Genomic DNA, 57,032 nt, shown 5'->3' on the forward strand with positions numbered 1-57,032 from the left:
TTCGGGTTTTTGCGAAGGACAGCGGGCGCGATACCTTGCGTCACCGGCTTGGCCGTCCCTCGCCACCGATGGGGAGGGACGGGGCCCGCCGCATAAACACCGGGGGAGGCGTCAGCGTGAGGGTATTGAACGGGGTTGTCGGGTTCGCGAGTTTCGAGTCGCGCGCCGTCGAGCGTCGCCTCGATCCGGGCGTGCTCGGCTGCGTCCCTCGTCTTTTCCGCCGCCGTTCGGCCAAACAGCTGCCGATTCTGGTCCGCGCGTGCGGAAGCCTCCGCCCGGGCCCGCTGTTTTCGCGCGCGCCGCAGATTGATTACTTCACCCACGCGCTGCTCATGCGAGGAAGCGGTCCTTCAGCGCCAGCATCGCCAGCGCCGCGTTCGCCGCGCCGCCGCCCTTGTCGCCTTCGGTGGGCTTTGCCCGCGTGAGCGCCTGCGCCTCGTTCTCGGTGGTCAGGATGCCGTTGCCGATCGGCAGGCCGTCCATCGTCAGCTGCATGATGCCGCGCGCGCTCTCGCCCGCGACGATCTCGAAATGATAGGTCTCGCCGCGGATCACGACGCCGAGCGCGACATAGGCGTCGAACGTCTCGCTCTCGGCCGCCAGCGCGATCGCGCCGGGAACTTCGAGCGCGCCGGGCACGGTGATCGTCTCGTGCGTGTGGCCGGCGGCTTCGATCGCCGCCTTCGCACCCTCGACCAGCAGGTCGTTGAGGTGATCGTAGAATCGGGCTTCGACGATGAGGAGATGGGCCATCAGTTTGAACTCTCTTCGGTATCCAGGGACGCGATCCGCCGTTCGCCGACGATCGACAGGCCATAGCCGTCGAGTCCGACCAGCGTGTGATGCGTGTTCGTGATCAGCACCATGTCGTGCACGCCGAGTTCGGTCAGGATCATCGCGCCGACGCCGTAGTCGCGCAGCTCCTCCATATCCGGCGTGATCTCCGCACCGGCCTTCTTCATGACCGCCGAGGTGAAGGTGTTGCTGCGCGGGCGGTTGATGACGACGATCACGCCGGCGCCCTCGTCCGCGATCATCTGCATCGAGCGAGCGAGGATACGGCCGCGATCGCCCGATTCACCGAAGATGTCGGCGAACGGCGACAGCGCGTGCATGCGGACGAGCGTTGGCGTGGCGGGGTCGATCCGGCCCTTGACCAGCGCGACCTGTTCGGTGCCCGTTGCCTTGTTCCAGAACGTCAGCGCGGTCCAGTCGCCGCCCCATTCGGAGGTGAAGCTGGCCTCGGCGCGCTTTTCGACGAGATGATCGTAACGGCGGCGATACGCGATCAGATCGCGGATCGTGCCGATCTTGACGTTGTGGAACTGTGCGAAGGTGACGAGATCGTCCATCCGCGCCATCGTGCCGTCCTCGTTCATGATCTCGCAGATCACGCCCGACGGGTTGAGCCCGGCGAGCCGCGCGACGTCGACCGCCGCCTCGGTATGCCCGGCGCGGATCAGCACGCCGCCGTCGCGCGCGACCAGCGGGAAGACGTGGCCGGGGGTGACGATGTCCGGCTTGCCCTTGGTCGCATCGACCGCCACCGCGATGGTGCGCGCGCGATCCGCCGCGGAGATCCCCGTGGTGACGCCTTCGAGCGCCTCGATCGACACGGTGAACGCGGTTTCGTGACGGGTGCCGTTGTTGCGGCTCATCAGCTCGAGGCCGAGCTCTTCGGTGCGGTCCTTGGTCAGCGCAAGACAGATCAGGCCGCGGCCGTATTTGGCCATGAAGTTGATCTTCTCGGGCGTCGCCATCTGCGCGGGGATGACGAGATCGCCCTCGTTCTCGCGGTCCTCGTCATCGACCAGGATGAACATACGGCCATTGCGCGCCTCGTCGATGATCTCTTCGGGGCTGGAGAGATAACCGTGCTTCAGACGGGCAAGCTCAGCGGGCAGAGGCACGGTAATGCTCCATTCTTTGGAGGTAGCGGGCGAGGACGTCGATCTCGATATTGACCGACTGTTCCACGTGGATCGTTCCGAGCGTCGTGACCGCCCAGGTATGCGGGATGATGTTCAGGCCGAACTCGACCTCTCCATCTAGGTCGCGAACGGTGTTCACGGTAAGCGAGACGCCATCGATAGTGACCGAGCCCTTGGGGGCGATGAACGGCGCGATGTCGGCGTCGGCGCGGATCGTGACGCGGTGCGAGCCGCCGTCCTCGGTCACTGCAACGACGGTGCCGAGACCGTCGACATGGCCCGTGACGATGTGCCCGCCGAGCTCGTCGCCGAGCTTCATCGCGCGTTCCAGGTTGAACTTGCGCCCCTGCGTCCACTGATCCGTGGCGGTGCGGCTGATCGTCTCGCCCGAGACGTCGACCGCGAACCAGTTTGGTCCCTTGTCGACGACGGTGAGGCAGACGCCCGAGCACGCGATCGACGCGCCGAGATCGACGGTGGCGGTATCATAGGCGGTCGAGACGACCACGCGCGTTTCGCCGGGCGATTCCACGGTGGTGACGGTGCCGATGTCGGTGACGATTCCGGTAAACATTATCCCTCGTTTCGTTCGCGCTCGTAGACCTCGAGCCGGTCGCTGCCAAGTTGCCGCGCATCGACTGGTGTCCAGCGTTGGTGCGCTTCGGCCAGGTCGGTGAGGCCGATATCGCGGAGTGCGGGGCGGCCGCCGCCGATCAGGATCGGCGCGCGGTACAGCAGGAGCCGGTCGACCAGATCGGCCGCGAGGAACGCCGACGCTACGGCCGCGCCGCCTTCCAAGAGGATGTGATCGACGTGGGGGAGGGTGGCGATGGCGTGCGGCTCGGCGATGACGGTCCAGCCTGCAGGTCCGTCGCCCTCGCCAACATTCCCGCCGCTCTCCCCAATTTCGTCACCCCAGCGTAGGCTGGGGTCCGCCCGTGAGGCTCTGTCGGGCGCCCCACCGGGGATATTCCAGCTTTCGCTGGAATGACGGAACAGGGTGGCGGATAAAAGTACGCGACTTGGCGAGCGATCCTCCAGACCCGGCACGCGCACGTCGAGTCGCGGCGCGTCCGCCTCGTACGTGCCGCGCCCGACGAGGATCGCCTCGTGCCGGCTCCGCTCGAGATGCGCGTGCGCGCGCGCCTGCGGGCCGGTGATCCAGCGGCTCGACCCGTCCGCCATGGCGATGCAGCCGTCGAGCGAGGTCGCGAGCTTCAACGTGACATTGGGGCGGCCGAGCGCCTGCCGGGTCAGGAACCCGGCCATCGAGCGCCGCGCCTCGTCCGAGCGGACGCCGCGGACAACGGCAATGTCGGCCGCCTGAAGCCGGGCAAAGCCCTGGCCTGCCGTTCGCGCGTCGGGATCTTCAAGCGCCGCGACGATGCGCGCGACGCCCGATGCGATCAGTAGGTCGCTGCAAGCGGGACCGCGTTGCGACTGGTGCGCGCAGGGCTCGAGCGTGACGTACGCCGTAGCGCCGCGCGCCCTCGCGCCCGCCTCGGCCAGCGCCATCGCTTCGGCGTGCGGTCGCCCGCCCGGCTGCGTCCGGCCGCGCCCCACGATCCGACCGTCGGCGACGATCACGCACCCGACATTGGGATTGGGTGCGGTCCGCCCGCGAGACCGCTCGGCCAGCGCCAGCGCGGCGCCCATCCACCGAGCATCCGAAGCGTGAGTCAGATCCCCATCGCCTTCAGCTTGTCGTCCAGCCGCTTGAACGAGGCGCGCTGCGCGTCCTCGCGCGCCTTTTGCTCGGCGAGCGCCTTGGCCTTGATCGGTGCGTCGATCCTCTGCTGCGCGACGATCTGCGCATCGGTGCGATCCGCGGGCCATTGTTCGACATAGATGATCTTCGGGCGGTATTCCTGCTCGACGTACGAGTCCTTCATGAACGCGTAGATCAGGAAGCTGGTGACACCGAGCGCCGCGACGAGAAACACCAGCTCGTACGGCCGGCGTTGGCTGAGGAAGAGCCGCAGGTCGCGATAGGCGACGATCGGCGTGAAACGACTGAAAAAGCCCATGCACGCCAAGATAGGAGCGCGGAGCCGGCTAGGCCAGCCCCGCATGGCGGGAGGGCAACGTGGCCCTCGACCGCCGCGACCATTTGATTACCGCGCCGCCAGTCGCTCCAGCGCCCGCTCGCGCCCGATCAGCGGCAGCAACGCCGCCATGTCCGGCCCATGATCGCGCCCGGTCAGCGCGCGTCGCAGCGGCAGGAACAGCGCCTTGCCCTTGCGCCCCGTCTCGTCCTTCAGCCGCGCGGTCAGCGCGTGCCAGGGATCGCTCGACCAGTCGATCGCCGCAGCCGCCGCCACGGCGCTGTCGAGATATGAGACGTCCGTATCGCTCTCGATCGCGATGGGCCCTTCGATCACGCCCCACCAGTCCGCGGCGTCCGCCAGCGTCACCAGATTGGGCCGCACGGCGTCCCAGGCGGCCGCGCCCATGCCCGCCGGCAACCGCGCGACCACGTCGTCATACGGCAGCGCGTGGAGAATCCGCGCGTTCAGTTGCGCGAGCTCGGCCTCGTCGAAGCGGGCCGGTGCGCGGCCGAACCGGGCAAAGTCGAACCCCGCGATCAGCGGCGCGGCGTCGGCGATCGGCTCGACCGGATCGCTCGTGCCGATCCGCGCGAGCAGCGCACGCACCGCCTGCGGCTCGATCCCGACCGCGCGGAAATGATCGACGCCGAGCGAGCCGAGTCGCTTGGACAGCTTGCCCTCCGCCCCCGTCAGCAACGCCTCATGCGCAAACCGCGGCGGCGCGACGCCGAGTGCGGCGAACATCTGCAATTGGAGCGCGGTGTTCGACACATGGTCCTCGCCGCGCACCACATGCGTTACGCCCATCTCGGCATCGTCGATCGCCGATGGCAGCATGTACAGCCACGATCCGTCGGCGCGGCGGATCACCGGATCGCTCATCGTCTTCGCCTCGAAATGCGCCGCGCCGCGGATCAGGTCGTCCCAGGCGATCGCCGAGTCGTGATCGAGCTTGAACCGCCAATGCGGCCGCACGCCGTCCGCCTCCAGCCTGGCCCGTGCCGCGTCGTCGAGCGCGAGCGCCGCGCGGTCGTAGATCGGCGGCAACCCGCGCCCGGCCTGGATCTTGCGCTTCAGGTCGAGTTCCTGCGTCGTCTCGTACGCGGGATAGACATGCCCGCTCGCGACCAGTGTCGCGAACCGCGCCTCGTACAGCGCGAACCGCGCCGACTGCCGCTCTTCCGCGTCGGGCGTCATCCCGAGCCAGGCGAGATCGGTGCGGATCGCCTCGACGAAGCGCTCTTCGCTGCGCTCGGGGTCGGTATCGTCGATCCGCAGCACGAATTTTCCGCCATTCGCGCGCGCGAACATCCAGTTGTGGAGCGCGGTGCGGATGTTGCCGACATGGAGCCGGCCGGTGGGCGAGGGGGCGAAACGGGTGATCACGGTCATGTGGTTGCTCTAATAGCAGTGCGGCGACGGGCAAACCCTTCCCTGCAACGCTTTCACCGGGCCTTTCACCGGGCGATTCGTGCGCCTAAGGGGTTCGCGTGATCGAGCGGGGAAGACTTTCATGAAACTGATGACCGGCAATTCGAACCTGCCGCTGGCGCAGGAAATCTCCGCCTATCTTGAGATTCCGCTGACCGACGTCAGCGTGCGGCGCTTCGCGGACGAGGAGGTCTTCGTCGAGATCAACGAGAACGTCCGCGGCGAGGACGTGTTCGTGATCCAGTCGACCGGCTATCCCGCGAACGACAACCTCATGGAATTGCTGATCATGATCGACGCGCTCAAGCGTGCGTCGGCGCGGCGCATCACCGCGGTGATCCCGTATATGGGCTATGCGCGGCAGGATCGGAAGCCGGGCCCGCGCACGCCGATCTCGGCCAAGCTGGTCGCCAACCTGATCACCGTGGCGGGCGCGAACCGCGTGCTGTCGGTCGATCTGCATGCCGGCCAGATCCAGGGCTTCTTCGATATCCCGACGGACAATCTCTATGCGGCGCCGGTGATGTCGGCGGACATCCTCGCCCGGTTCAAGGGCAAGAATCTGATGGTCGTGTCGCCCGACGTCGGCGGCGTCGTCCGCGCGCGCGTGCTGGCCAAGCGACTCGACAACGCGCCGCTCGCGATCGTCGACAAGCGCCGCGAGCGCGCGGGCGAGTCGGAGGTGATGAACATCATCGGCGAGGTCGAGGGGCGCTTCTGCATTCTGATCGACGACATCGTCGATTCGGCTGGCACGCTGTGCAACGCGGCGGCGGCGCTGAAGGAAGCCGGCGCGGAGGACGTCGTCGCCTATGTCACGCACGGCGTCCTGTCGGGCGGTGCGGTGGCGCGCGTCGAGGGATCCGAACTGCGCGAATTGGTGATCACCGATTCGATCGGCAATCACGAGGTCATCAAGGGCGCACACGGCAAGATCCGCCATCTGCAGATCGCGCCGTTGCTCGGCGAGGCGATCAAGCGGATCGCGGACGAGACGAGCGTTTCGAGCCTGTTCGACTGAGACCGTGATTCTGCCGCGACGGCGGGGACCTGTTATGGGCTCCCGCCGATGCGGGAGAACGGACGCGGGGCCTACCGCTGCGACAGGGCCACGATGTGGTCGAATACTGCGGGATGCAGCGGTTTTGCGAACGCACAGCCGTATTTGAACTTGTCGCGCCACGCGACGACCGCCTCGAGCGCCGCCAATCCGGGCAGCGTGAGCCACACCACCGTTCCCGGCCACAATGTAAAGCTCGTCTCTGCGCGAAAGCCCGAGAGCGAGAGGTCGGTCACCTCGATCTCGAATCGCGTCTGGCCCCGATCGCGCAGATGCGCACGCATCTTCACGGCCTTGCGTAGCGCCTGGCGAAGTTCCTCGCCCTTCGGTTCGGCGGGAGGGATGGGGACGGGCTGTGTCATGTCCGGAACATTGCTCCCTAAGTGGTTACTAATCTCCAAACGCCCTACGATTCGCTGGCTTGAGGAGTGGCTGCGCGCGCCAGGACCGGCGCGCGCATACCCATGCGGAATCGCCGCGTGAGTTTGGCTCTCAGGTTTTCCGGTTTGGGGGCGACAAGAAAGCCGAAGCTGACATGGCCGTCCTCGGGCTCGACGTCGTGAAACCCGAAATAGATCATGCCGCAGGTGGCGACTCCTGCGCCGATCCAGGCGAAGCCCGGCCACCAGTCGAGGTGCATCCCACCCAGCACCAGCACGAACGACGGCACTGCGAAGATCGCGGCGTACAGATCGTTCAATTCCCCGTTGCCCGGCTGCGCGCGGTGATGGCTCTCGCGCAGGCGCCAGCCGAAGCCATGCATGATCCAGCTTTGCGCGGCATACGCCAATACCGCCATGCCGACCACGGAAGCGACAAACAGGAAGATGCCAAGTGAAATCGCCATTCTCCTTTGATAGGGATCGGCAGGCCGCACGGCAAAAGGCGAATCCTTCTCGTCATACCAGGGAGAAGGCCCCAAAAACCGATGCAATTCAAGTTTATTGCGACCGCGACGCAAGTGCAAATGCCTTAAGGGTGGATTTGCGCCCCGCCCTGTGCTTTACGCCGACCCAATTCCCGAGTTTCCTAAAAATTGCGTGGAGCCTTCCCGATGAACATCCATGAATATCAGGCCAAGGAACTGCTGGCCAAGTTCGGCGTCCCCGTCCCCGCCGGTTTCGCGGCGCTGACCGTCGAGGAGGCCGTCGAGGCCTCGAAGAAGCTCCCCGGACCGCTCTACGTCGTCAAGGCGCAGATCCACGCCGGCGGCCGCGGCAAGGGCAAGTTCGTCGAGCTCGGCCCCGATGCCAAGGGCGGCGTCCGCCTCGCCAAGACCGAGGACGAGGTTCGCGCAGCCGCGACCGACATGCTCGGCAACACGCTCGTCACGATCCAGACGGGTGACGCGGGCAAGCAGGTCAACCGCCTGTACGTCACCGACGGCGTCGACATCGACAAGGAATTCTACCTCGCGCTGACGCTCAACCGCACCACCGGCCGGGTGATGATGGTGGCCTCGACCGAAGGCGGCATGGACATCGAAGCGGTCGCGCACGACACGCCCGAGAAGATCCAGTCGATCGACATCGACCAGGCGACCGGTTTCATGCCGCATCACGGCCGCGCTGTTGCTGCAGCGCTCGAGCTGACCGGCGATCTCGCCAAGCAGGCCGCGAACACCGCGTCGAAGCTGTACGACGCCTTCATCGGCACCGATGCCGAGCAGATCGAGATCAACCCGCTCGCCGTCACCAACGACGGCAAGCTGATGGTGCTCGACGCGAAGGTCGCGTTCGACGGCAACGCGCTGTTCCGCCACAAGGACCTGCTCCAGCTGCGTGACGAGACCGAGGAAGATCCCGCCGAGCTCGAAGCGTCGAAGTACGACCTCGCCTATATCAAGCTCGACGGCGACATCGGCTGCATGGTCAACGGCGCGGGCCTCGCGATGGCGACGATGGACATCATCAAGCTGAACGGCATGTTCCCGGCCAACTTCCTCGACGTCGGCGGCGGCGCCAACAAGGAGAAGGTGACGGCCGCGTTCAAGATCATCCTTGCGGATCCCAACGTGAAGGGCATCCTGGTCAACATCTTCGGCGGCATCATGAAGTGCGACATCATCGCCGACGGCATCGTCGCGGCGGCGAAGGAAGTGAACCTCTCGGTCCCGCTGGTCGTCCGTCTCGAGGGCACGAACGTCGAGAAGGGCAAGGAAATCCTGGCCAACTCGGGTCTCGCGATCGTCCCGGCGAACGACCTTGGCGACGCCGCCAAGAAGATCGTCGCGGAAGTGCAGAAGGTCGCGGCGTAACCGTCGCCCACTGCATACTGATCTTGCGAAAAACGGGGCTCGGACGGAAACGTCCGGGCCCTTTTCGTTGGTCTCGATCGCCAGCTTCACGATCCTCCCCAGCCAGGGGGAGGTGGCACCGAAGGTGACGGAGGGGGAGGAGACGGAGCAGAGGTTTCGCTTACCTCCCCCTCCGTCTGGCAAGTGCCAGCCACCTCCCCCTGGCGGGGGAGGATTCGGCGAATCCACGACCGGTCTGCCGGGCACACCGCCGTGACGCTACGGCACAGCGATGTTTCCATACCGGACTTGCGAAAAGCCGTCGAAATCGCCATCTGTCCGCCCAACGCCCCCTGGGTAACAGGCGGACGAAACGAACTTATTCACCTTGGAAGGAACCCCGATGAAGGTGCTGGTGCCGGTCAAGCGCGTGCTTGACTACAATGTGAAGCCCAGAGTGAAAGCGGACGGGACGGGCGTCGATCTGGCGAACGTCAAGATGAGCATGAACCCGTTCGACGAGATCGCGGTCGAAGAGGCGATTCGCCTCAAGGACAAAGGCGTGACCGAGATCGTCGTCGTCTCGATCGGTGAGCAGAAGTCGCAGGAAACGCTGCGCACCGCGCTCGCGATGGGCGCCGACCGTGCGATCCTCGTCGTGAGCGAGACCAAGGTCGAGCCGCTCGGCGTCGCCAAGATCCTCGCCAAGATCGTCGAGGAGGAAAAGCCCGACATGGTCATCCTCGGCAAGCAGGCGATCGACGATGACAACAACCAGACCGGGCAGATGCTCGCCGGCATCCTGAACTGGGGCCAGGGCACGTTCGCGTCGAAGGTCGAGATCGCCGACGGCTCGGTCCATGTGACGCGTGAAGTCGATGGCGGCGCGGAGACGGATACGCTGAAGCTCCCCGCGATCATCACCACCGATCTTCGCCTCAACGAGCCGCGCTATGCGTCGCTGCCGAACATCATGAAGGCCAAGTCGAAGCCGATGGCGCAGAAGACGCCCGCCGATTTCGGTGTCGACGTGACGCCGCGCCTGACCACGCTGAAGGTGGTCGAGCCCGCCAAGCGCTCGGCCGGGATCAAGGTCGCCGATGTCGACGCTCTGGTCGGCAAGCTCAAGGAAATGGGAGTCGCCAAGTGAAGACGCTCGTCTGGGTCGAACATGACGGTCAGGCCGTCAAGGATGCCTCGCTTTCTGCCGTGACTGCGGCTAGCCAGCTCGGTGAAGTCCATCTGCTGGTCGCAGGCCAGGGCGTCGACGGCGTCGCCGCCGAGGCCGCCAAGATCGCCGGCGTCGGCAAGGTGCACGTCGCCGACGACGCCGCGTTCGCGCATGCGCTCGCCGAGAACGTCGCGCCGCTGATCGTCGAGCTGATGGCCACGCACGATGCGTTCGTCGCGCCGTCGACCACGCACGGCAAGAACATCGCGCCGCGCGTCGCCGCCTTGCTCGACGTCATGCAGATCAGCGACATCCTGTCGGTCGAGAGCGCGGACACGTTCACGCGTCCGATCTACGCCGGCAACGCGATCGCAACCGTACAGTCGTCGGATGCGAAGAAGGTCATAACCGTCCGCGGCACGGCCTTCGCCAAGGCGGCGACCGAGGGTGGTTCGGGCGAGATCGAGGCGGTCGCGTCGACCGGCGACAAGGGGCTGTCGACCTTCGCCAGCGCCGAGATCGCCAAGAACGAGCGTCCCGAGCTGACCAGCGCGAAGATCATCGTTTCGGGTGGCCGTGCGCTGGCGTCGAGCGAGCAGTTCCACGCGACGATCGATCCGCTCGCGGACAAGCTCGGTGCCGGCGTCGGTGCCTCGCGCGCCGCGGTCGACGCGGGCTATGCCCCGAACGACTATCAGGTCGGCCAGACCGGCAAGATCGTCGCACCGGAAGTGTATGTCGCGGTCGGCATCTCGGGTGCGATCCAGCATCTCGCGGGCATGAAGGACTCGAAGGTCATCATCGCGATCAACAAGGACGAGGACGCGCCGATCTTCCAGGTCGCGGACATCGGCCTGGTCGGCGATCTGTTCAAGATCGTGCCGGAGCTGACGGAGAAACTGTAAGCCCAAGCGAGGCGTGCAGCGCAGCAGCACGCCGCTGCGAACCAGCGAAGCGCAGGTTCGCAGGCGACAAGCCGGCCGGCGGCGCGATAGCGCCGACCGACGACGCGGGATTTACTCCCGCGGCGCGCGCCACGAACGGGCGGTGTGACTTAGGTCGCACCGCCCGTTCTCGTATGGAGTAAGCGCGAGGGGTCGCAGATGCGAACCATCCGGCAATTTAGCAAACCAGCACCTCCCTACACCCTCCCCCCGGCGCAGGCCGGGGTCCAAGTGGGAAACGGCATTGATGCGCGTGGCGCGTCATCACCAAAGCCTCACCAATTGGGCCCCGGCCTCCGCCGGGGGGGGGGGCTTGAGATTGACGGCCCCCTCGAAAAACTAGGCGGCTCAGTCGGAGTTTACTCGGCGCCTGCGGGTGGGGTGAAGAGCCACCCTCTTCGTAGCCAACGCTGCCCCCACCCCGTTGCCGCCCGCCGCGCCCCTCCCCAATTAGCCGGGATGTACGGCGTCCACCCGAGCCCGCGCGATCGCCTGATATCCGCGGGCGGTGCCGCGATCCTGTGTGGCGTCATTGGCTACGCGCTGATCCTCGGTCTCGGCGTGCGCATGCCCGTCGCCATCCCCGATGCGCTGAAGACGTTCGCAATTGGCCCCGCATCGCCCCCGCCGCCGCCTGAAACGATCATCCCCCTTCCGGCGAAACGCCACCGTCCCGAAGGCGCCGCGGCGCCCGCCAAGCTGCGCGCCAAAGCGACCGACATCGTCGTGCCCGAGCCGATCGTGCCGCCCCCCGTTTCACAGCCGCCGGTCATCGTCACGCTGAAGCCCGGCCCCGGCAGCGAGGCCACCACCGGGGCCGCGCCGATCCCAGGCTCCGGAACCGGCGCGGGTGGCGAGGGCGACGGCAAGGGCAGCGGCGGCTCCGGAGATGGCGACGGCGGCGCCGAGACCCCGCCAAAGCTGCTCAACGGCCGCTTTAAGACAAAGGATTTTCGCGCTGCCGAGGCCGTAATCGGCGCGGGCGGGACGGTCGGCGTGCGCTACAGCGTCGAGACCGACGGCAGCGTCACGCACTGCGGGATCATGCGATCGAGCGGCAATGCGGTACTCGATGCGACCACCTGCCGCCTGATCGAGCTGCGCTTTCGCTATCGCCCCTGGCGCGACGCGGCGGGGCGGCCGGTCCGGTCGACCGTCGTCCGCAACCAGTCATGGGTCAACCAGCGCGGACCGCCCTCGCGCGGCGACAGATCGAACCCTCTATCGCCCGAGCCGTCCCCCGCTCAGGATCCGCGCGGCGGTCGGTAAAACCGTCATCAACGCGCGTCCCAGACCGATCGTAACGGCAAGCACCAGCACCGGCTGGACCAGCAGATACGCCGGATACAGCCCCGCGCCGAGCGCGCCGGTCATCAGCCCGATCACCGGCCCGAACAGCCACAACAGCACGAGATGATCGCAAAAGGCGAGAAATCCGTAACGCTCGATGCCCCGCAAGCCGTCTGCGACGCGGCTCCCCGCCAACGCCCATGCCACACGCCAGAACAGCACTGCGGACGCCAGCCGGAACACAATGTCGAACGCCGCCATCGCGTGTGGATGCGCGTCGAAGAAGACGTTTCCCAGCAACGCCGTCCAGAGCCGCGGCGCGATCAGCACGACGAACGGCAACGCGCACAGCGCGACCGGCCACCGCGCCACCGCCTCAGCCACGCCGAAGCGCCGCGCGGCGATCCCCGCGGTAAAGAACAGCAGGATCTGCGGCCGCAACAGCAGCGGCACGTGCACCCCGGACACGCTCCACACAGCGGCCGCGATCGCAACCACCGCCAGCCATGGACTCGACGCACGCACCAGAACCGGCGCGATCATCATCGCGACGAACAGATCGCGCAGGAACGGCATCTGCACGTTGATGTCGTTGGCATGGACCAGCGGCACGAGCTCGTTGAGCGTCCAGCCGATGCTCGACGGCGTCGGCGCCTTCAGGTTTCCGACCGTCGCTGCGGCACCGACCAGCAGGATCGCGATCGCGTTCCACAGCAACATCGGCAGCAGGATCGTCCGCGCCTTGCCACGCAGGAACGCGCCATAAGGCCGGCGCATCGCGGTCGAGACGACCAGCCAGCCCGAGATCATGCCGAGCAGCGGCACGGCGTTGCGCCCGAACATCTCGCCCAGCACGGTGCGCAAGATTGCCTGTCCGCTGAACGCGACCGTCGCCAGCTCCTCCGCGCTGCGCCCGGTCCAGGCGTGGACATAGACGATTCCCATGATCCCGATCAGCCGCGCGATCGCGATCGCGGTGGAAAGCCGGCTCTCCGCGCCGCGTGCCGGTTCGGCGGTTCCCGTGTTCAAGTGCGCCCCTCCGCCTGCGTGCTGCGTGCGCCTTACCCGGCTTGTCGCGCGCGAACACTGTGTTCAGGATGGAGCGGACGTTACGGGGGACAAAGACATGATCGCCGCTTTCCTGCTGATGGCTGCGCAGGCGGGGCCCGACGCGGTCCTATCCCGCCGAGTTGAGCGCGTGCTGGAGCGGAGCCCGGTCATCGACGGGCATAACGACCTAGCCTGGGAGATTCGGGAGCTGCACGACGCGAAGGTCGAGGCGGTGAATCTGGCGGCCGACACCACGCAGCTGCCCAATCCGCTCCAGACCGACATCTCGCGTCTGCGTAAGGGCCATGTCGGCGGCCAGTTCTGGTCGGTCTACATCCCCGCCGACGCGCCGCGCGCGGTCGAGATGACGCTGGAGGAGATCGATATCGTCCGCCGCTTCGTCGCGGCGAACCCGGCGACGTTCGAACTGGCGACCACCGCCGCCGACATCCGCCGGATCGAGAAGGCTGGGCGGATCGCCTCGCTGATCGGGGTCGAGGGCGGGCACCAGATCGACGGGCGGCTTTCCGTGTTACGCCAATACCGCGCGCTCGGCGTCGCCTATATGACGCTGACGCATGGCAAGAGCCTGAACTGGGCGGACAGCGCGACCGACGCACCGCGCGCCAACGGGCTCAGCGATTTCGGGCGGCAGGTGATCGCCGAGATGAACCGGATCGGGATGATCGTCGACGTCAGCCACGTGTCGGACGCGACGATGGTCGCTGCGCTCGCCGCGACCCGGGCGCCGGTGATCGCCTCGCACTCCAGCGCGCGCGCGATCGCCGACGCGCCGCGCAACATCCCCGACGATCTGCTCCGCGCGATCGGGGCGAACGGGGGCGTGGTGATGGTGAACTTCTACCCATCGTTCCTGTCGAGTGCGTGGCGGGGCTGGGACGGCGCGCGGACCGCCTATGCCAAGAGCATCGGCGTGCCGGCGGGGGTGTACGGCGCCAAATCGCCCGCGCCGCTCGTCGCGTGGGACGCCGCGCATCCCGAACCGCAGGTCACCGTCGCTACGGTCGCTGATCATGTCGAGCATATCGCGCGACTCGCCGGCCACGACCATGTCGGGATCGGGGGCGACTTCGATGGCATCCAGGGGACCGGGCCGATCGGGCTGAAGGGCGTCGACAGCTATCCGCTGCTGTTCGCCGAACTCGCGCGGCGCGGGTGGAGCGATGGCGATCTGGCGAAGCTGTCGGGGGGCAACGTCCTGCGCGTGATGGAGGCGGTGGAAGGCGTTGCGAAGGCGATGGCGGGGCTTCCGCCCGTCGATGCGATCGACGTGGCATCGCGATAGGGTCTTGGCCGGCCGTCACGTACGCTGCAACCGTGACAGCCAAACCCCGTCGCCCCAGCGAAAAGCTGGGGTATCCTTCCGTATCAGGTGACGCGTGCCAAACGGGGATATCCCAGCGTTCGCTGGGATGACGGTGGGAGGGCGTCAGGGATCCGGCATCCGCTGCGGCACCGCCGGTTCCACCACCAGCGGCGGCACCGTGCGCAGCACCAGCCCGATCACCAGCGCCGCCACGCCGAGCACCAGGCAGAACGCGGTCACCCCCGGCCAGCCGGCATGCGTCCATGCGAAGCCGCCGGCCGACCCCAGCACGCTCGACCCCATGTAGTAGAAGAACAGGTAGAACGCGGCCGCCTGCCCGCGCGCACCTTGCGCGCGGCGGCCGACCCACGCGCTGGCGATCGAATGCGCACCGAAAAAGCCGATCGTCACCACCGCGATCCCCGCGATCACCAGCGCCAGCGGAGTCATCGCGGTCAGCGCGACGCCAATGATCAGCAGCACCACCGGGATCCAGAAGATCGTCCGCCGCCCGCGCCGCCCGGCGAGCGTGCCGAACTTCGCCGAGCTGACCGATCCCAGCACATAGAGCAGGAATACCGCCCCGACCGCCGCCTGGCTGAGGCCGTACGGCGCGCGCATCAACCGGAAGCCGGCATAATTGTAGATCGTCACGAACACGCCCATCAGCAGGAACGCCTCGAGATACAGCAATGGCATCGCGCGGTCGGTAAACAGCGATGCGGCGCTGCGCAGCAACGCTCCCGGCCGCCCCACGCTCGGCGTGAAATTGCGCGAGGGCGGCGCGAGCCGCCGGAACGCCTCCGCCATCGCGAGCCCGGCGATCCCCACCGCCGCGAGCGCCCAGCGCCAGCCTTCGAGATCGGCGACGACGCTGACGACCAGCCGCCCGGCCATCCCGCCAAGCGCACTGCCGGCGATGTACAGTCCCATCGCCGCGCCGACCGCGCCCGCATCGACCTCCTCCGCGACATAGGCCATTGCCACCGCGGGCACGCCCGCCAGCGCGACGCCGGTCAGGAAACGCAGCACGAGCAACCCGCTCCACCCCGGCACGACCGCCGCCGCCACGGTCAGCGCGCCCGCCGCGAACATCGCCGCGATCATCAGCGGCCGCCGGCCGACGCGGTCCGACACGAACCCCGCGAACAGGATCCCGATCGCCAACGGCCCGGTCGCGAGCGAGACCGCCAGCGAGGCGGCCTCCGCGGTCAGGCCATATTGCGCGGCGAACAGCGGCAGCAACGGCTGCACCGAATAGAGCAGCGAGAAGGTCGAAAAGCCTGCGAACAGCATCGCCAGCGTCAGCCGGCGGTACGCGGGAGTACCCAGCGCAATCGGCGTCTCAGAAGCCACTCAGGAAACTCGCGACGTTGTGCCCCAGCGCGTCGACCGCATAGCCGCCCTCCATGACGATGACGCTCGGCCAGCCACGGGCCGCGATATCGGCGGCGAGCACGGCATAGTCGGGCGTCGTCAGCGCGAAATGCGAGATCGGGTCGCCCTCCCACGTATCCGCGCCGAAGCTGACGACCAGCAGGCCCGGATCGAAGGCGGCGATCGCGTCGAGCGCGGTGCTCTGCGCGGCGCGAAAGGCCTCGATCCGCGTGCCGTGCGGCAAGGGCAGGTTGAGCGTCGTGCCGAGCCCTTCGCCCTCGCCGGTCTCGTCGGCATGGCCCCAGTAGAAGGGATAGTCGGTCGTCGGATCGGCGTGGACCGAGGCGTAGAACACGTCGCCCCTGCGCGCGAAGATGTCCTGCGTGCCGTTGCCGTGATGATAATCGATGTCGAGGATCGCGACGCGCGCGACCCCGGCGTCGCGCGCAGCCTGCGCGGCGATCGCTGCGGTGTTGAGATGGCAGTATCCGCCGCAATAATCGGCACCCGCATGATGGCCGGGCGGGCGGCACAGCGCGAACGCGGCGCGCTCGCCGTCGAGCACCGCGTGCGTCGCGGCGAGCGCGGACTGCGCGCTGCCGTACGAGGCGGCCCAGGCCTCGGGGGTGATCGGCGTGGTGGCATCGAAGCTGTGTGCGCCGATCAGCGCGTCGATCCGCGTGAGATCGAGCGGACGGCGGCCGCGAACCGGGAACGCATAGGGGATCGCATCGCCCTCGCGCCCTGCGTCGCGCCACAGCCGCGCGGCTTCCTTCAGGAACGCGGCATAAGCGGGCGTATGCACCGCCAGGATGGGTGCCTCGCCGCGATCGTCCGGCGCCGCGACCGGGCCGATCGCGCGCAGGATCGCATCGACGCGCGCGGGCGTCTCCGCATAGGCGGTGAACGCGCCGTTGTGCAGTTCACGCGCTGGCGCATGGGTCCGCTGGGCGTCGTCGAAGAACAGCCGCATGTTTGCTCCTTGGTGCGCGGTCACGAGGGAAGAACCAACCGATCGCGCTGTGGGTCCTACCGGGTCCCGCGCGTTCCACCAATTCGACGGCCTAGAACAGCGCCAGCTGCCGATCGTCCACGCCGTTCAGGAGCCAGCGACCGATCACGTCGTGCCGCATCTGGCCGACCCGGCTGTGGACGAGCACGAACGCGTCCGCGGTCCAGCCGATCGGCGCAATGTCGTGCGTGAACGGCGCGCCGTCGCGGTAGCCGAGCGTCATCCGCGGACTGAACCGATGGCCTGCGCGCGCCGACAGCCCCGCCGCCTCGCGCGCCACCGCGATCCGCTGCCGCAGTGCGTCGAGCGAGGCGTTCGGGCGGCGCGAACACAGCGCGACGGATCGCTCTGTCCCGACCGCGATATCGAACTGGAGCGCGAACGGCGCGGCCTCGACCGCATCGCCGATCGCCTTCAGATCGCGCTCGAGCGCGGTCGACACGCGGTCATGGTCGTCGAGGATATCGATCACGACGTGCAGATGGTCGGGGCGCCGCTTCTGCCCCCCGGTCTCGAACCACGACGCCGCCTCGGTGATCTGGCGCGCGAGCGGTAGTGGCGGGCGGATCGCGAAGAACAGGCTGTGACGGCCGATCGGTCGATGAAACATGGCCACTTTTCGGGTCGGGTTGTCGAGGCCGGATGCGAGATGCCTCATAGAACTACCACCCCGGCGGAGGCCGGGGCCCAGTTGGAAAGGTGGCAGTAACGACACGCTGCACGCCGTTATGCAGGTCCCCCAACTGGGCCCCGGCCTCCGCCGGGGTGGATATCTTGTGCGAGGTACGCCCTTACCGCGCCAAGGCCTCCGCGATCAGTTTCCGCGAGTTCGCCACGCCGTACAGCGCGATGAAGCTGCCCATCCGCGGCCCCTGCTCGGAGCCGAGCAGCGTCTCGTACAGCGCCTTGAACCAGTCGCGCAGGTTTTCGAACCCGCCGGTCTTGCCGATCTCGTAGACGATGTTCTGGATATCCTCGGCACTCGCCTCGGCCGGCAGCGCGGCGAGTTCGGCGTCGAGCCGCTCGAGTGCCGCGACCTCGTGCGCCACGGGCGCGCGGCGCTTGAGCGTCGGCGCGACGAAATCGCGGCCATAGGCCAGCGCGTGATCGATCAGCTTGTCGAGCTCGGGATAGCTCTTCGCCGACGCATCGGGGACGTAGTTCGCGAGATACCCCCAGACCTGCGCCTTGCTCGCATCGCCCATCACGCCGACGAGGTTGAGCAGCAGCCCGAACGTCACCGGCAGCTCGCCCTCGGGGAGCTTGCCGTCATGGATGTGGTGGACCGGATTGCCGAGCTTCTGCTTCAGGTCTTGGGACCCATAATTGCCGCGGAACTGCCAATATTCGTCCACCGCGCGCGGGATCACGCCCATGTGCAGCGACTTGGCCTTTTTCGGCTCGCGATACGCGTAGAAGGCGAGGCTCTCCTGCGGGCCATAGGTCAGCCACTGGTCGAGGCTGAGGCCATTGCCCTTGGACTTCGAGATCTTCTCGCCATTCTCGTCGAGGAACATCTCGTAGTTGAAGCCCTCGGGCGGGCGACCGCCGAGCATGCGCGCGATCTTCGACGACTGCGTCACCGAATCGATCAGGTCCTTGCCCGCCATCTCGTAATCGACGCCGAGCGCGACCCAGCGCATCGCCCAGTCGACCTTCCACTGGAGCTTGGCCTTGCCTCCGAGCACCGACTGCTCGATCCGCTGGCCCTCATCGTCGAACGCGATCAGCCCGGCCTCGGCATCGATCACCTCGATCGGCACCTGCAGCACGATGCCGCTGGTTGGCGAGATCGGCAGCACCGGCGAATAGGTCGCGCGGCGCTCGGCGCGCAGCGTCGGCAGCATCACGTCCTGGATGCCCTGGAAATGCCGCAGCACGCCCTTCAGCGCCTCGTCGAAACGGCCGCTGGTGTAATAGTCGGTCGACGACGCGAATTCATAGTCGAAGCCGTAGCGGTCGAGAAATTCGCGCAAAATCGCGTTGTTATGCGCGGCGAAGCTCGAATGCGTGCCGAACGGATCGGGGATCTGCGTCAGCGGCTTGCCGAGATGCTCGCGCAGCATGTCGCCGTTGGGGACGTTGTCGGGCACCTTACGCAGCCCGTCCATGTCGTCCGAGAACGCGATCAGCCGGGTCGGCGTGTCGCTCAACGCGTGAAAGGCGTTGCGCACCATCGTCGTGCGCAACACCTCGTTGAACGTGCCGATATGCGGCAGCCCCGACGGTCCATAGCCCGTCTCGAACAGCACCGGCGCGCCCGATTTGCCGTTTGGATACCGCTTAAGAAGTTTGCGCGCCTCCTCATACGGCCAAGCTTTGGACTCGAGGGCGGCGGTGCGGATGTCGTCGATCATGATGCATCGCGACTAGCGCGTGCGTTCGTGTCCGTCACCCCCACCGCCGCATACGTCAATCAGCGGCAGCGGTCCTTCGCGGTGATCGTCCGATCGACCGCGCGGCCGCCCAGCGCACCCGCTGCACCACCCGCCAGCGTGCCGAGCAACCCGCCGCCGACCGCATTGCCGAGCACCGCGCCACCGACGCCGCCCGCGACCAGACCCGTCGTGCCGCTCGAATGGCGGCAGCGCTTCGCCCGGTAGCGGCGGTCATGCCCGCGATATTCGCGCTTCGAGCGCGCTTCGGCCTTGTCCGTGGGGATCACGGCGGCAGCCGGAATGGCAAGCGAGAGCGCGCTCAGCGCCATGAGAAACTTCCGCATGATGATCGTCCTGTGAAGATAAGGTGTTGGTATCGATCGATGCGCAACGCATGTGCACCGTACCGGTTGCGCAACGGCCGCCCCCAAAAAAGATCCTCCCCCGCCAGGGGGAGGTGGCGCCGCAGGCGTCGGAGGGGGAGGACACCGCACGCCGGTTTTCGCCTGCCTCCCCCTCCGTCAGGCTACGCCTGCCACCTCCCCCTGGCGGGGGACGATCGCTAAGTCCTGTTTGCAGCCTCCCGGCCTTACAAAAGGTTGCCCTTTCGTTCCTCTTGGCACAAGGTCGCGCGGTGCTTCCCTATCCCGCCCTCCACGCCAGCCACGCCGGCATCTGGATCGCGAATGCAGACGGCGCGCGCCCGATCGGGCGGGGCGAGGCGATCCGGATCGCCGCCGATACGCCCGTCATCATGCTCAACGCGCCGCTGATCGGGCAGCGTCTCGGCTATCCCGACCTGTCGGGGCTCGATTTGCTCGAACTCTACGCCTTCCTGCGCCCTTCGCAGTTCGCGGTCCCGACGCCTAAGGGCATCGCGCGTGTCACCGGTCTGGACGTGCCCACCGAGGATGCCGAGGTGGCGTCGTTCCTGCTGCGTGCGGCCGAGGCGATGCTGGCGCTGACCGACGGCGACTGGCCCGAGCGCGAAGGCGCGTGGACCTCGGCGCAATCGCTGTTCCGCCTGCGCTGGCCTTGGGCGCCGGTCGTCGCCGAGCGGCTGAAGAAGCCGTCGGTCAACGAACGCTGGCTGTTCTCGGTTCTGCCCGAACGGGAGGAGCATGCGCCGCGCCCCGCACCGCGCACCGTCACGATCGAGCCCGGCGATGCCGAAGCGCGGCTCGTCGATCTTACCGGGCACGGCGCGGAGGAACGCCCCGGCCAGCGCGCCTATGCCGGTGCCGCGACCGCCGCCTTTGCGCCGCGCGCGATGCGCGACACGCCCAACCTCGTCCTCGCCGAGGCGGGCACCGGGATCGGCAAGACGCTCGGCTATCTCGCGCCCGCCTCGCTCTGGGCGGAGAAGGCGGGCGGCGCGGTGTGGATTTCGACCTACACCAAGACGCTGCAACGCCAGCTGGGGCAGGAAACAGCGCGACTTTATCCCGACGCCGCGATCCGTAAGGCCAAGGTCGTCACGCGCAAGGGCCGCGAGAATTATCTCTGCCTGCTCAATCTCGAGGACGCGCTGCAGGGCGGGTTCGCGGGCCGCGCGGCGATCCTGGCGCACCTCGTCGCACGTTGGGCCGCGTATAGCGCGGACGGCGACATGGTCGGCGGCGATCTGCCCGGCTGGCTGCCCACTTTGTTCCGCCGCAACGGCTCGACCGCGCTGACCGACCGGCGCGGCGAATGCGTCTATGCCGGCTGCCCGCACTACCGCAAATGCTTCATTGAACGCGCCGCACGCGCCTCGTCCGACGCCGACATCGTCATCGCCAACCACGCGCTGGTGATGGTCAACGCCGCGCGCGGCCGCGAACTCGCGACCCGGCCGACACGCTATGTGTTCGACGAGGGCCACCACATCTTCGACGCCGCCGATTCGATGTTCGCGACCGCGCTGACCGGTGCGGAGACGATCGAACTGCGCCGCTGGATCCTCGGCCCCGAATCGGGCGGGCGTGGCCGGCGCCGCGGCCTCGCCGCGCGGCTGTCCGACCTCGCCAGCTATGACGAACAGGGCGCGCGGGCGATCAGCGACGCGGTGACCGCGGCGGGGGCGCTGGCGAGCGACGGCTGGCTGCAGCGCCTTGGCGAAGGCGCGCCGTTCGGACCGATCGAGACGCTGCTCGCCGCCGTCCGCGGACTCACCTACGCGCGGGCAGAACAACCCGGTGACGCGGGCTATGGGCTAGAGACCGAACTTGCCGAACCCGATGCGACGCTGATCGAGGCCGCCGCGCCCGCCGCCGCCGCGCTCGACGCGCTCGTCCGTCCGCTCGTCACGCTTGGCCGTCGTCTCGAAGCGGTGCTCGCCGAAGCGCCCGACTGGATGGACGGCCCCGCCCGCGCGCGCGTCGAGGGCGCGATCGCCTCGATCGGCTGGCGCGCGGAGACGGTCGCGGCGTGGCTGTCGCTGCTCGCGCGGGTCGGCGGACCGGTCGATGGCGATTTCGTCGACTGGCTCGCGGTCGACCGGATCGAGGGCCGCGAATTCGACATCGGCCTCCACCGCCACTGGCTCGACCCGACGCGGCCGTTCGCCGAGATCGTGCTGAAGCCCGCACACGGCGCGCTCGTCACCTCGGCGACGCTTACCGGCGGCGGCGACTGGGAGGTGGCCGAAGCGCGCAGCGGCGCGCCGCACCTGCTGCGCCCGGCCGCGCGGTTCGAGGCGAAAAGCCCGTTCGACTATACCCGGCAAGCCGAAGTCCTCATCGTCACCGACGTGAAGCGCGGCGATATCGGCGCGCTCGCCAACGCCTATGCGCAGCTGATCGTCGCCAGCCGCGGGGGGACGCTCGGGCTGTTCACCGCGATCCGGCGGCTACGCGGCGTGCACGGCCGGATCGCCGATCGCCTCGCGCGCGAAGGCCTGCCGCTCCACGCGCAGCACGTCGATCCGATCGATACCGGCACGCTGGTCGACATCTTCCGCGACGATCCGGGCGCCTCGCTGCTCGGCACCGATGCGCTGCGCGACGGCGTCGACGTCCCCGGCGAATCGCTGCGGCTCGTGGTGATGGAGGGCGTGCCCTGGGCGAAACCGTCGGTGCTCCACGCCGCGCGGCGGCTTGCGGGCGGCGGCTCGGCCTATGATGACCGGCTCGTCCGCGCGCGGCTCGCGCAGGCGTTCGGCCGGCTGATCCGCCGCGCCGACGATTCGGGCGTGTTCGTGATGCTGTCGGCGGCGATGCCCTCGCGCCTGCTCGCCGCGTTCCCGCCGGGCGTGCCGATCGCGCGCGTGACGCTCGAGGAAGCGGTGGCCCGAGTGGCGAGCCGGCTTTCCTCAAGGGCTCCGGTAGGGCATGAAAGCCGCGAACCGGCTTGAGGATTGCCATGAAGACGCTGACGCTGTTGCGCCACGCCAAATCCGGCTGGGACGATCCGGTCGCCCGCGATTTCGATCGCCCGCTCAACGCCAAGGGCAAGCGTGCCGCGGCGATGGTCGGCCGCCACATGCGGACGCTGGGACTGACGTTCGACCACGCGATCGCGTCGCCCGCGGTGCGCGTGTCGGAGACGCTGGCGCAGATCGAATCGGGCTATGGCCGGACGATCGCACCGGTCCTGGACCGCCGCGTGTATCTTGCGTCGGCGGCGACGTTGCTCGACGTGGTGCACGGCTTTCCGGCCGACGCCGAGCGCGCGCTGCTGGTCGGGCATAATCCGGGGCTCGAAGACCTCGTCCTGCTACTGGTTGCCGACGCGGCGGATCCGTTACGCGATGCGGTCGAGGACAAATACCCGACCGCCAGCATTGCCGAGCTTCAGTTCGAGGCCGGTAGCTGGGAAGACATTGCGTCTGGCAGCGCGCGCCTGACGCGCTTCATCCGCCCGCGCGATCTCGATCCGACGCTCGGTCCCGACGCCGACTGACGCGGCGCCACGCTGGCGGCCGGTCTATTTGCCCTGCGCACGCCAGCGTTGGATCGTCCGGGCGATGATCTGGTCTTCATGGCCGACGTCGCGCCACAGTGCCGAGAACATCGGATCGCCCGAGGCCGGGCGCTTCGATTCGTCGAGACCGTCGAAGCTCACGCGGATCGGGATCGTCACGCCTTCGCCGCAGATGATGCATTCACGATTGCGCAGTGCCGGGATCGAATCAAGGAAACCGCGGGCGCCTTCGGGCATCGCCGCGCGGACGAACGCCTGATCGCGGTCGTTGTTGAGGCGCATCGCGATGATCGTGCCGCACTGCGACAGCACCCCTTCCGCCAAATCCGACGGACGCTGCGTGATCAGGCCCAGAGACACGCCGTATTTGCGCCCTTCCTTGGCTATCCGCCCAAGGATTCGGCCGACCGAGCTGGTCGTTTCCCGACCCGCGGGAATGTAGCGATGCGCCTCTTCGCAGACCAGCAGGATCGGCCGTTGCGGCTCGTTGCGCGACCAGATCGCGAAATCGAACGTCATCCGGGCAAGCACGGCGACCACCACCGAGGTGATCTCCGACGGTACGCCCGAGACGTCGATGATCGAGATCGGCTTGCCGTCGCCGGGCAGGCGGAAGATGCGCGCGAGGAAATTCGCCATCGTGTCCGCCACGAGCATGCCCGAGAACATGAAGCCATAGCGCGGATCGGCCTTGATCTCGTCGATTTTGGTTTTCAGGCGGAGATAGGGCGCAATGTCGCCGGCGCGATCCATCTTGCCCATCTCTGCACTGATGATCGTCGTCAGGTCGCTGAGCAGGTACGGGATCGGCGCGTCGACGGTGAGCTTCGGAATTTCCTGGCCGAGGCGACTCTTGGCCTTGGCGGCGAGCAGGCATTTGGCGAGGATATCCGAGTCGAACTGGCGTGCGGCGCCGCTGGTGGTGAGGAACACCTCGCAATGTTCCTCGAAATTCATCAGCCAGTACGGCATCTGCAGGTTCGAGACGTCGTATAGCGCACCATTGGACTTGAACGCCGCGGCATATTCGCCGTGCGGGTCGATCATCACGATATGACCCTGCGGTGCAAGGTCGCAGATCCGGTGGAGGATCAGCGCGGCGCTGGTCGACTTGCCGGTGCCGGTCGACCCGACGAGCGCGAAATGCTTGCCGAGCATCGCATCGACGTAGAGCGCGGCGCGGATGTCCTCCGTGGGATAGACCGTGCCTATTGTGATGTTCGCGCGGTCCTCGGCGGCATAGATTTGTTGCAGATCCGGGGTGGTGATCGCGAACACTTCGCACCCCGGCATCGGATAGCGCGTCACGCCGCGGCGGAACCGGTGGAGCTTGCCGGTCAGTCGTTCCTCATCGCCTTCGCCGAGAAAGTCGATCTCGGCGGCGATGCAGGTGCCGGCATTGTCCTCGAGCTTCAGCGAACGGATATTGGCGACCAGCCATGATCCGCCGACGCGCATCTTGACCTGGCTGCCGACCTGACCCGCCGCGCCGACGACCGGATCGGGATCGTCGCACAGCGCGCCGATCGACGCGCGGTCGATCAGCACGCGGCTGCTCGAGCCGGCGATCGCAAACACCACGCCGATCGGTGCGAGCGGCGCACGGTATGCGGGCGCACCGCCCGTCAGCGGTGTCGCGCGCAGGAACGAGTCTGGTCCCGGCATATCGCTCATTCTGGCACTATCCCCAGTCACTACGGTCCCAGTCATTACCAACCGTCTGGCAGCAAAGGCGTAAATATCCGGTGACTGCGGCGTTAACGCTTTGTCTGGCGCAAGGACTAGACGCGGCGCGCGATCCAGCCGGCCGCCCAGCCAAGAAATACCGACAGCGCGACGGCGACCAGCCCATAGACGACCGATGACCGGTCGGCGGCACGAGCGACGAAGCGTTCGAAGCCGGATTTGCGGATGTCGATGTCGCGTACCGCCGCCGCCAGTACGCGGCCATCGCGGATGAGGAAGGTCTCTGCGGTGAAGCGTCCGACCGGCACGCGCGCCGGGATCGAGACCCGCGCCCGGTAGAGGACGTCATCGGTGATCTCCACCGCACGCGGCGCCTCGTAATATAATCCGGCGCGACGCTTGAGGTCGACAAGACCCTTTTGGAAGCGGTCCTGCGTGTCGGCGGGCGCGCTCGACGCGGGCGACAATTGCAGGCTGTCGAGCCCGAGTTCGTAGATCGCCCGCGTTCGGTCATCGACGAGGCGGTCGATCGGCTTCGATGAGGCGATCGCGTAGAAGCTGGGAGCGGACCGGTACCGCAGCCGCGCGGCGTTGACCCAGATCCCGGCAACCTTTTCCTTTTCGCGCATCAGGATCGATTGGGTGGGACCTTTCACGACGACGACGATGTCGGTGGGTTGCTCGTCGGTAGGCAGGCGACCGCCGGGATAGAGGATCGCGCCGAACAGGAGCAGTTCGGCACCGGTAAAGCTGTAGGCGATCTCGATATTGCGCTGCGACACGTCGGGGACGAGCACGGGCTTGGCCTGCGCCATCAGCAACGGGGCCAGCAGGACGATCGAGGCCTTCACGGTCCGGGCGCTCACGATCCCGACCTTCACGACAACGCGACCGAGAAGATTTCCTCGGGCCGCCAGACCAGCCCGAGCAGGATGCGTGCGCCGACCAGCAGCACCATCACCGCCAGCGCAAGGCGAAGATATTCAGGACGGAACTTGGTCGCGAAGCGCGCGCCGATCTGCGCGCCGACCACCGAGCCGAGCAGAAGCAGACCGGCGAGAACGATGTCGACCGCCTTGGTCGTCGTCGCGTGGACCATCGTTGCGACCGCGGTCACGAACAGCGTCTGGAACAAGGACGTGCCGACCACCACCGAGGTCGCCATGCCGAGCAGGTAGATCATCGCGGGGACGAGGATGAAGCCGCCGCCGATGCCGAGCAGGATCGTCAGGATGCCGGTGAAGAAGCCGAGCAGCAGCGGCGCGAGCGGCGAGATATAGAGCCCCGACGCGTAGAAGCGCGTCCGCAGCGGGAGCGCGGCGACGAGCGGGTGATGGCGGCGCTTGCGCGCCTTGGGCGGGCGCCCGGTGCGCGCGCGACCGATCGTGCCGATTGATTCCTTGGCCATCATGCCGCCGATCGAGCCAAGCATGACGACATAGACGATCGCGATCACCGTATCGATCTGGCCGCTCTGCTGGAGCAGACGGAACAGCCAGGCGCCGAAGAACGAGCCGAGGATGCCGCCCGCGACGAGCACCCCGCCCATCTTGGTATCGACCCCCTTGCGCCGGAAATGCGCGAACACGCCCGAGACACTGGCGCCGGTCACCTGGCTCGCCGACGAGGCCGCGGCGACGGTCGGCGGGATGCCGTAGACGATCAGCAGCGGCGTCGTCAGGAAGCCGCCGCCGACCCCGAACATCCCCGACAACAGCCCGACGCCGCCGCCGAGCAAAATGATGACGAGCGCATTGACCGACAGGTTGGCGACGGGGAGATACAGATCCACGCGGGCAGCGTTACACCGGATTGCGCGCGCGGGGCTAGGCTCGACTCGGCACCGATCGGATGAAGCCTCAGAAGTCGCTGCCGATCGATAGCGCCGGTCCCGACCCCGGACGCGCGTCGCCCGCGAGCCGCTCGCGCCAGTCGAGCGTCAGGCGAAGCGATGTGCGCGCGATCGGCAGCGTCGCGACGACCGATGGTCCGATATCGAACCGCGCCGCCGCACGCTGCGCACTGCCCCAAGCCCCGATCCCGATATCGATACGCGCGTCACCGATCTTGCCGACGCGATGCGTGACGCGGGCCGATGCGTCGACGAATCCCTCGACGCCCGCGCGCGCGATCACGCCGCCCTGACCATATGCCTCGATCCGGATGCCCGGCGCGATGTCGGCCGGGCCATAGCCGGCGATCACGCCGACCGTCGGCCCGCCGCGACCGCCGTCGAGGACAAGGCGCTGTTCGGCGACCACGCGGATCGGCAGCTTCAGGGGTTGCCATTCGACGCCGAGCGCGACCTCGCGGCCACGCCCCTTGAGCGGGGCGGCGATACGCGCGGCAAGCGCGACGCGGCGGTGTCGGCCCAGCGCGTAGGTGAACCGCATGCCGCCCTGCGACGCGCCAAGCTGGCCACCCGATACGGTGCCCGCCGGGCCGCCGCGGACGAGCAGCCACGCACTGCCGGTCAGCCGGCTCGTTCCCCGCAGCGGGGCTGGTGGTGCGCGGGGCGATGGGATCAGATCGATCCGGCGATCCGGTGCGACACGCGCAGCTAGAATCATGACGCTGGCCTCGGGCGGCCGTTCTAGGCGACGGGGCGGCTGCGGCTGCGGCTGCGGCTGCGGGTGCGGCGACGGGATCACCAGCCGCGGGCTGGTGCGAGCATGCCCGGAGGATGGAGCGGCGTGACGTTGCGCAAGACCGGTGGCAGCGACATCGGGGACGAGAGCCGCGATCAACCGCGGAATGACGTCTGCGGCAGGCACCGCCCGGATTTCGGGTAGCAGCACTGCGATCCGGATCACTACCCATCCCCCAAGCGCCAGCGCAAGAAAACGGAGGGGGCGCCCGCCCGTCATCCTGCGCGAGCGGTGACGACGTCCGGATCATGCGGATTCCCTGCTGCGAAGACCGTAGGGCCCGGCGGTGCGGGGACCGCCAGCAGGTCGGGAAATTCATGACGGGTCTTGTCCCATACCGGCGTGGCACCACGCAGCATGCCGATATAGCGCAGCACCGCGCGCGGGGCGGCGACCAGCGACACGAGATTGCCGACGAAGAAGCGTGGCAATGCCCAGACCGCCTCGTGCAGGCCATAGCTTCGCCCCGTGAAGAGCATCCGGATCGCCAGCCGCCAGACCAGCAACGCGGTGTTGGCGATCAACAGCCCCGTCGCCAGCGGATTGGCGCGGTCGGTGTAGGGCATGGCGTCGCCCCACACCCCGTGGAGCATCAGCGATACGCCCCAGACCGGTATGGCGAGATAGGCGACCGCAAGGATCAAGACCCCGAGCGGTGCGCGGCGATCGCGCATCCGCATCCAGTGGTCGGCCAGGGCATAGGGGCGCGCCCAGCCGGTCCGATCCCAGCCGGCCAGCGCGATACCCGTCATCCAGCGGGTCTTCTGGCGGATCGATTCGGCCATCGTTCCGGGAAAATACGCACGGACCGTGACGACCGTGCCGGCACCGTCGACCGCGACCCGCGCAAAGATACCGCGCGCGCCGATTTCGGCCAGGCGAAGGCCGAGTTCATAGTCCTCGGTCAGGCTGGTCGAATCGAACGGATCGCCGCCGCGATCCTGCGCGATCTTCGCCAGCATCGCCGGGTCGATCGCGCAACCGGTCCCGGCAAGCGGCATCGCGGCGCCAAGCGCGGTCCTGACGATGATCTGCTTGGCGTGCGACTCGGCGAATTCGTCGGCGTAATGCCCGGAGACCAGTCTAGCGCCGCTATTGACCAGCGGCAGGACGGGCAGTTGCACCACCTCATACCGGTCGATCAGGCTGTCGAAGACGCGCAGCTCGTGGGCATGCACCACATCCTCGGCGTCGTGCAGCACGATCGCCTTGCTGGCCCGGCCGTCACGCGCATCGTCACGGCACAGCGCGTGCCACAGCGTGTTGAGGCAGTCGGCCTTGGTGGTCGGCCCGTTGCGCGCCCCGATGACGAGGCGGACCCGCGGATCGCGTTCGGCCACGCGCGCCGCCGCGTCGATCGTGCCGCGATCATTGGGATACAGGCCGACATAGATCCGGTAATCGTCATGGTCGTAGCGATCGAGCGCGGCCGATAGCATCGCACCGATCACCGCGACCTCGTCCCACGCCGCGACGAATACCGCGATCGGGCCGGAGCGACGGGGCGGCGGCAACGTCGCCAGGCTTAGCGGCGGCTGACGACCCCGCCGGATCCGGTGCGCGATGAAGATGAGGTCGACCAGCAGATCGTCGAGGCCGCCGAGAAACAGTCCGACGCCCGCAAACAGCAAGGTTTCCCGTGCGACACCGTCGACAATCCATAACGACTCGACCATGCCCACCCCCGATCGGAAGGGTACACGGGCATGAATCCGTTTCGGATTCAGTCAGATCCGAAACGGATGTTTGCGACGACGGTCACCGCGGCCGCGTTAGTCTTCAAACGGCCGCGCGACCGCTTATCCGTGACGCGTACCGATCCCGGTTACGGGCGATCGCGGCCGCCGCCGCCGGTGTTGCTGCCACCGCCGCTGCCGCCACCCGCCGCGCCGACGGTACCGATGTTGCCGAACAGATCCTGGAAGAACCCACGCTCGCGCCCCAGCGTCGGCGTCGTCTTGCCGTACGGCTTGACCGACGCGACCTGATCGAGCCCGCCGCGACGGATCGCGGTCACGGTGCCCTTCTGGTCGAAGCTGATCTGCACCGTGATCTGTGCGTTCGGGCGCGGATTGCGGAACGCCAGGTTGCGGCTGTCGCGCGCCAGATAATACCAGTCGCCCTGATCAAACTGTCCCGCGAGCGTCGGCTTGCCGAGCGTCTGGAGCACCGACTGGCGATTGTCGACGCCAGGCTGGACCGAGTTGACGAGGTCGGTGTCGACGACATAGCCCTGATGCGAGCGAAGCTGGGTGCAGCCCGCGCTCGCCGACGCGACGAGGCCGAGGGCCGCGATCTGGACGATACGGGTGGAAACGACGCTCATAGACTCTCCCGGGGCATACTCTGCCGAGACTGGGTAACGCGGAACACCGGCGAACGCATTTGCATCGGCCGCCGATCGCCTCGATATGCGAGGTTGCGCGGGCAAACAAGCCGAAGCGCGGTTACGATCTTAAGGACGGGCGATTGAGCTGGTTGGGAAGACTGCTCGGCGAGAAGCCGGACGAAGCGTTGCCGTTATACACCGCGGTCGTGCGCCGGGCGCGCGCGGAACATTGGTATCTGGACGGGGCTGTGCCCGACACGGTCGATGGCCGGTTCGACATGATCGCCACCTTGCTCGCCATCGTGATGCTGCGGCTCGAGGCGGATCCGGCCGGCGGCGATCCCGCGGCGCGGCTCGCGGAGCGCTTCGTCGACGACATGGACGGGCAATTGCGCGAGATCGGAATCGGCGACATCATCGTCGGCAAGCATATCGGCAAGATGATGAGCATGCTCGGCGGTCGGCTCGGCGCGTATCGCGACGGTTTGGCAGCGGGGGATATCGGCCCGGCGCTGGTCCGCAACCTGTACCGCGGTACCGCGCCGGACGAGGCTGCGCTCGCGCATGTGCGCGACTCGGTCATGGCCTTCAACGGCGCGCTGGCCGCCACGCCGATGCCCTATCTGCTCGCAGGAGACCTACCGTGAAGACCGAATTCAGCCGCCCCGAACGCCTTGATACGATCGGCGAGCGCGAGCGGATCGTCGAGATCGTCGCCAACGCGGATGAGCGCGCGGCGTTGGCGACGCGCTTCGCGCTGCTCTCGATAACGCGACTCGAAGCGCGGCTGGGGATCAAGCGCACCGAAGGCGGGATCGTCGTGAAGGGGCGCGTGACGGGGGCAGCGGTGCAGGCGTGCTCGGTCACCGACGAGCCGCTCGATACGCATATCGACGAACCCGTCGCGTTGCTGTTCGTCGAGCAACTGGTGGCGGAGGGCGACGAGGTCGAGCTGTCCGACGACGCGCTCGACACGGTGGCGATCGAAGGTGGCGCGATCGATCTGGGCGAGGCGACGGCGGATACGCTGGCGCTGGCGATCGATCCGTTCCCGCGCGGACCCAATGCGGCGGCGGCACTCGCTGCGGCGGGGGTGATCAGCGAGGACGAGTTCCGCCCCGCCAACGCGTTCGCGGATTTGAAGGCGAAGTTGGCGGGCAAGGCGTAAGCGGGTCCGCATCCCGCGTGGCGGCGGGAAAGCGATCGATCGCCTCAGCCGCCCGTCCGCACCGCCAGCAGCGTCGCCACCCTTGCGCGGAACGCGCGCAGGCTCGCGCCGGACAGTTGCGCGACGCTGGCGAACGACACGCTGCGCGGATTGATCGCCGCGCCGTTCTTCCACACTTCCCAGTGGAGATGCGGGCCGGTCGACATCCCGGTCGAGCCGACATAGCCGATCACCTGCCCCTGGCGGACACGCGTGCCCGACGCGACCGCGATCCGGCTCATATGACCATAGCCGCTCGCCATCCCGCCGCCATGGATCAGCTTGACGAAATTGCCGTAGCCACCGGTCCGCCCGGCGAACGCGACGATGCCGTTGGTCATCGCGTGGATCGGCGCGCCATAGGGGGCACCGATATCGAGGCCCTTGTGCATCCGCGTGAAGCCGAGCAGCGGATGCATCCGCAATCCGAAACTCGAGGTGATGCGGCCCGAGACGGGCATGCCGGACACCGCACGCCGTTCGGTTTGCCCATTGGCGTCGAACCACCCCGCCCGTGCCGTATCGGTGGCGTCGCGATCGTCCTCCGCCGCGCCGCTCCCGGCGCCATCGGGACCGAAGCGGACGAGTTGGACCTTGCGCCGCCCCTGGTCGATCCCGGCGAACAGCAGGTCGCCGATGCGCGTCTCGCCGGTGGCCGCACGCTGGCGCTCGACGATCAGGTCGAAGCTGTCGGCGGCGCCGATGTCGCGCCCGATCGACAGGCGCGACGCGATCGCTTTGATATAGGATTCGACCGCCTTGGCCGGCACGCCCGCGGCGCGCATCGACCGGTACAGGCTCGACCCGACCAGTCCCTGGATCCGCAGCGGGGTCGTATCGACCGCGATCGGGTTGCGCTGCAGCGCCAGCCCGGTGGCGGTCCGCTTCAGCGCCAGGCCGAGATCGAACCGTGCGCGGAAATCGAGCGCTTCGAGCGGCCGCGCCACGGTGCGGTCGGGACGTCGACCCAGCGTCAGCGCGATCCGCGTCCCCGCGCCGATAGCATCGAGCGGGACGGCCTGCGCGACCAGCGCGGCGGCCGCCTCGGCATCGCCGCGACCGACGCCCGACCGGATCAGCACACGGTCGAGCCGGTCGCCGTCGCCGAGCGTCGCGGACAGGTCGATCGTCGGTCGCTCTGGCGCTTCGGCGAGCGGCGCGACGAGGTCGTTGGCGGCCATCCGTCGTCCGGTCGTCGCGCCGTGTGCGATCGCGGTGATGCCTTGCGCGCGCGCCTCCTCCCATTCCGCCCCGGCGAGCGGCGCGGGGACCGCGCCGACCAAGGGCTTGATGCCGGGCGACAGCGCCCAGGTCACCGCGCACAGCGCGGCACAGGTCGCGAGGCCCCGCCACCAGTCGAGGCTGCCGATCCGCGCGCCAAGATCGGGCACCCAGTCGATCCGGCCGACCCCGACGCGCCCGAGATTAGGCTCACGTCGCGGGTCGGCGATCGACGGGAAGACCCGCGTCGTTCGCGCACGCGCGATCGCGCCGCCGGCCGTTCCGAACTCCTGATCGTCCTGTAGAAACACGTGCTGCCCTGAACCTTTGGAAGGAGACCTGCCGGCCGGTACCGCCGCACAATGCACCCAGAAAGTCCCTCTGCCGTATAATAAGCTAAAGTCGACTTAAGCGACGTCGTCCTGACACCGGATCGCGATCAGGCGTTGGTGCGGCACGCCGAACGCAGCGTTTTGGATAGAGCGCGGCGCACAAGCCAAATTCCGATTCCGACACCGCCGATCCCGACACCTATGTCGGCGCGGCGATGCGGCCGTGTCCGGCGGGGTTGATGACTGATAGGCCTGCGGGTCGCCAACGCTGCCCGGGCCGATGCGCAACACAAGGAGGCCTCACGCGCGTGGCATATCACGGCGCGGTCGTCTGGTCGCGGCAGCGGGCCTTATTCGCCGCCGGGCGCGAACGGCACCTCACGCGTCGCGCTTTGCCTGCCGGGACGCGCCTGCTGCTGACCAGCGCGCAGGTTCGCCTCCGGCGCGCGACGCAAAGTTCCGTGCTCTGGTCATGGGCGTTCGTCGACGGGCGACACACGGTCGTGGCGTTTGGAGCCGGCATGCAGGACGTCGACGCGTCCAACGCCGCCCAGTTCTTGAGCATCGTCTATCTGGCGGTCCAGCCCATCCCCGGGCGATGCGGAAAATACGCCGGCAGATTGCCCCGTTACCGACTGATTTCGCGATCCTGGTTGCCGTGCGGGGCGACGTGCGTATGCTGCCGGTCGCAGACAAACCGGGGTGATGTTGCACATGATGTCGAAATTTTCCGTACTGGCCGGCGTATCGCTTGCGGCCTTCCTGGTTCCCGCCGCACAGGCGCAGCAATCCCCACCCATGGCCAAGCCCGCGCCGGTCGCCGATCTGGTCAAGTCGGTCGATATCCCCTACCAGCAATTCACGCTGAAGAACGGCCTCCGCGTCGTCATCCACACCGATCGCAAGGCGCCCGTCGTGGCGGTATCGGTCTGGTATAATGTCGGCTCCAAGTTCGAGCCCAAGGGCAAGACCGGGTTCGCGCATCTGTTCGAGCATCTGATGTTCAACGGCTCGGAGAATGCGCCTGGGGACTTTTTCGAACCGCTCAAACAGGTCGGCGCGACCGACTTCAACGGCACGACCTATTATGATCGCACCAATTATTTCGAGACGGTGCCGACCGCCGCGCTCGACCGCGCGCTGTTCCTCGAATCAGACCGCATGGGCTATCTGACCGGCGCGATCACGCAGGGCGTGCTCGACGAGCAGCGCGGCGTCGTCCAGAACGAAAAGCGCCAGGGCGACAACCAGCCCTATGGCCTGACCGAATACAAGATCACCGAGGGCCTGTTCCCCGCGACGCATCCCTATGGTCACACCACGATCGGGTCGATGGCGGATCTCGATGCCGCGTCGCTGCAGACGGTGAAGGACTGGTTCAAGGATCATTACGGCCCGAACAACGCGGTGCTGGTGCTCGCGGGTGACGTCGATGTGGCGACCGGCAAACGCCTCGCCGAGAAGTATTTTGGCGGCATTGCGAGGGGCGCCGAGAGCATCGTCCCGCCGGCACCGATCCCGACCTTGCCCGCGCCGGTGAGCGAGACGATCAAGGACCGGGTCGCCGCGGTGATGATCAGCCGCAACTGGGTGGTGCCGGGCCTGAACGACAAGGATGGCACCGCGCTGGAGGTTGCGGCAGGCGTTCTCGGCGGGCTGGCCAGCAGCCGGTTCGATACCGCGCTGGTCAAGAAGGAGAAGCTGGTCACGCGGATCTCGGCGAACGACAGCAGCTTCAGCCAGCTCGGCATGTTCGAGATCCAGGCGATCGTCCGGCAGGGCGTCGACCCCGCGCTGGTGAACAAGCGGATCGACGAGATTCTCGCGGACTTCCTCAAGAACGGTCCGACCGCCGACGAGGTTAGCCGCGTTGCCACGACGACGGCTGCGCGGAAGATGGAAGGGCTGGAATCGGTCGGGGGGTTCGGCGGCAAGGCCGTGACGCTCGCCGAGGGCGCGCTATATTCGAACGATCCGGGCTTCTACAAGAAACAGCTTCTGCAACTGGCGGCCGAAACGCCCGCCAGCGTGCGTGCCGCGGCGGTGAAGTGGCTGTCGCGTCCCGCCTATTCGCTGACCGTCGTGCCGGGCGCGCGCGATGCCTATGCCAACGCCGCCGTCCCGCCGAAGGTCGCCGTGGCGCCTGCACCCGACGTGCCGTTCAAGGGAACGCGCGGACCGCTGCCGAGCGTCGGCCAGGTTGCGGGTCTGAGCTTCCCGCCGGTCGAACGCACGCGTCTGACCAACGGCATCGAGGTGGTGTACGCGCAACGCGATGCGGTGCCCGTGACACAGGCGGTGCTCAGCTTCGATGCCGGCGTCGCGGCGGACGTGCCGGGTAAGCTCGGCACGCAGAAGCTGACATTGTCGATGATGGACGAAGGCACGCCGACGCGCGATTCGGTCGCGCTCGCCGAAGCCAAGGAGCGCCTGGGCGCCGAGATCGGCTCGGGTGCGTCGAACGACCGGACGTTCCTGTCGTTGCAGGTGCCGAGCGCGAACCTGGCGCCCGCGGTCGACCTGTTCGCCGACATCGCGCAGAACCCGGCCTTCGCCGATGCCGAGGTCGCACGCGTCAAGAACCAGCAACTCGCGCAGATCGCGCAGGAACTGACGAGCCCGCAGGGGCTGGCGACGCGCGTCCTGCCCAAGCTGCTCGGGCCGACCTCGCCCTATGCCAAGGCGCAGGGCAGCGGCGACCCGAAGGCGGTCGCGGCGCTGACGCGCGCGGATCTGGTCGCGTTCCAGCAGGCGTGGCTGCGACCGGACAAGGCGAAGATCTTCGTCGTCAGCGATCGTCCGCTCGCCGAGGTCAAGGCGGCGCTCGACGCGCGGTTCGGGACATGGCGTCCGACCGGCATGGCGGGCACCAAGGTCTTCCCGACCAGCGTCACGCCGTCCGCGCCCAAGATCGTGCTGATCGACCGGCCCGACAGCCCGCAGTCGGTGATCATCGCGGGCGTGCCGACCGGACTGAAGGGCACGCAGGACCTGCTGCCGATCGTGACCGCGAACGATGCGCTCGGCGGCAGCTTCCTCGGCCGCGTCAACATGGACCTGCGCGAGAGCAAGCACTGGTCGTACGGCGTATCGGGTCGTTTCCAACAGTCCGAATATGCCGCGCCGTACATCCTGTCGGCACCGGTGCAGGCGGACCAGACCGGTCCGTCGATCGCCGCGCTGCGCAGCGACATCGGGGCGTTCCTCGGCAACGAGCCGATGACCCAGGTCGAGTTCGACCGCGCCATCAACGGCGCGATCCGCTCGCTATCGGGGAATTTCGAGACGTCCGACGCAGTGCTGGGTGCGATGCAACAGAACGACCTGCTCAAGCGGCCCGACGATTATTACGCGACGATCACGCAGCGTTACCAGGGGCTTGCCCTGCCGCAGCTCAACACCGCGATCCAGCAGGCCCTCGATCCCAAGAAGACGATCTGGGTCGTGGTCGGCGATGCGAAGACGGTGCGGCCGCAGCTTGACAGCATCGGCCTGCCGGTCGAGGTCATCCCCGCGGCGTCGGTTGCCGGCGCCCAGTGATCAGAGCTGTGACTCAGGAGAGAAATACAATGGCGAACGTCGATGGCAGCTGGGATTGCGTGGTCAAGTCGCCGCTGGGCGACCAGAAGATGACGCTGACCGTGAACAGCGCCGGCAGCACCTTCACCGGTGCGGTGTCGGGTGCGATGGGCGGCATGGACGTCACCGGCGAGGTCGAGGGCGACACGATCACCTGGAAGCAGAGCATGACCGTGCCGATGCCGATGACGCTCGACTGCAAGGCGACCGTCGAGGACGACATGCTCAAGGGCAGCGTCGCGGCCGGCGCGTTCGGCAGCTTCCCGCTGACCGGCACGCGGACCGCCTGACGGTCACGCGCATCTGCCGTAGAATGACGTGAGAAGGGCTCGTCTTTCCGATACGGAAAGGCGGGCCTTTGCTTTTTCAATCCGGGAGGGAAGGAAGAAGACATGCTATCGATGACCCGTCTGCTCGGTGCCTGCGCCACTGCTGCGCTCCTGGCGACGACCGCCGTTCCCGGTGCTGCCACCGCGCAGACTTACGACGAACGCCCCGCCAAGATGGCGCCCCGCGACACCGGCTACGACTACGTCCGCACGGTCGTCGAAATCCCGATGCGCGACGGCGTGAAGCTGCACACGGTGATCATCGTCCCCAAGGGCGCGAAGGATGCGGGCATCCTGATGACGCGCACGCCCTACGACGCCGACGGCCAGACCAAGGTCGACAGCGGTACCTATGCGGGCATCCTCGAGCATGGCGACGGCGCGGGCGACGTGATCGCGGCGGCCGGCTATATCCGTGTCATCCAGGACGTCCGCGGGATGCACGGATCGCAGGGCATCTACATGATGAATCCCGCGCGCGCCGGGACCGCGCAGAACCCGACCAGGACCGACGATTCGACCGACACCTACGACACGATCGACTGGCTGGTGAAGCACGTCCCCGAATCGAACGGCCGCGTGGGGATCAGCGGGATCAGCTATGACGGCTTCCTGCCGCTGATGGCGCTGATCAATCCGCATCCCGCACTCAAGGTCTCGGTGCCGATGAACCCGATGGTCGATGGCTGGCGCGGCGATGACTGGTTTCACAACGGCGCGTTCCGCGAAGCCATGATGCCTTACATCCTCGGCCAGGAAGCGACCAAGGACGCGGGCACGCCGTGGATCACCGACACCGCGGACGATTACGACTATTTCCTGAAGGGTGGCTCGGCGGGGGCGATCGGCAAGGCGCAGGGGCTCGAGCAGCTCGGCTTCTGGCGCAAGATCACGCAGCATCCGGCGTACGACTCGTTCTGGTCGAGCCAGGCGATGGACACCGTGCTCGCGGGCCAGCCGCTCAAGGTGCCGACGCTGATCGTCGGCGGGCTGTGGGATCAGGAGGATATCTACGGCGCGCCCGCGGTCTACCGTGCGCTGGAGACCAAGGATACTGCCAACGACATGGTCTATCTGTCGATGGGGCCCTGGTATCACGGGCAGGAGGTGCGCGACGGCAGCGCGCTGGGCGCGATCAAATGGGATGCCGACACCGCCAAATGGTGGCGCTGGCACGTGCTCGCGCCGTTCCTCGCGCATTATCTGAAGAGCGACCAGCCCGCGATGGACGTCGCACCCGTCACGATGTTCCAGTCGGGCCGCAACGAGTGGCAGAAGCTCCAGCGCTGGCCGAGCGAACCCACCGCGGGCACGCCGCTCTACCTCAAGCCCGGCGGCGCGCTAGGCTTCCAGGCGGCGGGCGGCGCGGCGACCACCGCGGACTATATCTCCGATCCGGCGGCGCCGGTCAGCTACCGCGTGCGCCCGACGCTGCCGACCTATGCGAGCGGATCGACGTGGAAACAGTGGCTGGTCGACGATCAGCGCGCGGTCTCGGGCCGCCCCGACGTGCTGACCTTCACGACCGATGCGCTGACCGCGCCGACGACGATCGCGGGGGTGCCGGAGGTAAACCTGACCGCGTCGACCAGCGGCACCGACAGCGACTGGGTCGTCAAGCTGATCGACGTGTATCCGGACGTCAATCCGGGTGACAAGGCGATGGCGGGCTATCAGCTGTCGGTCGCGATGGATATCTTCCGCGGGCGCTACCGCGAAGATCTGGCGGTCGCCAAGCCAATCGCCGCGAACGTGCCGCTGAAATACAAGTTCGCGCTGCCGACGACCAATCATGTGTTCCTGCCGGGGCACAGGATCATGGTGCAGGTGCAGTCGAGCTGGTTCCCCCTCTACGATCGCAATCCCCAGACCTTCGTCCCGAACATCTTTTTTGCGCAGCCCAAGGATTACGTGAAGGCAACGCAGAAAGTGACGATCGCCGGACCTGACGAGAGCTATATCAACCTGCCATTGGTGCGCTGATCGATTATGCGCGACCGGATCGACATCTTTTCCGGTCGCGCCATCGGACGATGTAAGGAAAGTACGGGTTGATATAGGTTGGCCTTTGGTCGCGTAACTGGTTCTTAGTACGCCATGGGTCATAGAATGGGCTCACAACGAACCGGAACGCCGATGAAACGCCTTCCCCTGATCGCGCCGAACCCACCACGGCTGAGCGAGCATCTCGATGCGTTGCGCCGCGTCGAGGAATCGGGGGTATTCAGCAACAATGGCCCCGAGGTGCGTGCGTTCGAGGCGGGCGTGACCGAACAGCTGTTTGGCGGCCACGGTGCGAGCCTTGCCGTCGGCAATGCGACGCTCGGACTGATGCTGGCGATCCGCCACGCTTCGGGGATGCGGACGGGTGGACTCAATCCGAAGCAAGGCACGCTTGCGCTGATGCCGGCGCTCACCTTCGCTGCGACCGCGCAGGCGGCGGCATGGGCCGGGCTGACGCCGCTGATCTGCGATATCGATCCCGACGACTGGGCGGCGTGTGCGCAAGCCGAGGAGCGGTTGCTCGATCAGTATGGCGAGCGGATCGGCGTGATCGTGCCCTATGCGACGTTCGGCAACGCCATCGACCTCGATCGCTATGTCGATTTCCAGAAGCGCTATGGCGTCGGTGTCGTGGTCGACGCGGCGTCCTCGCTCGGAACGCTCGACGACGCCGGCGAAGGATTTGGCGCGCGCGCACCGTTTGCGGTCGTGCACTCGATGCACGCCACCAAGACGTTCGCGGTCGGTGAGGGCGGGTTGATCCACAGCGGCGACCCGGCGCTGATCGCGACGCTTCGCTCGATGGGCAATTTCGGGTTCGAGGGCGGGCGTAGCGCCACGCTGCCGGGGATCAATGCGAAGCTGCCCGAGATCCTGGCGATCCTGGCGCGGGCCAAGTTGGCCGAGATTGACGCGATCGCGACGAATCGCGCCGCGCTGGAGGCGGCGTACCGCGAAACGCTACCCGATTTTCAGTTTCAGTCGGTGTCGGGGCAGCGTCGGGCGATGCAGTTCATGCCGGTGCTGCTGCCCGAGCGCCTGGCGCATCACCGCGACGAGATCGTCGAGAGCATCGAGGCGCAAGGGGTCGGCTGTGGCCGGTATTTCAGTCCGCATCTGGGCGAACAACCCTGGTTCCAGGCGACTGCGATGATCGAGCGCACCCCGGTCGCGGACAAGATCGCCGGGCGCATGCTGTCGCTGCCGATCACCGATGCGATGAGCGTCGCCGATGCGCAGCGCGCCGCGGAAACGCTGGCGCGAGCGTGCGCGGCGATTGTCCAGCCGCTGGATCGCCGTGCGTCCGCGCGCGGCTCGACCGGCGCCGTGCTGTCGGTGATGGTCATCGGCGGGGGCCCGGCGGGGACGGCGATGCTGACCTCGGCGACCAAGCGCGGCCTGCTGCCCCAGCTCGCGGCCTCGGGGCTGATGGTGGTCGAGCGCAGCGGCGCGATCGGTGGCGGGCGGCTCGGGCGCTATGCGATCACCTCCGATTCGACCGCACAGACCTTTCTGACCGCGGTGCGCGACAACGTGCATCCCGAACTCGCCCGTCTGCTCGATCATCCTGCCGCGCGTGCGGTCGCGGCGCATGAGGGCGCGCTGGGCGTGCCGTTGACCGAGGTCGGATTGCTGCTGCGCGCGATCGGTGACCGCCTCGCCGATATCGTGCGCGACAATGGCGGCACGGTATTGACCGGTCACGAGGCACTCGGCGCGAAACGCGTCGGCGACGGCGTGTGGAGCGTGCAGCTTCGCCGCGTGTCCGATGGTCATGTCTTCGATCAGCTTACTCGCAACGTCGTCGTCGCAACCGGCGGTCACCAGCCGCTCGACCGGCTCGCCGCTGAGCATGTCGCCGGCACGAGGCTGGTCGATCTTGCCAGCGGACGGTTGCTTCAGTCCGAAGATGTCCTGTTGGTTGGCGGTACCGAGAAGGTCGCCGATCTGCTGGCCGGGATACGTGCCCCGCGAATCGCGGTCATCGGCGGATCGACCAGCGCGATGACGACCGTCGCGCTGTTGCTCAAGAACCAGCCCGCTCTGCCGTTCGGGGCGGGGGCGATCACCGTGCTGCACCGTCGGCCGCTGCGCCCTTTCTATCCTTCGGTTGCGGCAGCGCACGCCGAGGGTTTTACGGAATTCGACGCGGACGACATCTGTTCGCGGTCGGGATTCGTCTATCGCCTCGCCGGCTTCCGGCTGGAGGCGCGCGATCTGGTGTTACGGATGCTCGCGGTCGATGGTCGGGTGCCCGACCCGCGCGTCACGCTGCACCAGATCACGGGCGATGACGATATCGCGGCGCGCGCGGTCATCGAAGACGCGGATCTGGTGATTGCGGCACTCGGCTATCGACCGATCGCACTCCCGGTCGCGGACCGCGACGGCAGCCCGATCCCGCTCGCGGCACAGTCTGGTCGGCCAATGGTCGACGACCAGTGCCGGATCGTCGACGCCGACGGCATGCCGATCGCCGGGCTTTACGGCATCGGTCTCGCTGCGGGGTTCGTACCGTCGGGGCCGCTTGGTGGCGAGTGCAGCTTCACCGGGCAGGCGAACGGCCTGTGGCTGTGGCAGAACGAAGTGGGTCTGAAAATCGTCGATCAGGTCATGGCCGGATCGAGGGTTGCGCCACCCATGAGCGCCGCAACCCTCGGGCCTCAGACCTTCGCCGCGTAGATCATCCGCCCGGCACCGAGCCGCGCGAACACCTGATCCAGATCGCGCTCACCGACCGCGAAGCAACCCTGGCTGCGACCAAGCATGCCGTGGCTCTCGATCATGTCCTTGTTCGCGTACCAGGCCGAGTGGACGACGATCGCCCGGTCGAGCGCGTTGTCATTGGTCGGATCGAGCCCGATCAGCCGCTGCGAACGGCCATGCTTGCCGACATAATAATCATCGGTGACGAATGCGCCCTCGGACGAGGCGTTCGAGCCGAAGCGGTTCGAGAAGCGCTCGAGATAGCCGGTATGCGCCGGATCCGAGCCGCTGCCGTGCGCGACCAGCAGCGAGGTGCTGCGCCCGCTGGCCAAGTCGATAAAGTGGAAACGCGGCTTGCCCGACGGCGCCGCGAAATCGGCGATCGCGATCCGGTCGCGGTTCGGGATGCGGCTGCCGTGGCGGCTGAGCGATGCCATCGCCTGGCGCAGCAGATCGGGCCGGACGACACGCGGCGACGTCACCGCAACCGTGGTGCGCGGCAGCGGCGGCTGCGTCATTGGTTTCAGATCACGTGCGGTCAACGCCCGTGCAATATGTGGTGTTGCGGATACCGCCCCCGGTACCGCCAGTGCCCCCGCCAAAACCAAACCGTTCTTTAGAAGCGCGCGTCGTTCGCGCACAAGACCTTGCTCGTCGTGCATCGATTTTCCCGAAATTGCCCCAGTTCCCGTAGGCATGGCTATAGCCGATTTTCGGTGAATATTCTGCAACCATTTCCACTGGTTGTGGGTCCGTTCCTTCGAACTACCCCGGCTTGGGGTCGGTTCGTCGACTCATCGCGTCGGCACATTACCCGCAGTCGGGCGTTGACTGGCGGATCGAGACTCGGAAACGGATGGTAAGATGAGCGGGATGACGCGGTCGTTAAAGGCATTGGGGTTAGCGATCGTGCTGGGCTCGGTTGCCGGTCCTGCGCTGGGTGCATCCGCCGCCGCCATTGCCGCGATGCCGATCGAGCAGGCCGCGACCGAGCTGTCGCCGAATCAGTTCATCTGGAAGGACACGGGGTCGAGCGAACCGGTCAGTATCGTTATCAGCCTGCTGGAACAGCGCGCGTTCGTCTATCGCGGGTCGACGATGATCGCCGCGACGACGATCTCCAGCGGCAAGGACGGCAAGGACACCCCGCTCGGCACCTACCCGATCCTGCAGAAGAACGCGGTCCACAAATCGAGCCTGTACGACGACGCGTCGATGCCGTTCATGCAGCGGTTGACGTGGGACGGCATCGCGATCCATGCCGGTCGCAATCCGGGCTTTCCCGCCTCGCACGGCTGTATCCGCGTTCCGCTCGGCTTTGCCAAGCAGCTGTTCGGGGTGACGACGCTGGGGACGACCGTGACGGTCACGGACGATTTCGAGGGCGGAATGGTGCCGGAGCCGCCAGTCCCGGATCAGGAAACCGCGATCGCCAATTTGCGCCAGTCGGTCTCGCTCGACCGGTGATTGCGGATAGGCGAGGGCGGTAATCCCCTGTTCTCCCGCGAAGGCGGGAACCGAGACTTGGGTCCCCGCCTTCGCGGGAAAACAAACTTTGACGCAGGCAGCGGTAGGTCAGGCCGCGATCGGGAGCTCCAGCTCGACCAATCGCGCGCGAAAATGCGCAGCGTCGGTGAACAGCACCGATTCGATCCCCAACGCCTGCGCCGCCGCCACGTTCGCCGCATTGTCGTCAACGAACACCGCGTCCTCCGCCGCCAGCCCGAATCGCGCCAGCGCGAGTCGATAGATCGCCGCGTCGGGCTTCACCATCTTCTCCTCGCCCGACACGACGATATCGCGGAACCGGTCGAACAGCCTTGCTTCACGCGCGCGGAAGGGTGGCCAGAACTCGTGGCTGAAGTTCGTGATCGCGAACAGCGGTACGCCGGCTTCGTCCAGCTCGGCGACGATCTCGTGCATACCAGCGATACCTGCGCCGATGCTCTCGTTGAATCGCGGCCCCCAGGCGGCGATCAACGCGGCATGCTGCGGATACAACGCGGCCAGCTCCGCCGAGGTGTCGGCGAAGTCGCGGCCAGCGTCGTGCTGGAAGTGCCAGTCGATCGTCACGACGTCGCGCAGGAACGCGTCGAGCGCCCGATCGTCACCGATCAGGCGCTCGTACAGGATCCGCGGATCCCAGTCGTACAGGACACGACCGACGTCGAAAATGACGGCGGTCTTCCCCTTCTTCGGCAAGTCGGGCGTTAGCCCTGGCGTGCCTTGAAGCGACGGTTGGTCTTGTTGATGACGTAGGTACGGCCACGACGACGGATCACGCGGTTATCGCGGTGACGATCCTTGAGCGACTTCAGGGAATTGCGGATCTTCATGATCGATTCGCTTCTTTTCAAATCTAGGTGTGCGGAAAGACGGGATCGCCTAATGGCGGGGGGTGTCCAAGTCAAGCAACGGACACGCTCATACCATCCGGGAACCCACTCGGCTGGTCGGAGCGTTACTATAGCGCAACATTCTAAGGAAGTCCCGATGGCGGTTCGTTCGATCCTGGTTCTGGCGCTGGCAGGCGCATCCCTCACCGCGTGCGCGACCGGCCCGTCGCTGCCGCCGACCGAGGTGCTGCGCTATCATCTGGGCGAACCAATCGACCGCGGTACGATCGCGGTGCAGCCGCTCACCGGTGGCGGCCCCGCCAGCCTCGAGTTCAAGACCTATGCCGCCGCCGTGCAGGGCGAACTGCTCAAGGCCGGCTATAGCGTGCCGATGGCGGGCGCGAAGCCGTTGCTGGTCGCGACCGTCGGCTTCACGCGCACGACTCAGGCAGGGCCGCCCAAGCGGTCGCCGATCAGCATCGGCCTCGGCGGCGGCGGGTTCAGCGGCGGTCGTGGTGGCGGCGGCGTGGGGCTAGGCGGCGGCGTTGGTTTCCCGATCGGTGGCGGCGGGAGCACCGCGATCCTCGTGTCCGAGCTGTCGGTGACGATCAAGCGCAGCGCGGACCAGTCGCCGGTCTGGGAGGGGCGCGCGCAGTCGTTCGCCGATGCGCGCAAGGACGACGCACGGACCGATATCCAGGCCGACAAGCTCGCGCGCGCGCTGTTCATGGGGTTCCCCGGCGAGTCCGGTCGCACTATTCAGGTGAAATGAACGCAAACGCCATGAACCCGACCATCAACGCCGCTTTCGATGGCGGCAACATTCGCATTGTCGCCATCGACGGAGATCGAATCGACCTCGAGATCGTCACGGACTTCCAGTCCGACTTTTTCCAGTGGTTCTATTTCCGCGTGGCGGGGGCGGCCGGGCGGACGCTGACCTACCGCATCCTCAATGCGGGCAAGTCGGCCTATCCGTTCGGCTGGCCGGGCTACAAGACGCGCGCCAGCACCGATCGCCGGGCGTGGCGGATGATCGAGACGCGCTATGCGGATGGCGTGCTGGAGTTCGACTTCGCCGCGGAGACCGATCTCGCCTGGTTCGCCTATTTCGCGCCGTACACGATGGAGATGCACGAGGCGCTGGTGGCGCGTACCGCGTTGCTGCCGGGCGTCGCGCACAGCGAGCTCGGCCAGTCGCTCGACGGGCAGGCGATCGACTGCTTCACGATCGGGTCGGGGCCCAAGCAGGTCTGGATCTATGGCCGCCAGCATCCCGGCGAATCGATGACCGAATGGTGGATGGAAGGCGCGCTCGAGCGGCTGACCGATCCGGCCGATCCGGTCACGGCCGATTTGCTGGCGAAGGCGACGTTCAACATCGTCCCCAACATGAACCCCGACGGCACGCGGCGCGGTCATCTGCGCACCAATGCGGTCGGCGTGAACCTCAACCGCGAATGGCACACGCCCAGCCTCGAGAAGAGCCCCGAAGTCTTGTGCGTGCGCAACGCGATGGACCTGACCGGTGTCGACGTCGCGATGGACATCCATGGCGACGAGGCGATCCCGGCGAACTTCATCGCAGGGTTCGAAGGCATTCCGTCCTGGACCGATGCGCACGGCGAGAAATTCTACGACTATGGCCGGCGGCTCGCGGCGCACACGCCCGACTTCCAGACCGAGAAGGGCTATCCCAAGTCCGCACCGGGCACGGCGAACCTGTCGATGTCGACCAACCAGGTCGCCGAGCGCTTCGGCGCGGTGTCGATGACGCTGGAAATGCCGTTCAAGGATCACGACGCCAACGCCGATGCTGAATATGGCTGGTCGCCCGAGCGGTCGAAGCGGCTGGCGCACGCGATGCTGGAGACGCTCGCCGGGATGATCGACGAAATCTAATCCCGTCATCCTGACGAAAGTCAGGATGACGGATAGGAGGGCGAAACACCCCTTTCCTTACCATCGCAGGAGCCCGAATGCCGACCTTAGTCCTGATCCGCCACGGCCAGTCCACCTGGAACCTCGAGAACCGCTTCACCGGCTGGTGGGACGTCGACATGACCGCCAAGGGCGAGGCGGAGGCCAAGGCCGCGGGCGAGCTGATGGCCGCCAAGGGTCTCGACTTCGACCAGACCTTCGTCAGCCTCCAGACGCGCGCGATCAAGACGCTCAACATCGCGCTCGAGGCGATGGGCCGGCTCTGGCTGCCGGTCGAGAAGGACTGGCGTCTGAACGAGCGGCATTATGGAGGGCTGACGGGGCTCGACAAGGCCGAGACCGCGGCCAAGCACGGCGACGCGCAGGTCCATATCTGGCGCCGCAGCTTCGACGTGCCGCCGCCCGTGCTCGACGATGGCAGCGCCTTCGACCTGTCGAAGGACCGTCGCTATGACGGCATCGCGATTCCCAAGACCGAGAGCCTCAAGGACACGATCGCGCGCGTCCTCCCCTATTGGGATGCGCGGATCGCGCCGGCGCTCAAGGATGGCCAGCGCGTCCTCATTTCCGCGCACGGCAATTCGCTCCGCGCGCTGGTGAAGCATCTCTCGAACATCCCCGACGAGGAGATCACCAGCCTCGAGATCCCGACCGGCCAGCCGATCGTCTACGAACTCGACGCAGACCTGACCGCGACGGACCGCTATTATCTGAGCGAGAGGTAAGCAGCTTCTGGTGAGCGATACCACCCCGGCGAAGGCCGGGGCCCAATTGGGAAGGTGGCGATACCGGAGCACCGTCCTTCGTTAGCAATGTTGCCCACTTGGGCCCCGGCCTTCGCCGGGGAAGTGCAGTTCGTGCGACGCGAAAGCCCGATGTCGGTCGTCCACTCCCACGGCGTCCACCAAGACATTGCCCTTGTCCGCGCTCGTCGCTAGGCACGGCGCTTCCTGAATCGGGGGGCGGAAGTGGCTCTAGTCGGCATCATCATGGGCAGCACCTCCGATTGGGAGACGATGCGCCACGCCGCCGAGACGCTCGACGCGCTCGGCGTCGCGCACGAGACCAGGGTCGTCTCCGCGCATCGCACCCCGCAACGCCTCTACGACTATGCGACGACCGCCGCCGACCGTGGCCTGAAGGTCGTGATCGCGGGCGCGGGTGGCGCGGCGCACCTTCCCGGGATGGCGGCGTCGATGACGCATCTGCCCGTGCTCGGCGTGCCCGTCGAATCGAAGGCGCTCAAGGGCATGGATAGCCTGCTCTCGATCGTCCAGATGCCCGGCGGCATCCCGGTCGGCACGCTCGCAATCGGCAAACCCGGCGCGATCAACGCAGCGCTGCTCGCCGCCGCGATCCTGGCGACCGCGGACGAGGCGCTTGCTACCCGCCTCAAGGCCTGGCGCGCCGCGCAGACCGACGCCGTCGCCACCGACCCCGCCTGACGCCGCCTTAAAGCCGATATCCCGAAAGACGCTGACATGACGCCGCTGCCCCCCGGATCGACCATCGGCATCCTCGGTGGAGGCCAGCTCGGCCGCATGCTCGCCACCGCCGCGGCGCAGCTCGGCTATCACACGCACATCCTCGCGCCTGACCAGGAGAGCGTCGCCGCGCAGTCCGCCTCGACGATGACGCGCGCCGATTATCACAACCGCATCGTGCTGGCCGACTTCGCCGACGCGTGCGACGTCGTGACCTACGAGTTCGAGAATATCGACGTCGACCCGGTCGAATGGCTCGCCGACCGCGTTCCCGTCCACCCGAGCCCCCGCGCGCTCCGCGTAGCGCAGGAACGGATCGGCGAAAAACGCTTCGTGGAGAGCGTCGGCGGCCGTCCGGCCCCCTGGGCCGCGGTCGACAGCCTCGAAAGCCTGCAGGCGGGCCTGGAGGCGATCGGGACCCCCGCGATCCTCAAGACCGCGCGCTTCGGTTATGACGGCAAGGGGCAGGTCAAGATCGACACGCCCGCCGCGGCGCAGGCGGCGTGGGACGCGATCGGCGGCCCCGCGGTGCTCGAGGCGTTCGTGCCGTTCGACCATGAATTCTCGATCCTGATCGCGCGCGGCCTCGATGGCGGCATCCAGCGCTACGATTCGCCGCTGAACGTCCACCGTGACGCGATCCTGCGCCACTCGACCGTCCCTGCACCCGCTGCGGTGCTGGCGCAGGCCGGGGAAGCCGCCGCGCTGGCCGAGCGGATCGCCGCCGAACTCGACTATGTCGGCGTGTTGGCGTGCGAGTTCTTCGTCGGCGCGGACGGCCCGGTGTTCAACGAGATGGCGCCGCGCGTGCACAATTCGGGACATTGGACGATCGAAGGCGCCGAATGCTCGCAGTTCGAAAACCACATCCGCGCGATCTGCGGCCTGCCGCTCGGCGCGACGACGCTGACCGGGCGTGACGCGACGATGGAAAACCTGATCGGTGACGACGCCGATCGCTGGGCCGAGCTCCTCGCCGAACCCGGCGCCCATCTGCACCTGTACGGCAAGGGCGCCGCCCGACCCGGCCGGAAGATGGGCCATGTCACGCGGATCGTTCGCTAAACCGACCGCGTCGGCGTCCGAGCGCCCTGCCGTTCGTCCTGAGTAGCCGTCGAGCAGTCGCCTTAGGCGGCGTATCGAGACGGCGTATCGAAGGGCAGGTTGGCGCGCGGAACCCATGCTTCGATAGGCGCGCTCGATATGCTGCTGACGCAGCTGCCCGGTCTCTACTCAGCACGAACGGGAGTGGGAAAAAATGGTGCCCGGAGACGGGGTCGAACCGCCGACACTGCGATTTTCAGTCGCATGCTCTACCAACTGAGCTATCCGGGCCCGTCCGGTCTGGGACCGGAGAAGCGTCCGACCTTGCGATCGGAAGGGCGCGTTTAGTCGGGGTCTTCGGCGCTGTCCAGCCCCGTTTGCGAGATTGCGCGCCCAGGAATGCGATAGCCTTCGCCGAGCCACTGCAACAGGTCGCGGTCGCGGTGGGGGCTCGAGCAGAACGGCTTGTACTCAGGCACCGCAGGCTGGTCGCAGATCGGACATGTGACGGTCGAGGCAGTCGCGGTCATCGGGCGCTCTCCAGGTCGTGGACGACGCCGGTGCGCCGCGTGAGGTCCGCCAGCCACGCAGGACGCGCCAGCAGGCGTGCATGGACCGTGGCAGGCAAAGTGTGGCGGCGCGACGCGGTCGGCGGCGTGCGTTCGAGCGTCCGCAGCGTCGCGCGGGCCGCTGCACCGACCGGATCGGCGCGCAGGATTTCGGGGATCGACGCGCGCGGGCGCGGGCGGACGATCTGAAGGAAGCCGAAGCCGTTCATCGCGGTCCGTTCGAACGGCTGCGGCAAGAATTCGTCGATTGCCACGGCAACGGCGGTGCGCTGCGCTTTGCCGGCAAGCGTCGGGAAGTCGATCCCGATCGAGCCGCCAATGCCGTGGCGGCGAATCGCCCGCGCCACGGCATGCGCGGCGGCGATCGCGAGTGTATCCAGCGGTGGTGCGCCGTCGACGTCGAACAACGTCATCGCCGGCGTCGGCGAGAGGCGCAGCGCGCCGAGGGGGAAGACGATCTCGCCGCTTACCGCTTCGTCGAGCAGTTCGGACCAGCCCGCCGCCTCAAGCGCGTCGGGTTCGTGCGCGCGGGGGCTGTGGATGGGCAGCCCGGTCGCCACCAGGCGCTCATAGAGCGTCGGCGCGGGGCAGGGGGGCAGGTCGCTCGGGACGGCCTTGGCGAGCTTCGCACGGCCCGCTTCGGGCAGCGCGTCGCGGACGATCTCGACGGTCAGGCCGGCGCCCTGCGTGATGCCTGCCGGAAGGTGGTTGATCAGCGCGTCGCCGGCGTCGAGCGTGACGCGGCCACGGCGGCCCGGCAGCAGCTCAATGAGCCGGGCGCGGGCGACGAGGCCGACCTTCAGCGCGTTGCCGTCATCGAGCTCGATCGCGGCCTCGATGATCCGGTCGTCCTGCACCAGCGCGGCCCGCGCTTCGCCGATGCCGGCTTCGTAGAGCCATGCAGGCCCCGTATCAGGCAAGCGCGACGCCCGCGGTCTTCAGCAGCGCGCGCGTTTCGAACAACGGCAAGCCGATCACACCCGAATGGCTACCCGAGAGGAAGCGCACGAACGCCTCCGCGCGGCCCTGGATCGCATAGCCGCCGGCCTTGCCGAGACCTTCGCCGCACGCGAGATAGTCGTCGATCTCGGCGGCCGAGAGCGGCTTGAACGCGACGATCGTGTCGGCGATGCGCGTACGGACCTTGCCGGTCGCGTCGATCACGCAGACCGCGGACAGGCAATGGTGGCGCCGCCCCGATAGCTTGCCGAGCAGGTCGCGCTGAATGTCGAGCGTATCGGCAGGCGGCAGGATGCGGCTGCCAAGCGCGATCGTCGTGTCGCCAGCAAGGACGATCTCGCCCTCCGCCCGTGCGACCGCGGCGGCCTTCTCGACCGCGAGACGCAGCGCATAGGCGCGCGGGGGTTCGGCCTTGCGCGGGTTCTCGTCGATATCGGGCGAGGCCACGCGCGACGGTACGACGCCGAGCCGCGCGAGCAGGTCGCGGCGGCGGGGCGAGGAAGAGGCCAAGACGAGTGCTGGGACCACCATTAATGCCTCGTAACAGCAAGCGGCGGGCGCCGAGGCGCCCACGGGCTTATTTGAAGCGGTAGGTGATGCGACCCTTGGTCAGGTCGTACGGGGTGAGTTCGCACAGCACCTCGTCGCCGACCAGCACGCGGATGCGGTTCTTGCGCATCTTGCCGGCGGTGTGACCGAGAATCTCGTGGTCGTTTTCGAGCTGAACCCGGAACATCGCGTTGGGGAGGAGTTCCACCACGCGGCCGCGCATCTCGAGCAGTTCTTCCTTGGCCAAATATAATCTCTGAATTGGGGGAATTTCGGGACGAGCGCCCTTACCGCAGGTTCGCGAAAAAGGAAAGCAGGGCCGAAGCGCGGTCACAGGCGTCATGCCCATGCCCGCTTGTGTGATTCGGATATCGGCGTTCCGTGGGAGAGAAACAAGGGAGTCCTGTCATTGCCAGAGCGGTGGCGGCGCAGCGGTCACAACAGGCTCGGCTGGTGCACGGTCGCCTCACGTGCGGCGCGGCGGAAGGCGGCGCGGTCGACATTGGGGATGCGCGGCCGCTTGCCCTGGAACAGGTCGGCGAGCGTCAGGATCTGGAGTTTGGGAAACGCCTCGTCGACACCGGCACGGTAGATTCCGACGGCGGCCGCGCGGCGTTCCATCTCGCGCGTCGGCTTGGCGTTCATGATGAGGATGCCGATCGGTGCCTTTTCGCGCGCGATCGTCGCGGCGAGCGTCTCGACCATCGCGGTGTCGGGGTTGAGCCCGCCCTTCACCGAGACGATCGCGCGGTGCGTGACCATCTTGCCCGACGCGCTATCGTGGTCGTTGAAATAGATCAGCCCGTCGATCCCGCCGTCCGCGCCCTTTTTCCGGCCGCCGAACGGGAGCGCGTCGACCATCGACACCGCCCACCACTGGAACTGGTATTTGTCGCGCAAGGCGAGATCATACGCCGAGGCGAGGTCCTTCGGCGTCCCCTCGACGGTGAACGTGACCGCGGGGAACGCGTCCTTCATCCGCTTTTCGATCAGCGAGATGGCGAGATGCGTGACGTCGATCCCGATCCATTGCCGCTTGAGCTTTTCCGCGGCGTGCACCGCGGTGCCGCAGCCGCAGAACGGGTCGAGCACCACGTCCCCCGCGTTTGACGACGCGGCGATTATCCGCTCGAGCAGCGCCACCGGTTTTTGCGTCGGATAGCCCAGCCGCTCCTTCGAGACCGGCGCGATGATCGGAATGTCCCAGACGTCGTTCATCGCGACGCCCGGTGACAGGCCCGATTCCTGCGTCGGATTGCGCGCGCCGTCCGCGGTGAACGTCACCTTCTGCAGCGCGCCCTTCCAGCGCTTTTGCGAACTTGGCGAGGGCGGCACGGTGAGCGTGTTGAACAGGTTGCCGGTTTCGCGCTTGGTGTAGAACAGCAGGCAATCGTGCATCCGCTGGAACCGGTGCGACACCGACGGCCAGCGGCGATAGCTCCAGATGATCTCGTTCTGGAAATGCCGCTTGCCGAAGATCGCGTCGAGCAGGAGTTTCAGGTAATGGCTCGCGGTCGGATCGCAGTGGAGATACAGGCTGCCGGTCGGCTTCAACACGCGGTGCAGTTCGAGCAGGCGGACCGCCATCATCGCCAGATACGCCATCATGTCGTTGTCGCCGAGAAACCCGCGCATCGCGTTGAGCAGGTCGAACGCCTTGGTGTTGCCGCTCCGCGCGACCTGGTCGAAGGCGTCTTCCGCGGTCTCGTTCCAGTGCCAGGTATCCTCGAACGCCTCGATCTGCGCGTTCGACGCGCGTCCATCGGGCTCCTTGAACAGGATCCCGTAATTGGCGTTCGAATTGAACGGCGGGTCGAGATAGATCAGGTCGACGCTCTCGTCGGCGACCTCCTTGCGAAGGACGGCAAGGTTGTCGCCGTAGAAGAGATGGTTTTCGGGCCGGTTTCGCATGACCCGAGGATGCGGGGACACATTGCCGTTCGTCCAAGCGAGATGCATCCGTAGTCGTCGGATTTGCTCCGTTGTGGAGTCTTCCGGCGAGGGGCACCGCTCATGTCCTTCGAGGGTTCGAGCGGGGCGGCGGCGCGCTTGCGATGACGATCGCCGAGCAGGCGGCGTACCCCGCCGCTCGGCGATTAGGCTCGATCAGCCGATACCGCCGCCGGCCAGCGCCGCGAGCAAGAGCAGCGCGACGATGTTGGTGATCTTGATCATCGGGTTCACCGCGGGGCCGGCGGTGTCCTTGTAGGGATCGCCGACGGTGTCGCCCGTCACCGCGGCCTTGTGCGCTTCCGAGCCCTTGCCACCATGGTTACCGTCCTCGATATATTTCTTGGCATTGTCCCAGGCCCCGCCGCCGCTGGTCATCGAGATCGCGACGAACAGACCGGAGACGATCACGCCGAGCAGCATCGCGCCGAGCGACGCGAAGCCGGCGGCCTGCCCCGCGACCGCGGTGATGATGAAATACACCGCGAGCGGCGACAGCACCGGCAGCAGCGAGGGCACGATCATCTCGCGGATCGCCGCCTTCGTCACGAGGTCCACCGTCCGCGCGTAATCGGGGCGACTGGTGCCGAGCATGATGCCGGGATTGGTGCGGAACTGCTCGCGGACCTCCTCGACGACCGCGCCGGCGGCACGACCGACCGCGGTCATCCCGAACGCCCCGAACAGATAGGGGAGCAACGCGCCGAGCAGCAGCCCGACGATGACGTACGGATTGCTCAAGCTGAAATCGACCGTGACGTCGGGGAAATAGGTCGCGAGATCGGTGGTGTAGGCGCCGAACAGCACGAGCGCGGCGAGCCCCGCCGAGCCGATCGCATAGCCCTTGGTCACCGCCTTCGTGGTGTTGCCGACCGCGTCGAGCGCGTCGGTCCGCTGGCGGACGTCGTCGGGCAGGCCCGCCATCTCGGCGATGCCGCCCGCATTGTCGGTGACGGGACCATAGGCGTCGAGCGCGACGACCATCCCCGCCTGCGCAAGCATCGCGGTGGCGGCAAAGGCGATGCCGATGATCCCGGCGAGCTGATAGGCGACGATCACCGCGACGACGATGACGAGCGTCGGCAGCGCGGTCGATTCGAGGCTGATTGCAAGCCCCTGGATGACGTTGGTGCCGTGGCCGGTCTCCGACGCCTTGGCGATCGACCGGACCGGGCGGTGGTTGGTGCCGGTGTAATATTCGGTGATCCACACGATCAGCCCGGTGACGACCAGCCCGATCATCATCGACCAGAACAGGTCCATGCCGGTGAAGCTCTGCGTCAGCGATGGCGCGGCCTGAGTCGTCAGGTCGTCGGTGGCGGGATCAAGGAAGCCGGCGCCGCCGATCACGCGGTGGAGATCGCCGAGCACGTACTGCGTGGCGAGATAGATTGCCGGGATCGACAGGATCGTCGAGGTGAAGAAGCCCTTGTAGAGCGCGCCCATGATGGTGCCGCCGCCGAGGCGGACCATGTACGTGCCGATGATCGAGGTGACGATGCACACGCCGCCGACGAGCAGCGGGAGAGTCATGAGGCGCATCAGCTCGGCACCGCTCGCCTGGATTAGCAGCGCGATCGAGATCATCGTGACGCCCAGCGTGACGACATAGGTCTCGAACAGATCGGCGGCCATGCCCGCGCAGTCGCCGACATTGTCGCCGACGTTATCGGCGATGACCGCGGGGTTGCGGGGATCGTCCTCGGGGATGCCCGCCTCGACCTTGCCGACCAGATCCGCGCCGACGTCCGCCGCCTTGGTGAAGATGCCGCCGCCCAGACGCGCGAAGATCGAGATGAGCGATGCGCCGAACGCGAGCGCGGTCAGCGCCTCGACGATGACCCGGTCGTTGGGGGCGTGGCCCGCGGGACCGGTGAGATACCAGAAGAACGCGCTGATCGCGAGCAGGCCTAGGCCTGCCACGAGCATGCCCGTGACCGCGCCGGACCGGAACGCCATCGTCAGCCCGGCCTGCAGCGACGTGCGCGCGGCCTCGGCTGTGCGGACGTTGGCGCGGACAGAGATATTCATGCCGACATAGCCCGCGACGCCCGACAGCACCGCGCCGATGACGAAGCCGATCGTCGAGATCATGCCGAGCGTGAGGAGAAGGATCGCCGCGACGATGACGCCGACGATCGCGATCGTGGTATATTGCCGCCCGAGATAGGCCTTCGCGCCTTCCTGGATGGCGGCGGCGATGTCCTGCATCTTGGCGTTGCCGGGAGAGGCGGCGAGCACCTGTCGACTCGTGACGAACCCATATAGGACGGCAATGACGCCGCAGATCATGGCCAAATAGACGGTCGTCATACGGCGCTATCCCTTTTCCAGTTCCTCCTCCGGTCTCGGCTTTGCCGAGTCCCGATGTCCGGAGCCTATCAGTGCAGGGGTATTGCGCAAGTTATCCCCGCGGGGCGTGCTCATAGCCTAGACTTGCCGGGAGCGGGACGGGCGTGCCCGAGTCGTGGAGGGTAAGGCCCGCGCCGGACGAGAACGCGCCGATCCGCGTCGCATCCGTGACGAACTCTTCGGGCGCGGCGAAGAGGAGCTGATAATCGTCGCCTGCGGTCGCCGCCGCGATCCGGTCGCCCGAAAAGGCACGATAGGCAGGCGACAACGGTATGCAGGCGAGGTCGATCGCCACCGCGAGCCCGCTCGCGCGCGCCATCCGCGCGGCGTCGATCAGCAGGCCGTCGGACACGTCCATCATCGCATGGACCTGCGGCGCGAGCAGGCGCCCGTCGGCGAGGCGCGGCTGCGGGCGCCGGTACGCAGCCAGCAGCTCGGCCGGGCCGTCCTCGCCGAGCGCGATGGCGAGCCCTGCGCCGGCGTCGCCGATCGTGCCGGTGACGTAGAGCGCATCGCCGGCGCGCGCACCGCCCCGCGCCGGCGCGGCGGCGTCGCTGCCGAACGCGGTGACGGTCAGGATGCGCGGCGCGCCCGGCGGCAGCGTGACGGTATCGCCACCGATGATCCGCGTGTCGAACGCCGCGAGGATGTCGGCGAGCCCGTCGACAAAGGCGGGGTCCCACGCGTCGTCGCCCAAGGGGTAGTTGAGGAGGATCCCTTCGGCGATCGCCCCCTTAGCGGCGAGGTCGGAAAGGTTGGTCGCGACCAGCTTCCACGCGACGTCCTGCGGCGGGTCGCTGGGCAGGAAATGCACGCCTTCGACGAGCGTGTCGGTGGTGATGACGAGCGGGCCTGCATCGAGCAGCGCGGTGTCGTCGTTGAGACTACGCGCCGCCGGGTGGAGCGGGAGGCGGCGGAGCGCGGCGATGAACTCGGCTTCGGTCATTGCTGCTCCCCAAGCACTGCCGTCGTCCTGACGAAAGTCAGGATCCAGAGCCACGAACGATGCGCGCCGTTACTCTGGATCCTGGGTCGAGCGCAGGATGACGAGCGTTCAGCCCCGAACCTCTTTCGCGATTCCGTCGAGCAACCCGTTCACGAAGCCCGACTCGCGCTTGTCGTAGAAGGCATGCGCGACGTCGACATATTCGCTGATGACCGCGGCGACGGGCACGTCCTTGCGCGCGAGCAGTTCGTACGTGCCGACGCGGATGATCGCCTTCATCGGCTTGTCGAGACGCGCAAGCGTCCAGCCCTTGGCGAGCTTGCCTTCGATCAGCCCATCGATCTCGCCCGCGCGCGCGTTGGCGCCGGTCACGAGGTCGTCGAAGAAGTCGACGTCGGCCTCGGCATATTCGACGTCTTCGATCGTCGCGCCGAGCCGGTGCTGGTGGAATTCGTTGAGCAGGACGGGCATCGCGGTGCCCTCCATCTCATGCTGGTAGGTCGCCTGGACGGCGGCGAGACGCGCGGCGGCGCGCGCCTTTGTGCGGGGGGCGGTTCTGGACATAAGCGGTTGCCTGTACGCGCGGGGGGCTTGCGTGTCAGCCCTTAGCGTTTCGCCTGTGTCTAGGCGAAGAAGATTGGTTCGCGCGGAGGCGCGGAGACGCGGAGGTGTTGCGTGCGGCGCAGCCGCTCCGATCTCCTCATCGGCCGGTGATCGAAGGGCCACTGCGCGGCGAGGTCGACACCTCCGCGCCTCCGCGCGAACAAAATCAGTGGTTGAGGCGAAGCCGCAGCGCCACTGATTTGGCATGCGCGGGCAAACCCTCCGCATTGGCGAGCGCGACGGTCGCGGGGCCGAGTTCACGCAACGCGGCTTCGTCGAGCGCCAGGAAGCTGGTGCGCTTCATGAAGTCGAGCACCGACAACCCGCTGGCGAACCGCGCACGGCGGCCGGTCGGCAGGACGTGGTTCGGGCCCGCCACGTAATCGCCGATCGCCTCGGGCGTGTAGCGGCCGAGGAACACCGAGCCGGCATGGCGGATGCGGTCGAAGAAACCCTGCGGATCGGGGATGGCGAGCTGGAGATGCTCGGCGGCAAGCCGGTCGACCAGTGGGATCGCGTCCGCTAGCGTATCGACGACGACGATCGCGCCGTTGGTGTCCCACGCGACGCGCGCGACCGCCTCGGTGGCAAGATCGCGCAACTGGCGGTCGACCGCGTCCGCCACCTTGTCGGCGAAGGCGGCATCGTCGGTGAACAGGATCGACTGCGTCGTCACGTCGTGCTCGGCCTGGCTGAGCAGGTCGGCGGCGGTCCATTCGGGGTCGTTGAGCGCGTCCGCGACGACGACGATCTCCGACGGGCCCGCGACCATGTCGATGCCGACGACGCCGTAGACCTGGCGCTTGGCTTCGGCGACCCAGGCGTTGCCGGGGCCGGTGATCACGTCGACCGGTTCGATCCGGCCCGCGCCATAGGCGAGTGCGGCGACGGCCTGTGCACCACCGACGCGCCAGACTTCGTCGACACCGGCGAGGTGCGCGGCGGCGAGGACGAGCGGGTTGATCTGGCCGTCCGGGGTCGGCGTGACCATCGCGAGACGGCCGACGCCGGCGACCTTGGCAGGGATCGCGTTCATCAGCAGCGAGGAGGGGTAGGCGGCGCGGCCACCGGGGACGTAGATGCCGGCGGCGTCGACCGG

Annotated in this window: 54 protein-coding genes and 1 tRNA gene (1 of these 55 cut by a window edge); 20 read left to right on the plus strand and 35 right to left on the minus strand. The window is 67.4% G+C overall.

Annotated features, from left to right (window positions below; genetic code table 11):
• The 7 genes from ASE88_RS19790 to gltX all read right to left on the minus strand — a co-directional run.
• Positions 1-323 (minus strand): DUF4169 family protein (locus tag ASE88_RS19790; RefSeq protein WP_082466388.1); only part of this gene is annotated, 323 nt, incomplete at its 3' end.
• Between the two features lie 7 nt (positions 324-330).
• On the minus strand, positions 331-753 hold the full coding sequence (gene ribH, locus ASE88_RS07945) for a 6,7-dimethyl-8-ribityllumazine synthase (protein WP_056419110.1): 423 nt from the start codon (positions 751-753) through the stop codon (positions 331-333).
• Entirely contained in the window at positions 753-1,910 is a 1,158-nt protein-coding gene (gene ribB, locus ASE88_RS07950) for a 3,4-dihydroxy-2-butanone-4-phosphate synthase (RefSeq protein ID WP_056477394.1), read from the minus strand. The genes ribH and ribB overlap by 1 nt, the downstream gene beginning before the upstream one ends.
• On the minus strand, positions 1,894-2,505 hold the full coding sequence (locus ASE88_RS07955) for a riboflavin synthase (protein ID WP_056477396.1): 612 nt from the start codon (positions 2,503-2,505) through the stop codon (positions 1,894-1,896). Before ASE88_RS07955 ends, ribB begins: the two co-directional genes overlap by 17 nt.
• Positions 2,505-3,587, minus strand: a complete 1,083-nt coding sequence (gene ribD, locus ASE88_RS07960) for a bifunctional diaminohydroxyphosphoribosylaminopyrimidine deaminase/5-amino-6-(5-phosphoribosylamino)uracil reductase RibD (RefSeq protein WP_056477398.1) — start codon at positions 3,585-3,587, stop codon at positions 2,505-2,507. Before ribD ends, ASE88_RS07955 begins: the two co-directional genes overlap by 1 nt.
• A 23-nt stretch (positions 3,588-3,610) precedes the next feature.
• A complete protein-coding gene (locus ASE88_RS07965; protein WP_056477400.1) occupies positions 3,611-3,958 on the minus strand; it encodes a hypothetical protein in 348 nt (115 codons plus the stop codon).
• 87 nt (positions 3,959-4,045) lie between these two features.
• Positions 4,046-5,371 (minus strand): glutamate--tRNA ligase, encoded by a 1,326-nt coding sequence (gene gltX, locus ASE88_RS07970; RefSeq protein ID WP_056477402.1) that lies wholly within the window; start codon positions 5,369-5,371, stop codon positions 4,046-4,048.
• Between the two features lie 121 nt (positions 5,372-5,492).
• Here gltX and ASE88_RS07975 point away from each other — a divergent pair, with 121 nt between their 5' ends.
• Positions 5,493-6,431 (plus strand): ribose-phosphate pyrophosphokinase, encoded by a 939-nt coding sequence (locus tag ASE88_RS07975; protein WP_055874773.1) that lies wholly within the window; start codon positions 5,493-5,495, stop codon positions 6,429-6,431.
• Between the two features lie 71 nt (positions 6,432-6,502).
• Here ASE88_RS07975 and ASE88_RS07980 read toward each other — a convergent pair whose 3' ends face one another.
• Both ASE88_RS07980 and ASE88_RS07985 read right to left on the minus strand, forming a co-directional pair.
• Positions 6,503-6,832, minus strand: coding sequence for a PilZ domain-containing protein (locus tag ASE88_RS07980; RefSeq protein WP_055874768.1), 330 nt, complete (start codon positions 6,830-6,832; stop codon positions 6,503-6,505).
• Positions 6,833-6,876: 44 nt separating this feature from the next.
• Entirely contained in the window at positions 6,877-7,317 is a 441-nt protein-coding gene (locus ASE88_RS07985) for a hypothetical protein (protein WP_056477404.1), read from the minus strand.
• 207 nt (positions 7,318-7,524) lie between these two features.
• On the opposite strand from ASE88_RS07985, the gene sucC reads away from it, so the two are divergent.
• The 4 genes from sucC (at position 7,525) to ASE88_RS19735 (ending at position 12,090) form a co-directional block, all read left to right on the plus strand.
• Positions 7,525-8,727 carry an ADP-forming succinate--CoA ligase subunit beta gene (sucC, locus tag ASE88_RS07990; protein ID WP_055874762.1) on the plus strand — a complete coding sequence of 401 codons (1,203 nt, stop codon included), beginning with the start codon at positions 7,525-7,527 and terminating at the stop codon, positions 8,725-8,727.
• Between the two features lie 382 nt (positions 8,728-9,109).
• Complete coding sequence (locus ASE88_RS07995; protein WP_055874757.1) at positions 9,110-9,856, plus strand: electron transfer flavoprotein subunit beta/FixA family protein; 747 nt, start codon at positions 9,110-9,112, stop codon at positions 9,854-9,856.
• A complete protein-coding gene (locus ASE88_RS08000; RefSeq protein WP_056477406.1) occupies positions 9,853-10,782 on the plus strand; it encodes an electron transfer flavoprotein subunit alpha/FixB family protein in 930 nt (309 codons plus the stop codon). The genes ASE88_RS07995 and ASE88_RS08000 overlap by 4 nt, the downstream gene beginning before the upstream one ends.
• A gap of 498 nt (positions 10,783-11,280) precedes the next feature.
• Positions 11,281-12,090: an energy transducer TonB gene (locus tag ASE88_RS19735; protein WP_056477408.1), complete on the plus strand. Its 810-nt coding sequence runs from the start codon at positions 11,281-11,283 to the stop codon at positions 12,088-12,090.
• Here ASE88_RS19735 and ASE88_RS08010 read toward each other — a convergent pair.
• The gene (locus ASE88_RS08010) at positions 12,043-13,140 is read right to left on the minus strand and encodes an acyltransferase family protein (RefSeq protein WP_055874748.1); all 1,098 of its coding nucleotides are present in this window, start codon (positions 13,138-13,140) and stop codon (positions 12,043-12,045) included. The two genes, ASE88_RS19735 and ASE88_RS08010, sit on opposite strands and share 48 nt — an antisense overlap.
• A 97-nt stretch (positions 13,141-13,237) precedes the next feature.
• Here ASE88_RS08010 and ASE88_RS08015 point away from each other — a divergent pair, with 97 nt between their 5' ends.
• Positions 13,238-14,467: a dipeptidase gene (locus ASE88_RS08015; protein WP_056477410.1), complete on the plus strand. Its 1,230-nt coding sequence runs from the start codon at positions 13,238-13,240 to the stop codon at positions 14,465-14,467.
• 144 nt (positions 14,468-14,611) lie between these two features.
• Here the strand turns inward: ASE88_RS08015 and ASE88_RS08020 are convergent, their stop codons facing one another.
• The 5 genes from ASE88_RS08020 to ASE88_RS08040 form a co-directional block, all read right to left on the minus strand.
• Positions 14,612-15,844, minus strand: coding sequence for an MFS transporter (locus tag ASE88_RS08020; RefSeq protein WP_056477412.1), 1,233 nt, complete (start codon positions 15,842-15,844; stop codon positions 14,612-14,614).
• On the minus strand, positions 15,834-16,838 hold the full coding sequence (locus tag ASE88_RS08025) for a histone deacetylase family protein (RefSeq protein ID WP_056477415.1): 1,005 nt from the start codon (positions 16,836-16,838) through the stop codon (positions 15,834-15,836). The genes ASE88_RS08020 and ASE88_RS08025 overlap by 11 nt, the downstream gene beginning before the upstream one ends.
• 91 nt (positions 16,839-16,929) lie before the next feature.
• On the minus strand, positions 16,930-17,487 hold the full coding sequence (locus ASE88_RS08030; protein WP_156356981.1) for a 2'-5' RNA ligase family protein: 558 nt from the start codon (positions 17,485-17,487) through the stop codon (positions 16,930-16,932).
• 181 nt (positions 17,488-17,668) lie between these two features.
• Positions 17,669-19,234 carry a lysine--tRNA ligase gene (locus ASE88_RS08035; RefSeq protein WP_056477418.1) on the minus strand — a complete coding sequence of 522 codons (1,566 nt, stop codon included), beginning with the start codon at positions 19,232-19,234 and terminating at the stop codon, positions 17,669-17,671.
• Positions 19,235-19,293: 59 nt separating this feature from the next.
• The gene (locus tag ASE88_RS08040; RefSeq protein WP_055874731.1) at positions 19,294-19,599 is read right to left on the minus strand and encodes a hypothetical protein; all 306 of its coding nucleotides are present in this window, start codon (positions 19,597-19,599) and stop codon (positions 19,294-19,296) included.
• Positions 19,600-19,889: 290 nt separating this feature from the next.
• Between ASE88_RS08040 and ASE88_RS08045 the strand changes: the two genes are divergently transcribed.
• Both ASE88_RS08045 and ASE88_RS08050 read left to right on the plus strand, forming a co-directional pair.
• Entirely contained in the window at positions 19,890-22,589 is a 2,700-nt protein-coding gene (locus ASE88_RS08045; RefSeq protein ID WP_056477421.1) for an ATP-dependent DNA helicase, read from the plus strand.
• A gap of 8 nt (positions 22,590-22,597) precedes the next feature.
• Entirely contained in the window at positions 22,598-23,137 is a 540-nt protein-coding gene (locus ASE88_RS08050; RefSeq protein ID WP_055874726.1) for a SixA phosphatase family protein, read from the plus strand.
• Positions 23,138-23,161: 24 nt separating this feature from the next.
• Here ASE88_RS08050 and ASE88_RS08055 read toward each other — a convergent pair whose 3' ends face one another.
• The 6 genes from ASE88_RS08055 to ASE88_RS08080 all read right to left on the minus strand — a co-directional run bounded on the left by ASE88_RS08055 (position 23,162) and on the right by ASE88_RS08080 (position 29,818).
• On the minus strand, positions 23,162-24,832 hold the full coding sequence (locus tag ASE88_RS08055) for an ATP-binding protein (RefSeq protein ID WP_055874723.1): 1,671 nt from the start codon (positions 24,830-24,832) through the stop codon (positions 23,162-23,164).
• A gap of 107 nt (positions 24,833-24,939) precedes the next feature.
• On the minus strand, positions 24,940-25,659 hold the full coding sequence (locus tag ASE88_RS08060) for a TIGR02186 family protein (protein ID WP_055875449.1): 720 nt from the start codon (positions 25,657-25,659) through the stop codon (positions 24,940-24,942).
• Positions 25,660-25,721: 62 nt separating this feature from the next.
• Positions 25,722-26,636, minus strand: coding sequence for a sulfite exporter TauE/SafE family protein (locus tag ASE88_RS08065; protein ID WP_055874720.1), 915 nt, complete (start codon positions 26,634-26,636; stop codon positions 25,722-25,724).
• 67 nt (positions 26,637-26,703) lie between these two features.
• Positions 26,704-27,657, minus strand: coding sequence for a hypothetical protein (locus ASE88_RS08070; protein WP_056477423.1), 954 nt, complete (start codon positions 27,655-27,657; stop codon positions 26,704-26,706).
• 50 nt (positions 27,658-27,707) lie between these two features.
• Entirely contained in the window at positions 27,708-29,168 is a 1,461-nt protein-coding gene (locus ASE88_RS08075) for a glycosyl transferase family protein (RefSeq protein ID WP_082463213.1), read from the minus strand.
• 149 nt (positions 29,169-29,317) lie between these two features.
• A complete protein-coding gene (locus tag ASE88_RS08080) occupies positions 29,318-29,818 on the minus strand; it encodes an outer membrane protein assembly factor BamE (RefSeq protein ID WP_055874713.1) in 501 nt (166 codons plus the stop codon).
• A gap of 143 nt (positions 29,819-29,961) precedes the next feature.
• On the opposite strand from ASE88_RS08080, the gene ASE88_RS08085 reads away from it, so the two are divergent.
• Together ASE88_RS08085 and ASE88_RS08090 are read left to right on the plus strand one after the other, a co-directional pair.
• Positions 29,962-30,468 (plus strand): ubiquinol-cytochrome C chaperone family protein, encoded by a 507-nt coding sequence (locus tag ASE88_RS08085; RefSeq protein ID WP_235527877.1) that lies wholly within the window; start codon positions 29,962-29,964, stop codon positions 30,466-30,468.
• Positions 30,465-30,989, plus strand: a complete 525-nt coding sequence (locus tag ASE88_RS08090; protein WP_056477425.1) for a YceD family protein — start codon at positions 30,465-30,467, stop codon at positions 30,987-30,989. Before ASE88_RS08085 ends, ASE88_RS08090 begins: the two co-directional genes overlap by 4 nt.
• Positions 30,990-31,033: 44 nt before the next feature.
• On the opposite strand, the gene ASE88_RS08095 is transcribed toward ASE88_RS08090, so the two are convergent.
• A complete protein-coding gene (locus ASE88_RS08095; RefSeq protein ID WP_056477427.1) occupies positions 31,034-32,560 on the minus strand; it encodes a M23 family metallopeptidase in 1,527 nt (508 codons plus the stop codon).
• A 738-nt stretch (positions 32,561-33,298) separates the two neighbouring features.
• Here ASE88_RS08095 and ASE88_RS08100 point away from each other — a divergent pair.
• From ASE88_RS08100 to ASE88_RS08115, 4 genes are all read left to right on the plus strand, one after another.
• On the plus strand, positions 33,299-36,121 hold the full coding sequence (locus ASE88_RS08100; RefSeq protein WP_200910189.1) for a M16 family metallopeptidase: 2,823 nt from the start codon (positions 33,299-33,301) through the stop codon (positions 36,119-36,121).
• Positions 36,122-36,150: 29 nt separating this feature from the next.
• Positions 36,151-36,450: a hypothetical protein gene (locus tag ASE88_RS08105; RefSeq protein WP_055874704.1), complete on the plus strand. Its 300-nt coding sequence runs from the start codon at positions 36,151-36,153 to the stop codon at positions 36,448-36,450.
• A 102-nt stretch (positions 36,451-36,552) separates the two neighbouring features.
• Positions 36,553-38,472 carry a CocE/NonD family hydrolase gene (locus ASE88_RS08110; RefSeq protein WP_235525610.1) on the plus strand — a complete coding sequence of 640 codons (1,920 nt, stop codon included), beginning with the start codon at positions 36,553-36,555 and terminating at the stop codon, positions 38,470-38,472.
• A gap of 153 nt (positions 38,473-38,625) precedes the next feature.
• Positions 38,626-41,175: a DegT/DnrJ/EryC1/StrS family aminotransferase gene (locus ASE88_RS08115; RefSeq protein WP_056477431.1), complete on the plus strand. Its 2,550-nt coding sequence runs from the start codon at positions 38,626-38,628 to the stop codon at positions 41,173-41,175.
• Here the strand turns inward: ASE88_RS08115 and ASE88_RS08120 are convergent.
• Positions 41,157-41,861 carry a murein L,D-transpeptidase catalytic domain family protein gene (locus tag ASE88_RS08120; RefSeq protein WP_055874697.1) on the minus strand — a complete coding sequence of 235 codons (705 nt, stop codon included), beginning with the start codon at positions 41,859-41,861 and terminating at the stop codon, positions 41,157-41,159. The two genes, ASE88_RS08115 and ASE88_RS08120, sit on opposite strands and share 19 nt — an antisense overlap.
• Positions 41,862-42,063: 202 nt before the next feature.
• Here ASE88_RS08120 and ASE88_RS08125 point away from each other — a divergent pair, with 202 nt between their 5' ends.
• Entirely contained in the window at positions 42,064-42,666 is a 603-nt protein-coding gene (locus ASE88_RS08125; protein WP_235527878.1) for a L,D-transpeptidase family protein, read from the plus strand.
• 108 nt (positions 42,667-42,774) lie between these two features.
• On the opposite strand, the gene ASE88_RS08130 is transcribed toward ASE88_RS08125, so the two are convergent.
• Both ASE88_RS08130 and ykgO read right to left on the minus strand, forming a co-directional pair.
• Positions 42,775-43,401, minus strand: a complete 627-nt coding sequence (locus ASE88_RS08130) for an HAD-IA family hydrolase (protein WP_056477435.1) — start codon at positions 43,399-43,401, stop codon at positions 42,775-42,777.
• A gap of 8 nt (positions 43,402-43,409) precedes the next feature.
• Complete coding sequence (ykgO, locus tag ASE88_RS08135) at positions 43,410-43,535, minus strand: type B 50S ribosomal protein L36 (RefSeq protein ID WP_003046794.1); 126 nt, start codon at positions 43,533-43,535, stop codon at positions 43,410-43,412.
• A gap of 157 nt (positions 43,536-43,692) precedes the next feature.
• Here ykgO and ASE88_RS08140 point away from each other — a divergent pair, with 157 nt between their 5' ends.
• The 5 genes from ASE88_RS08140 (at position 43,693) to ASE88_RS08160 (ending at position 48,025) form a co-directional block, all read left to right on the plus strand.
• Positions 43,693-44,307: a DUF4136 domain-containing protein gene (locus tag ASE88_RS08140; protein WP_055874690.1), complete on the plus strand. Its 615-nt coding sequence runs from the start codon at positions 43,693-43,695 to the stop codon at positions 44,305-44,307.
• An 11-nt stretch (positions 44,308-44,318) separates the two neighbouring features.
• Positions 44,319-45,437, plus strand: coding sequence for a M14-type cytosolic carboxypeptidase (locus ASE88_RS08145; RefSeq protein WP_082466574.1), 1,119 nt, complete (start codon positions 44,319-44,321; stop codon positions 45,435-45,437).
• A gap of 77 nt (positions 45,438-45,514) precedes the next feature.
• Positions 45,515-46,201 carry a 2,3-diphosphoglycerate-dependent phosphoglycerate mutase gene (gpmA, locus tag ASE88_RS08150; RefSeq protein WP_056477438.1) on the plus strand — a complete coding sequence of 229 codons (687 nt, stop codon included), beginning with the start codon at positions 45,515-45,517 and terminating at the stop codon, positions 46,199-46,201.
• Positions 46,202-46,465: 264 nt separating this feature from the next.
• Entirely contained in the window at positions 46,466-46,921 is a 456-nt protein-coding gene (purE, locus tag ASE88_RS08155) for a 5-(carboxyamino)imidazole ribonucleotide mutase (protein WP_055874682.1), read from the plus strand.
• Between the two features lie 36 nt (positions 46,922-46,957).
• Complete coding sequence (locus ASE88_RS08160) at positions 46,958-48,025, plus strand: 5-(carboxyamino)imidazole ribonucleotide synthase (protein WP_055874679.1); 1,068 nt, start codon at positions 46,958-46,960, stop codon at positions 48,023-48,025.
• A gap of 194 nt (positions 48,026-48,219) precedes the next feature.
• On the opposite strand, the gene ASE88_RS08165 is transcribed toward ASE88_RS08160, so the two are convergent.
• From ASE88_RS08165 to hisD, 10 genes are all read right to left on the minus strand, one after another.
• Positions 48,220-48,295 (minus strand) — tRNA-Phe (locus ASE88_RS08165).
• A gap of 53 nt (positions 48,296-48,348) precedes the next feature.
• The gene (locus tag ASE88_RS08170) at positions 48,349-48,534 is read right to left on the minus strand and encodes a DNA gyrase inhibitor YacG (RefSeq protein ID WP_056477441.1); all 186 of its coding nucleotides are present in this window, start codon (positions 48,532-48,534) and stop codon (positions 48,349-48,351) included.
• Positions 48,531-49,493, minus strand: coding sequence for a ribonuclease (locus ASE88_RS08175; protein ID WP_056477442.1), 963 nt, complete (start codon positions 49,491-49,493; stop codon positions 48,531-48,533). Before ASE88_RS08175 ends, ASE88_RS08170 begins: the two co-directional genes overlap by 4 nt.
• Positions 49,486-50,064, minus strand: a complete 579-nt coding sequence (locus tag ASE88_RS08180; protein WP_055874671.1) for a Maf family protein — start codon at positions 50,062-50,064, stop codon at positions 49,486-49,488. Before ASE88_RS08180 ends, ASE88_RS08175 begins: the two co-directional genes overlap by 8 nt.
• A 46-nt stretch (positions 50,065-50,110) precedes the next feature.
• Positions 50,111-50,329 carry a translation initiation factor IF-1 gene (gene infA, locus ASE88_RS08185; RefSeq protein WP_031441079.1) on the minus strand — a complete coding sequence of 73 codons (219 nt, stop codon included), beginning with the start codon at positions 50,327-50,329 and terminating at the stop codon, positions 50,111-50,113.
• Between the two features lie 188 nt (positions 50,330-50,517).
• Entirely contained in the window at positions 50,518-51,993 is a 1,476-nt protein-coding gene (locus ASE88_RS08190; RefSeq protein ID WP_055874668.1) for a DNA-methyltransferase, read from the minus strand.
• A 195-nt stretch (positions 51,994-52,188) separates the two neighbouring features.
• Positions 52,189-54,345, minus strand: a complete 2,157-nt coding sequence (locus ASE88_RS08195) for a sodium-translocating pyrophosphatase (RefSeq protein WP_056477444.1) — start codon at positions 54,343-54,345, stop codon at positions 52,189-52,191.
• A 91-nt stretch (positions 54,346-54,436) separates the two neighbouring features.
• Entirely contained in the window at positions 54,437-55,330 is an 894-nt protein-coding gene (gene thiL, locus ASE88_RS08200; protein ID WP_055874662.1) for a thiamine-phosphate kinase, read from the minus strand.
• A 108-nt stretch (positions 55,331-55,438) separates the two neighbouring features.
• Complete coding sequence (gene nusB / locus ASE88_RS08205; RefSeq protein WP_056477446.1) at positions 55,439-55,894, minus strand: transcription antitermination factor NusB; 456 nt, start codon at positions 55,892-55,894, stop codon at positions 55,439-55,441.
• 205 nt (positions 55,895-56,099) lie between these two features.
• On the minus strand, positions 56,100-57,032 hold the 3' portion of the coding sequence (hisD, locus tag ASE88_RS08210) for a histidinol dehydrogenase (RefSeq protein WP_056477448.1). The gene runs 363 nt beyond the window's last position; only the last 933 of its 1,296 coding nucleotides appear in the window; the start codon falls outside the window, past its right edge — the gene reads right to left on this strand; it ends in the stop codon at positions 56,100-56,102.

The sequence above is a fragment of the Sphingomonas sp. Leaf38 genome (assembly GCF_001421825.1).
In the GTDB taxonomy this organism is placed as follows: Bacteria; Pseudomonadota; Alphaproteobacteria; order Sphingomonadales; family Sphingomonadaceae; genus Sphingomonas.

Excerpts from the sequence above, each read along its gene's own strand:
- thiL (WP_055874662.1), bottom strand. The coding sequence starts at position 55,330 with ATGACCGAAGCCGAGTTCATCGCCGCGCTCCGCCGCCTCCCGCTCCAC.
- ASE88_RS19735 (WP_056477408.1), top strand. The coding sequence starts at position 11,281 with ATGTACGGCGTCCACCCGAGCCCGCGCGATCGCCTGATATCCGCGGGC.
- ASE88_RS07965 (WP_056477400.1), bottom strand. The coding sequence starts at position 3,958 with ATGGGCTTTTTCAGTCGTTTCACGCCGATCGTCGCCTATCGCGACCTG.
- ASE88_RS08030 (WP_156356981.1), bottom strand. The coding sequence starts at position 17,487 with ATGTTTCATCGACCGATCGGCCGTCACAGCCTGTTCTTCGCGATCCGC.
- ASE88_RS08100 (WP_200910189.1), top strand. The coding sequence starts at position 33,299 with ATGTCGAAATTTTCCGTACTGGCCGGCGTATCGCTTGCGGCCTTCCTG.
- ASE88_RS08190 (WP_055874668.1), bottom strand. The coding sequence starts at position 51,993 with ATGCGAAACCGGCCCGAAAACCATCTCTTCTACGGCGACAACCTTGCC.
- ASE88_RS08110 (WP_235525610.1), top strand. The coding sequence starts at position 36,553 with ATGCTATCGATGACCCGTCTGCTCGGTGCCTGCGCCACTGCTGCGCTC.
- ribD (WP_056477398.1), bottom strand. The coding sequence starts at position 3,587 with ATGGGCGCCGCGCTGGCGCTGGCCGAGCGGTCTCGCGGGCGGACCGCA.
- ASE88_RS08140 (WP_055874690.1), top strand. The coding sequence starts at position 43,693 with ATGGCGGTTCGTTCGATCCTGGTTCTGGCGCTGGCAGGCGCATCCCTC.
- ASE88_RS08035 (WP_056477418.1), bottom strand. The coding sequence starts at position 19,234 with ATGATCGACGACATCCGCACCGCCGCCCTCGAGTCCAAAGCTTGGCCG.
- ASE88_RS08195 (WP_056477444.1), bottom strand. The coding sequence starts at position 54,345 with ATGACGACCGTCTATTTGGCCATGATCTGCGGCGTCATTGCCGTCCTA.
- ASE88_RS07975 (WP_055874773.1), top strand. The coding sequence starts at position 5,493 with ATGAAACTGATGACCGGCAATTCGAACCTGCCGCTGGCGCAGGAAATC.
- nusB (WP_056477446.1), bottom strand. The coding sequence starts at position 55,894 with ATGTCCAGAACCGCCCCCCGCACAAAGGCGCGCGCCGCCGCGCGTCTC.
- purE (WP_055874682.1), top strand. The coding sequence starts at position 46,466 with ATGGGCAGCACCTCCGATTGGGAGACGATGCGCCACGCCGCCGAGACG.
- ASE88_RS08105 (WP_055874704.1), top strand. The coding sequence starts at position 36,151 with ATGGCGAACGTCGATGGCAGCTGGGATTGCGTGGTCAAGTCGCCGCTG.
- ASE88_RS08040 (WP_055874731.1), bottom strand. The coding sequence starts at position 19,599 with ATGCGGAAGTTTCTCATGGCGCTGAGCGCGCTCTCGCTTGCCATTCCG.
- ASE88_RS08120 (WP_055874697.1), bottom strand. The coding sequence starts at position 41,861 with ATGCACGACGAGCAAGGTCTTGTGCGCGAACGACGCGCGCTTCTAAAG.
- ASE88_RS08055 (WP_055874723.1), bottom strand. The coding sequence starts at position 24,832 with ATGAGCGATATGCCGGGACCAGACTCGTTCCTGCGCGCGACACCGCTG.
- ASE88_RS08060 (WP_055875449.1), bottom strand. The coding sequence starts at position 25,659 with ATGGCGCAGGCCAAGCCCGTGCTCGTCCCCGACGTGTCGCAGCGCAAT.
- ASE88_RS08115 (WP_056477431.1), top strand. The coding sequence starts at position 38,626 with ATGAAACGCCTTCCCCTGATCGCGCCGAACCCACCACGGCTGAGCGAG.
- gpmA (WP_056477438.1), top strand. The coding sequence starts at position 45,515 with ATGCCGACCTTAGTCCTGATCCGCCACGGCCAGTCCACCTGGAACCTC.
- sucC (WP_055874762.1), top strand. The coding sequence starts at position 7,525 with ATGAACATCCATGAATATCAGGCCAAGGAACTGCTGGCCAAGTTCGGC.
- ribH (WP_056419110.1), bottom strand. The coding sequence starts at position 753 with ATGGCCCATCTCCTCATCGTCGAAGCCCGATTCTACGATCACCTCAAC.
- ASE88_RS08075 (WP_082463213.1), bottom strand. The coding sequence starts at position 29,168 with ATGGTCGAGTCGTTATGGATTGTCGACGGTGTCGCACGGGAAACCTTG.
- ASE88_RS08080 (WP_055874713.1), bottom strand. The coding sequence starts at position 29,818 with ATGAGCGTCGTTTCCACCCGTATCGTCCAGATCGCGGCCCTCGGCCTC.
- ASE88_RS08025 (WP_056477415.1), bottom strand. The coding sequence starts at position 16,838 with ATGCGGCTGTTCTTCGACGACGCCCAGCGGACCCATGCGCCAGCGCGT.
- ASE88_RS08160 (WP_055874679.1), top strand. The coding sequence starts at position 46,958 with ATGACGCCGCTGCCCCCCGGATCGACCATCGGCATCCTCGGTGGAGGC.
- ASE88_RS07980 (WP_055874768.1), bottom strand. The coding sequence starts at position 6,832 with ATGACACAGCCCGTCCCCATCCCTCCCGCCGAACCGAAGGGCGAGGAA.
- ASE88_RS07985 (WP_056477404.1), bottom strand. The coding sequence starts at position 7,317 with ATGGCGATTTCACTTGGCATCTTCCTGTTTGTCGCTTCCGTGGTCGGC.
- gltX (WP_056477402.1), bottom strand. The coding sequence starts at position 5,371 with ATGACCGTGATCACCCGTTTCGCCCCCTCGCCCACCGGCCGGCTCCAT.
- ASE88_RS07955 (WP_056477396.1), bottom strand. The coding sequence starts at position 2,505 with ATGTTTACCGGAATCGTCACCGACATCGGCACCGTCACCACCGTGGAA.
- ASE88_RS08125 (WP_235527878.1), top strand. The coding sequence starts at position 42,064 with ATGAGCGGGATGACGCGGTCGTTAAAGGCATTGGGGTTAGCGATCGTG.
- ASE88_RS08050 (WP_055874726.1), top strand. The coding sequence starts at position 22,598 with ATGAAGACGCTGACGCTGTTGCGCCACGCCAAATCCGGCTGGGACGAT.
- ykgO (WP_003046794.1), bottom strand. The coding sequence starts at position 43,535 with ATGAAGATCCGCAATTCCCTGAAGTCGCTCAAGGATCGTCACCGCGAT.
- ASE88_RS08015 (WP_056477410.1), top strand. The coding sequence starts at position 13,238 with ATGATCGCCGCTTTCCTGCTGATGGCTGCGCAGGCGGGGCCCGACGCG.
- ASE88_RS08170 (WP_056477441.1), bottom strand. The coding sequence starts at position 48,534 with ATGACCGCGACTGCCTCGACCGTCACATGTCCGATCTGCGACCAGCCT.
- ASE88_RS08180 (WP_055874671.1), bottom strand. The coding sequence starts at position 50,064 with ATGGTGGTCCCAGCACTCGTCTTGGCCTCTTCCTCGCCCCGCCGCCGC.
- ASE88_RS08145 (WP_082466574.1), top strand. The coding sequence starts at position 44,319 with ATGAACCCGACCATCAACGCCGCTTTCGATGGCGGCAACATTCGCATT.
- ASE88_RS07995 (WP_055874757.1), top strand. The coding sequence starts at position 9,110 with ATGAAGGTGCTGGTGCCGGTCAAGCGCGTGCTTGACTACAATGTGAAG.